Raw genomic sequence first — 57,671 nt, 5'->3', positions numbered from 1 at the left:
GGTTGCGTGATCATGCGATTCGCTTACAGGCAAATCCACAGCTTGAAGAGCAACTGGTGGATCAAGGTCTTACAGGTGATAAGTTAAAAGCAGCGCAAAAAATGTTCATGGTGACATTTGAAGAGCGCGATCAACTGTTACGTCCAATCGCAGAAAGCGGTCAGGAAGCTGTCGGTTCAATGGGCGATGATACCCCAATGGCGGTATTGTCTCGTCAAGTGCGCCATGTTTCTGACTATTTCCGTCAGCAGTTTGCTCAGGTCACCAACCCGCCAATCGATCCATTACGTGAATCGATCGTAATGTCACTGGAAACCTGTTTAGGCCGTGAACAGAACGTGTTCGAGCAAGGTCCAGAGCATGCCGACCGTATCATCATTTCAAGCCCTGTATTGTCTAATTCAAAAATGCAGCAGCTTCGCGATGTAGAAAAAGAGCGCGAAGGCTATGGCGTGGTTGATATTGATCTGAACTATGCTGAAACTGAAGGTTTACAAGCAGCAATCGCACGTATCTGTGAAGAATCAGCACAGGCAGTACGTGATGGCAAAACGCTGATTGTATTAACAGATAAAAACTTCCGTGAAGGTTTCTTGCCTGCAAACTCTGCATTGGCAACAGGTGCAGTACACCATCATTTGATTAAAACGGGTCTGCGTACTGATGCGAACATTTTAGTTGAAACTGGTTTTGCGCGTGATCCACATCAGTTTGCAGTATTGCTAGGCTTTGGTGCGACTGCGGTATATCCATATTTGGCTTATGATGTCATCAATGACTTGGTTGCTAAAGGCGAATTATTGGGTGACCCAATCCATTCACAAGCAAACTTCCGTAAAGGAATTGAGAAAGGCTTACTCAAAGTTCTTTCTAAAATGGGTATCTCGACGGTTGCCTCTTACCGTGGTGGTCAGTTATTTGAAGCAGTCGGTTTATCTTCTGAAGTGGTTGATAAATGTTTCCTTGGCGTACCAAGCCGTATTCAAGGTGCGACTTTTGCTGACCTTGAAAATGACCAGAAAAAATTGGCAACGACTGCTTGGCAGAACCGTAAGCCGATTGATCAAGGTGGTTTGCTTAAATTCGTATTTGGTAAAGAGTACCATGCGTTTAACCCAGACGTGATCAATGCCTTGCATAAAGCTGTACGTTCAGGCCAATATCAAGACTTTAAAGAATATGCAGAACTGGTTAATAACCGTCCAGTTGCAACGATTCGTGATTTATTCAAGTTAAAAACCACGGATGGAATTGCGATTGATCAGGTTGAAACGATTGAAGAAATTCTGCCACGTTTTGACTCTGCGGGTATGTCTTTAGGTGCATTATCACCAGAAGCACATGAAGCGATTGCGATTGCCATGAACACCATTGGTGGTCGTTCTAACTCGGGTGAGGGTGGTGAAGATCCTGCTCGTTATGGCACGATTCGTAACTCGAAAATCAAACAGATTGCATCAGGTCGTTTTGGTGTAACGCCAGCTTACCTAACATCTGCTGAAGTATTACAGATCAAAGTAGCACAAGGTGCAAAACCGGGTGAGGGTGGTCAGTTACCAGGTGGTAAAGTGAATGGCTTAATTGCACGTTTACGTTACTCAGTACCCGGTGTTACCTTGATTTCACCACCACCGCATCATGATATTTATTCGATTGAAGATTTATCGCAATTGATCTTTGACTTGAAACAGGTCAATCCTCAAGCGATGGTATCAGTCAAACTGGTATCTGAACCGGGTGTTGGAACAATTGCTGCGGGTGTTGCAAAAGCGTATGCCGACTTCATTACCATTTCAGGTTATGACGGTGGTACAGCGGCATCACCACTTTCATCGATTCACCATGCGGGTTCACCATGGGAATTGGGTCTAAGCGAAGCGCATCAAGCACTCCGTGTAAATGACTTGCGTGGCAAGGTTCGTGTACAAACCGATGGTGGTTTGAAAACGGGTCTGGATGTCATCAAGGCGGCTATTTTAGGTGCGGAAAGCTTCGGTTTCGGTTCTACGCCAATGATCGCATTAGGTTGTAAATACCTGCGTATCTGTCACTTGAACAACTGTGCAACGGGTGTTGCAACACAGCAAGATCATTTACGTCAGGAACACTATATTGGTGAACCTGAAATGCTGATCAACTTCTTCAAGTTTATTGCAGAAGAAACGCGTGAATGGTTGGCTGCATTGGGTGTTGCCTCACTGAAAGACTTGATTGGTCGTGTTGATTTACTCGAAGTATTACCGGGTGAAACAGACAAACATGCACATCTTGATCTCAGTGCATTATTAACCTCACATCCTGCTGCTGACGGTAAGGCGCAATATTGCCAAGTTCAGGGCAATGCACCATTTGATAAAGGTGTCTTGGCTGAGCAAATGGTGGCAGAAATGTTGCCAGCAATTGAAGCGGGTACAGGTGGTTCATTCAACTTCACTGTAGGTAACTGTGACCGTTCGATTGGTGCGCGTATCTCAGGTGAGATTGCACGTCGTTATGGCAATCTGGGTATGGAAAATAATCCAGTGGTCATGAACCTGATTGGTACTGCGGGTCAGTCACTCGGGGTATGGAATGCGGGTGGTTTGCATATCAAACTTGAAGGTGATGCCAACGACTATGTCGGTAAAGGTATGGCTGGCGGTCGTGTATCGATCTTCCCACCAAAAGGTTCGCCGTTCCAGACCCAAAATACCGCAATTATTGGTAACACCTGCTTATATGGTGCGACTGGCGGTAAAGTCTTTGCTGCGGGAACTGCGGGTGAGCGTTTCGCGGTTCGTAACTCAGGCGCATTTGCGGTTATTGAGGGTGCGGGCGACCACTGTTGTGAATATATGACGGGTGGTGTGGTTACCGTATTAGGTAAAGTGGGTCATAACTTCGGTGCAGGTATGACTGGTGGTTTTGCTTATGTACTCGACCTTGATAATGACTTTGTCGACTACTATAACCACGAACTTATTGATCTGAATCGTATCTCTACAGAAGCGATGGAAGACCATAAAGAAAACCTACTCCGTATTTTGGATGAACATATTCAAGAGACGGGTAGTGCATGGGCTTACAAGATCCGTAATGAGTTCGACTTCTATAGTCGTAAGTTCTGGCTGGTGAAACCAAAAGCTGCTAATTTACAGACGCTTTTGAAAACAACCCAAGCTGATCCACAATAATTCCACGACTGCATAGACATAGGCAGGTGCAGAGATGAGGGACATCGATGCGCCTACCCACGGAGAGAGACATGGCAGAGCGCCTTAATAATGACTTTCAATTTCTGGATGTAGCACGCCAAGATCCAGAGAAAAAAGATATTACTGTCCGCAAGGCAGAGTTTGTGGAAATTTATAAACCTTTTACTGCGGAAGTGGCTGCGAATCAGACCCACCGTTGTTTAGGGTGTGGTAACCCGTATTGTGAATGGAAATGTCCGGTACATAACTACATTCCAAACTGGTTAAAACTGATTGCAGAAGGCCAGATTTTCCAAGCGGCTGAACTTTGCCACCAAACCAACACCTTGCCAGAGGTTTGTGGTCGTGTGTGCCCGCAAGACCGTTTGTGTGAAGGTGCTTGTACCTTAAATGATGGTTTTGGTGCAGTCACCATTGGTAATGCTGAAAAATATATCAATGATACTGCTTTCGCTTTGGGCTGGCGTCCAGACATGTCTGGGGTAAAGTGGACCAATAAAAAAGTTGCGATTATTGGTGCAGGCCCAGCGGGCTTAGGTTGTGCGGATATTTTGGCGCGTGGTGGTGTAAAGCCAGTCGTATTTGATAAACGCCCTGAAATTGGTGGTTTGCTCACATTCGGTATTCCAGAATTTAAAATGGAAAAAGATGTGATGAAACGTCGTCGCGAAATCTTTACCGGTATGGGCATCGAGTTCCGCTTAAATACCGAGATTGGCGTTGATGTCACTATTGAACAATTGCTTGCTGAATACGATGCCGTGTTCATGGGCATGGGAACCTATACTTATATGAAAGGTGGTTTCCCAGGTGAAGACCTGAATGGTGTTTACGATGCATTAGACTTCCTGATTGCCAATGTCAACCGTTGCCAAGGCTGGGAAAAAGATCCAAGCGAATACATCAGTGTCGATGGCAAGAAAGTCATCGTATTGGGTGGTGGTGATACTGCGATGGACTGTAACCGTACTTCATTGCGTCAAGGTGCGCATGATGTCACTTGTGCTTACCGTCGTGACGAAAGCAACATGCCAGGTTCTGCGCGCGAAGTAAAAAATGCCTATGAAGAGGGTGTTAAATTCCTGTTCAACCGTCAGCCAATCGAGATTGTGGGTGAGAATGGCAAAGTGACAGGTGTTAAAGTGGTGACTACCCAAATGGGTGAGCCTGATAGCCGTGGTCGCCGTAGCCCTGAGCCTGTTCCTGGTTCAGAGGAAATCTTGCCAGCAGATGCGGTATTGCTTGCCTTCGGTTTCCGCCCAAGCCCAGCAGACTGGTTTGGTGGTGCAAATGTGAGCCTCGATGGTTCAGGCCGCGTTGTTGCTGCGGAACAACAAGAATTCAAGTTCCAGACCTCGAATCCAAAAATCTTCGCAGGTGGTGACATGGTACGTGGTTCTGATCTGGTTGTGACTGCAATCTGGGAAGGTCGCCAAGCAGCTGAAGGTATTCTGGATTATCTTGGCGTTTAATCAATACAAGATAGAATCTATTGAAATAAAGCCTGCTTAATGCAGGCTTTATTTTTTCATCTTGTCATTTTGGTAGTTTTGGCAAATCTTCTAAGCTTTTTTGCCCTGTCCTAGATGTTTGTACAGCGCAATACTCGAAGACGGACTATAAAATGAACAAGGTAATCACGATGGCCCTTGCAAATGCGAATGTAGAAAAAAGCTATTTAAATCGCCCCAAAGCGTTGGGGATTACCGTGCGTCGTTTGCAATTTAATCCAGAAAAAATCAAACGCCATTATTTTGCCAATTCACCTGTCATGTCACATCTACTGACCGCACTTTCTTCGACCTTCCCAATTGGCGAACAGTACTTTGTGAATAGCGTCCGTAATGTTCGTGACAAAGTCAAAGATCCACAATTACAGGCACAAATTGCGGCCTTTATTGGGCAAGAAGCGATGCATTCCAAAGCGCATACCGAGTTTAATGATGCATGGCGACGGGATGATTATAATTTAGACCGTTTTCAGGCATGGCTGGCGAAACGGGATGATCTGCTCCGCAATATTCATCCTAAATTACAGTTGGCTTTGACCTGTGCTTTTGAACATTTCACTGCAATGTTAGGCGGCTATATTCTGAAACATCCAGAAATTTTAAGTACGCTGGATGATGATGCCATGAAATTGTGGGTATGGCATGCCATTGAAGAAATTGAGCATCGTTCCGTAGCTTTTGATGTCTATCAGGAAGTCTATGGTGATGACCGTATCCGCCGTTTACTGATGCGTAGTGTGACTACAGGCTTTGCCAGCCTCACTTTTTATGCGACTTCACGACTCATCTGGCAGGACAAATGGAAAAGCTTGCCAAAGCTGGGTGGCAATCTGTTTGGCACTTACTTATTGGCGAAAATGTTGATTCAATTGATTCCAGAGTATTTGTCCTATTATCAGGCCGATTTTCATCCTGCAAAACATGATTACACGCAATTGGTCAATTACTGGAAAGCGCGTATGGCGGATGAATATGGGATGGTGAGTTTTCAGGAGGGAACAGCTTCTCAACTGTATAGTTAACCAACCTATTTAAAAATAAAGTTTGCTTAGCATGGCATTACATCAATATCGTTGAGTAATGCCTTTTTTATTTAAACAGTTATAAATCAACTTTAATAAATGTTACACAGCCAGCAAAAAATCACATTACAATGAACTATCGCAAAAATATAAAGAAAAACCTGAGGATAAATTTTTATGAAAGCAATTAAGCAAACAGCACTCGCAACCGTATTGGCAAGCACACTCCTGTTCACAGGTTGTGGTTATAACACTTTGCAAGTGAAAGATGAGGCGGTAAGCGCATCTTGGTCTGAAGTACAGAACCAGTATCAACGCCGTGCTGACCTTGTGCCGAATCTGGTCAATGTCGTGAAAGGCTATGCCAAACATGAAGAACAAGTGCTGACTGAGGTGACTCAGGCGCGTTCGAATGTTGCAGGCTTGAAAGTCGATAAAGAAGTGCTGGAAGATCCTGCATTATTTGAGAAATATCAGCAGGCACAAAGCCAATTGACGGGTGCTTTGTCACGTTTGATCGCAGTTTCAGAGAATTATCCTGACCTGAAAGCCAATGAGCAGTTCCGTGACCTTCAAGCTCAGTTGGAAGGCACTGAAAACCGTATTGCGGTTGCCCGTAACCGTTATATTACAACCGTTCAGGACTATAACGGCTATGTACGTCAATTCCCTCAAGCCTTGACAGCTAAAGTGATTGGCATGAAAACCAAAGAAAACTTCAAGGCGGAACAGTCTGCTCAACAAGCACCAACAGTTTCATTTAACTAAGTTCTGAAATTGTTTTTAAATGTTGGGGAGTGACCGTATGTTAGAAGCGTTACAGCAAAGATTAAAACAGCAGCTTTTGCCTGCCTTGTTACTCGTTTTTGCGACACTTTGTTTTCAACATACGGTTTGGGCCGAGATTGCAACTGCAACGGATCAAAGTGATCTGGTGGTTGCAGGCAAAATTATTCAGGAACAGCAAAAGAATAAGCCCGCACCTTCGACTACATCGAATACTGAAACACCTGTATTGCCCAAAGTTGCTGATGACATGGCTGAAGGTGAATCCATACGTGGATTGCCGAGCTTAAATCAGCCCGTTATTGATCAGGCTAAGATATTGAGTGATGCTGAAATGCAGCAGCTCAATCAGAAAATCCTGAGTCTTTATCAACAAGGTAAGGCTCAAGTTGGTGTGATTATTGTACCGACCACGGGACAAGAAGCGATCTTTGATTTTGCACTCCGTGCTGGGGAAAAATGGCAACTGGGTTCAGCCAAACGTGATAATGGTTTGCTGATGGCGATTGCGGTAAATGACCGTAATATCCAGATCTTGACTGGTTATGGTCTGGAAGGTGTACTGCCAGATCTGGTGCTGAGCCGAATTATTCGAAATCAGATCACACCTTATTTTAAACAAGGTCAATATGCACAGGGCATTTCAGCGGGTTTAGATGAAATCACCCGTATTGTGAATTTAGATCCTGAAATTGCCCAGCAAGCTGCTCAAGAGTTAAAAGACCGTCATGAGCAGGCCTTACATGCGCAACAAGCCAAAGACAATACTCTCACCATGGCCTTATTTATCCTGATTGCGGGTGTGGTCGGGTCTTTTATTGTGGGGAATCGTTTAAGTGCTTCAACGGCTGCCGTGGCAGCAACGGTCGCTGGCCTTGTGAATGGTGCAGGTCTGGTAATGAGCTTGTTACTTGGTGTCGGGATCTTCTTTTTATTGATTACTTCACTCGCGCAACTGATTTTCCAGATGTTCTTGTCAGGTGGTGGCCGCGGAGGCGGTGGTGGTGGAGGTTTTGGCGGCAGCGGCGGTGGCTATAGTGGCGGCGGTGGTAGCTTTGGCGGGGGAGGAGCATCAGGCTCATGGTAACCAAGACAGATACAACACAGATTATTACCCAGCCAAAACTGGATGAGCATGTTCAACCAAGTTTGAAACGTTGGTTTAAGCATTTCCTCTATGTCTCCTCGGCGCATCGTTATTTTAGCAAGCAAGACCGAACCGAGATTGCCAAAGCGGTACAGCAGGCGGAAAAAGGCCATGTAGGTGAAATACAGGTGGTGATCGAAGGACATATCCCATGTTCGCAAGCCTATCAGCAAAATACCCGCTTACGGGCGCAGCAACTATTTGCAGAACTGGGTGTTTGGGATACTGAACTGAATAGTGGTGTATTGCTGTATTTGAACCTGTGCGAGCGTAAAGTTGAAATTGTGATTGATCGTGGCTTAAAAAATGCCACCCAAACTGAAATCTGGAATGGAATTTGCCAAAGTATTGTGTTGTTGCTGGCTCAAAAGCAATATCTGCAAGCGGTGACCAACGGGGTGACAGAAATTGGGCAGATTCTAGATCAGTATTATGTAAAATCAGACCTGAATGATCAAAATGAATTACCAAATGAACCGATCATTTTAAATTAAGTTCGGTTTTTAATTTTCATCAAAAATCTGGCTTGTTATTTTAGAAAAAATAAATTATTGTGCAGACTATTCTGTATAGATGAATTTCTGAATCACAAGCCTTCTTATCGGCTTCCGATAAACGGCAAGAAATAATAAAAAATAATTGAAATAAATTTTGTGTGATTCAGGTCGCTCAATTTAAATACAATTAGAAAATAGTCAAATTTGATATCTAAAAAAATGAATAATAAAGCAGTAAAGCTGACGTTATTTGTCATTTTTTTTCTTAAAATGTCTAAATTGCTCTGCTTTTATCCAACATGAAAATTTTTTAAGTCCCTGTTTTTTTAGAGTAAAATTGGCTAAGCTAAGGACTGGCATAAAACATGCTAAATACTAAGTAGCTGAAAAAAGCTTATAAAAAATATCCATTGGAGAAATGTTATGAAATCAATGCAAAAGGGTTTTACTCTTATCGAATTGATGATCGTTGTAGCGATCATTGGTATTTTGGCGGCAATCGCGATTCCAGCATATCAGGATTATATTACGCGTGGACAAGTATCAGAAGCAGTAACCTTGGCAGGTGGTTTAAAAACTCCTTTAGCTGAATATGGTGCGGATAAAAATAAATGGCCTGTAAAATTAGTTGCGCCAGGAGAAACTCCTGTAGCGGAACAATTGAATGCAACTTTAACTGGAAAATATTCTGCAGTTAATGACACTATCACTGGAGACTATCCAGCAGGTGTAATTACGGCAAAAATGACTTCTGGTAAAGCAGCAGAGACTGGTAAAGAGACATTAACGTATACAACTGCTGATGGTGGTTCTACATGGGCTTGTGGTAATACGACTGTTGGTACTGCAGTAGGTAAAGATACAACCATTCTTGCTAAATACTTACCAAATGCTTGTAAGCCTTAATATTTAAATGAATATTAAAAAAGACCTTTCGAGGTCTTTTTTAATATAAAATTACTATAAAGGGGGGCTATAAGTGAACTGGACACAAAGACTATATGCAGCGGCTGTTCATAGTATATTTTCATTAATTTTATTATCCATTGCTTTATTCTTTGTATTTTATCTTTGGTATCCTTTTCCTTTGGATAAGGCAATGGGAGTTGGGAGTATATTCTGGATCATCTTATCAATTGATTTGATTCTTGGTCCTTTACTGACTTTTGCCATTTTTAATCTTAAGAAAAAAGAATTAAAAATAGATTTATTAATCATTATTATGATTCAGTTGGCTGCATATTTATATGGTCTACATACTGTAGCTCAAGGTCGCCCGGTTTTTAATGTATTTGTCATAGATGATATTGAGTTTGTCCGGGCTGTAGACTTAAAGTATGAGTCTAATATAAAAATAGATAAAAATTTTGAGACCAGTTTACTTATGAAACCCCGTTGGGTGAGTGCTGTGTATTCTTCTGATCTAGAGATTGCAAAGCAACAGAAACAGGACGAGTTGTTTGGTAAGAGCCTAGCTAGTAGACCTGAAACATATCAGCCAATACAAGCAAGAAGTGAGCAAATTAAGAAAAAGGTACGCCCTTTAAATACTTTATTTGCTGTTAACTCTAAAGCAGAAGTTGAAGAAATATTTACAAAATATCATTCTGCAAAATTAATAGGATTTTTACCCGCTAAAGGTCTTGAGGAAGATATGGTAGTATTAGTTAATCAAAACGCTCAGCCTATTGCGATTGTCGATTTAAGACCATGGTGATAAAAGAAAGTTAAATATCGACGAAAAATGTCATTAATGTTTTTATTAACTTGTTGATTTTATTGGTTAATAAAAGATGGTATATATGTTGCATTAAAATAAAAAAATGCATGGGTCAGAGCAATGAATATACGCTCCAAAGGTTTTACTTTGATTGAATTAATGATTGTTGTAGCTATTATTGGAATTTTAGCTGCTATTGCGGTTCCAGCATATCGTGATTATATAACTCGTGCACAAGTTTCTGAAGCAATTATACTTGGGTCTGGAATGAAGTCTGCTTTAGGAGATTATGGTTGGAATTATGCTACTTGGCCCACAAAATTTGTTGGAGTAAATGTAGTGCCTAATAGTGGTGAAGTTAATGTTACTCTGGTCGGTAAATATTCAGAGATGAGTGATTCTGTTATAGGAAATTATCCTACTGGTCGGATAACCATGACAATGACGACAGGAGTAGCGAATGGACAAACTATTTTTTTTGAAACAACAGATGGCGCTGCAACATGGACATGTACGCCAGGGACGTTAAATGCTAAATATAGACCTAACGCTTGTAGATAGAGCTTTTATTTACATGGCCGTTCTTATTAACAAAGAAAAAGGCGAAGTGGTTAAGATTGTTGACTTACGTCAGTGAAAGTAAATTGTAGTTTTTATCTAATATTCGATTTCTATCTCGAGGCTTAACGATATAATTCGCTAGGCCTTTTTTCATGTATGACCTATGCAATTTTTATGCTTTTTACTTGCCAGCATCTTGTTTAGTTTTGCCTGGCTATCCCCAGTCCATACTTATCCCTGGGTGACTTTTTCCAGTGAACTGGCGAGCTTTGGTGGTGGCGTGGCGTTACTTGCCTTGCTGTTCAATAAAAATGTAAAAATCCCGCGTCCTCAAATCTTGATGTTGGGTATAGCTCTTATTCCGCTATGCCAGTGGGCTTTTGGTTTAATTACTGATTTCAGTACAGCATTCCTTAGCTCCGCTTATCTCTTTGTATTCTGGTTAATGATCATTGCGGGCTATAACTTAAGCCTGCAAGCGGAGCAACGGGAACGCATCATGCTGGGCGTAAGCTATCTCTTGCTGAGTATTTCTTTTGTCAGTGCGATTATGGCCATCGTACAGTGGTTAAATCTCGAAGCCTATATTGATGGAATTATACAGCTCAAAACCAGACGACCTTATGCCAATTTTGGACAACCGAATAATCTGGCAACCTTTTTAATTATGGGCTTGATGGGCGGCTTGTATTTATATGAAAAAAGAAGGCTGACCTTATGGTTATTAATCCCCGCGAGCTTGGTCACACTATTTGCAATCACATTGACTCAATCAAGAACCTCTTGGGTGGTCTGTATTTTCCTGTTCTTTTACTGGATTTATAAGCAATACAAAAACTCACCTCGATTTAATTTCCCAAGATTATTGCTTTGGGTAGGGCTGTATTTTGTTATTGCGGGCTACTTATTGCCTGTTCTGACACAGCTTTTAAGCTCAAGTATCGATACGGGTGTGACTCAAACAGCATCCATTGCGCAACGTGCAGGTTCGGGACATGAACGACTTGGTATGTGGGTACAGATCTTACATGCAATCGCTGACAAGCCTTGGTTTGGTTATGGCTGGAGTCAAACCAGCATAGCGGTGGTTGAGAGTATTCATTTTAATACTGTACAAGTCTGGTTTAACAGTGCGCATAATGTGTTGCTCGATTTACTGGTCTGGAACGGTGTGCCTCTGGGGCTGTTGATTATTGGCTATATCTCATTATGGTTATTCTGGCTCAATAAAAATGCTAAGGATATCACCTCGATCATTGCGATTTTGATGGTCTGTGCAATCCTGATTCATGCGATGCTCGAGTTTCCACAACGCTATGCATATTTCTTGCTGCCAATGGGCTTCTTGCTAGGACTTATTCAGGCGCAGACTCCGAAGTTAAAAGGAGTGACGGTCAATAAGAATGTCATTCGCTTTGTTGGCATGTGTGCACTTATCGTTGTATTGCTGATTTGGCGTGACTATAAGCTTTATCAGGACAATAGCCGTCTGGTCTTTAAAAACCAACAGCCGACAGCAGAAGTTTTGGGAAGTTCTAAAATTTTAGTTTTGACCCAGTTCCAGCAACGTCTTGACTGGATTGCATTAAAGCCACAGGTAGAGATGTCTGAGGCTGATTTAACACTGCTTGGGGAGATGGTGAAGAATAAAGCCACACCATACAACTTGAAGAAGTATGCGCAGTTACTGGCTTACAATCAAAAGTTAGAGGAAGCAGAGCAACAGCTGGTTGTGTTGAGACAGCTGTATAAACAAAAGGTGAGTCTGGCAGACATCATCGAATTAAATAAAAAGGCGCAGGTCAAAAAGTCTTAAATTAGGCTTTTTGCAATAAAAAAACCAAAGCAATGCTTTGGTTTTTTTATTTGGGATATTTTTAAATCTGGCTTTGAATATAGTTTTCAATACCCACATTTTCAACCAGATCAAGTTGTGTATCGAGCCAGTCCCAATATTCTTCTTCTTTCTCTAGAATTTCCTGAACTAAATCACGGGTGACATAATCTTGTTCCGCTTCAGCAAGTTCAACCGCTTGCTTGATTGCTTCAATATTTTCTTTCACTTTGCGAATATCGCAGTTTAGAACTTCTTCGGTGTGTTGACCGATGTAGAGTTTGCCTAAATGCTGTAGGTTCGGTAAACCTTCCAAAAATAAAATACGCTCGATGACTTTGTCAGCGTGTTTCATTTGACGGATCGATTCTTTGTATTCGGCTGAACCTAACTGCTCAATACCCCAATCATTAAACATACGAGAGTGTAAGAAATATTGGTTAATGGCGGTTAAATGGTGGTAAAGCACCTGATTCAGTTGGTTGATAACTTCGCGATTGCCTTTCATTGCGTTTACTCCAAAAACACCAAGTGTTGATGCCCTAGTAGCTAAGGCAATTTATCTTATATTAATCAACAAATAATGTTCTGGCGAGTAATTTATAGAACGGCAAATGAAAATCACAATCATAAGTGGAGTATTTGAAACTCCGTAACATCATTATAGAAATATGATTTTCATAAAAAAACCGCTGGATGAGGAACTTAAAAGTTCTGCAAGAAGCGGTGGAGTCGTAAAAGATGCGGTAAATTAAGAGGTAATTTTTAAACTAAATCAGGCTGCGATGGAAATGCGTGCTGCAATTTCAGAAAGCTCATCACTAATAATTGCGCGTGCTTCAGGTGCACAACGACCACAACACGTGCCTAGGTCGAGTAGGTCACGGATTTCACGATAGCTTTCAGCGCCGTTTGCAACAGCGTCTTTGATATCCTGATCTGTAATTCCACGACATAAACAGACATACATGGGAGTGATCCACAAATATAAATGCGATAATTGATATTATTGATAATTATTATCGTTTGTCAATGAATTTCATTCTAAGTGGTAGAATATGTTTATTGGGAATTTGAATAAAAAAATACCGCTTTATCGGCGGTATTTTGAGTGTTTTTTATCTTATTGATAACTATAAGTTAAAAATATCTTATGGAATGATCACAATCCCATCCATTTCGACCAGTGCGCCTTTTGGCAGGCTGGCAACACCGAGTGCTGCACGTGCTGGGTAGGGTTGAGCAAAATATTCGCCCATAATCTGATTCACGAGTTGGAAGTGAGATAGATCAGTCAGAAAGATGTTGAGTTTGGCAATGTCTGCCAAGCTACCGCCAGCAGCAGTACAGACTGCTTTCAGATTATCAAATACACGACGGATTTGAGCTTCAATTCCTTCTACAAGTTCCATACTGTACGGATCTAAGCCAATCTGGCCTGATAGATAGAGCGTGTTGCCAACAAGAATTGCCTGAGAATATGTTCCGATAGCAGCAGGGGCGTGTTCAGTATGAATAACTTGACGTGACATTAAGCTCTCCTAAGTCCTATGTTTTCTCTTAAACAATGCGACTTTAACACAAAAGCGCAGACACGAAAGGGCTGAATACTGTTTAGTCGCTGTTGTTTGAATTTATTCTTGAGTTTTTTATTGCGGTCACATGCTTGTGATTGATGTTGCAGCCGTACTGTTGGCTTAATTCACTGTTTCGGCTTTAGTCACTTCAGGTTGCACGATTGGCATGTTCAGGCGCTCGATACGAGGGAAACCGAAGTGCATACGTAAGTCACGAATGATTTGTGCGATCTGATTACGGTTGCTGACGACGATGTTGACATAGGTTTTATGATCTTGAGATTGAACCATTTCAACACCTGTTTTGGCTTTACGGCATTGATAGATCAGGTCGGAAATTTGTTCATCATTCATTTCCATATGAATGCATAGGTAGGCGCTAAAGCGGACATCATCAATTTCTTCAGATTGCCAGTTGAGCGGCATAATATTTTCTGGATGTAGATGTTGTTCATGCAATAAATTACGACAACGTGAGCGATGCACGATTAAACCACGTCGTGATAAGTGCCCTTGAATCGGATCGCCCAAAACAGGATTACAACAATGTGCATATTTTACATCGACGCCTTCTGTACCCACGATGAGGCGGTCAGAAGCTTCCTGATGCTGTGAATAGTCTTGCGAAAATAAATGATTTGCAACCAGTTGAGGTAGTAAATCACCCACTGCAATTTGTTCAAAAAGCGTATCTTTACTGCTGACATGACGCCATTCCAGAACATTGATCCAGTCAGTTGGTGAAAGATCGTTGATCGAGCGCTGGAACAGCTTTAAGGCACGGTTTAGAGCTTGCTGGCCCACCAGACGTTGTTCATCAATATCTTGTTCACGCAGCATGTTCTGTAAGGCACGACGGGCTTTTTGGGTGTTAATAAAGCTGAGCCAGTCCGGATTTGGTGTCGCAAGGACATCGGTAATGATCTCGACCACTTGTCCGCTATGCAACGGTGTCGATAAAGGACGGATTTCTCCATCTACTTTAGCACCTACGGCGTGGTTGCCTAAAAATAGGCTAGCTGAGTAGGCAAAATCAACAACGGTTGCGCCTTGCGGTAATTCGTGTAATTGCCCATGTGGGGTATAGACCCAGATTTTTTCTTGGTGTAAATAATCAAGTAAGTCGCTAAACGTTGTTTTCGCGCAACCACTATCGATCAATGTATTCAGATTCTGCATCGATGCTTGAATCGCAGAACGGCAGGCCTGTGGCGCATTTTCCCCAAGGACTACCCCGAAACGCGCAGCTTTACGCATCAGTTCGGTTTGAATGGTCAAGGAAAGCGTGGTTTTCTCACCTTTCAGCTTGATCATTAAGGACTGGTTGCCGCCAGGGAGTGGACGACGAATATGATCGCTATATTGTAAAACCTGAAAATTATCTTTGAGCGCATCGACTAAACGGTCACAGTCAGCGATGCTTTGTAAAATAATTTCAAAGGCATGGCTATGGCTGAGTTCATTCAGGTCGATTTCATTTTTAACAAAGTGGCGGAGTAATTCGATATTGTTATTTTTCTTTTTAATACGACCTTTTAAGTCATGGTTTTTTAACAGGTCAGTCAGTTTCTGTTCCCAGATCGCCTGATATTCACAACGTTTTGGTTTGGTTTCTAATAATGCGGTTTGCACATCATTAAACATATCCAGATCAAGATTTTGATAGCAGAGATGTTCAAGGTTGTCTGCCATTTCATTCATACCGACCAGACGTGCCATCGGTACAAAAATATCAAAAGTTTCCTGCGCAATACGCGCGCGTTTATCGGGACGGAGCGCGCCCAAGGTGGTCATATTATGATAGCGGTCTGCCAGTTTAATAATAATGACACGCGGATCTTGTAGCGTTGCTTGCAGAATTTTTCGGAATGATGCGGCTTTGTTATATTCTTTATCGCTGGAATGGCTAAGTTTGGTGACACCATCGACCAGCTCGGCAACCACCAGACCATATTTTTGCCCGATTTCATCTTTGGTAAATTCAGTATCTTCAATTACGTCATGCAGTAAAGCTGCCATGAGTGTATCCGCATCCAGACGCATATGCGCGAGGATACAACTGACTGCAATCGGGTGTAATACATAGGGTTCACCGCTTTTACGGGTAATACCGCTATGGGCTAAATCAGCAAAATCGCAGGCAGCAAGCACACGTTGAACGTCGCTATCCTTGAGATAGGCTTCAATGATGACTTTGAGCTGTTGCTTGGCTTGGCTGACTTCTTCGCCTGGCATATAACACCTTTTTAACATGAATTCAGTAATGAATAAGCTTATCTTCTAATGAAAAGCAAATTGCAAAGCTTGTCAATTTGTTCATTATAAAAACTCGTAAATTTTTTCAATGAAGTATATTGTTTTTACCAATATAACGCTGAATTTTACAACAAACAAAAAAGCCCAGTGTCTTCACAATGGGCTTTTCAGCAAAGCAAATTCGATTTAGAAAGTGAAACCTTCTAAGTTTAATGAATTTGTTGACAATACCATATCAAGATTTGATGTTTGGTAGTCTTGGTCGCGTTGTTTTAAAATTTCTTTAGTGACATGACCCACTGCGATCTCGCGTAATGCAACCACTGTTGGTTTGTCATTATCCCACTCTACAGTTGGTTCCATACCTTGACGTGCCAATTGACGTGCACGTTTACTCGCTACCAGTACCAACTCGAAGCGGTTATCTACATGGTCTAAACAATCTTCAACGGTTACACGTGCCATAAGTTGTCTCGTCTGAACATCACATTTGAAAGACTGAGTAGTATAAAAGGCTTTTATACAAGACTCAAGTTATTCGCGATTAAGGGTGATCAAGTTTTCAATTAATTGCTGGTGGCGGTTGCTTTGTTGCAAGGTCACCAAACGGTTTGCTGTAATAATGGCTTCTAGGTCATGCACTGCCTTGTTGAAATCATCATTGATAATGACATAGTCAAAACTGGCAAAATGACGCATATCTTCCACGGCACAACTCAAGCGATGCTCGATCACGTCGACAGAATCTGTACCGCGATTCGATAGGCGCTGTCTTAAGTCATACTGGGTTGGAGGGAGAATAAAGATCTGTTTTGATTCAGGAAAAAGTCGACGAACCTGTTCAGCACCTTGCCAGTCAATTTCAAGTAAAACATCGTGACCTTGCTGGAGTTGTTCTTTTACTTTGGCTTGCGAAGTACCGTAATAGTTTCCAAATACTTCTGCGTATTCGATGAAACCACCTTCATCGACTTGTGCTAAAAAACTTTCTTTACTGGTAAAATGATAGTGAACACCATCAAGTTCACCAGGACGCTGACCGCGTGTAGTATGTGAGACAGAAACGTGTAGGTTGCTGACTCGATCGAGTAGGGCTTTGACCAAAGATGTTTTGCCCGTTCCTGAGGCTGCAGAAACGACAAACAAGAGACCCGACATGATATTTTTCCTGAATATGATAAAATATCTTGGCTATTGTAGTGTAGCGTGCCATTAAACGAAATAGTTTGGCGTAAAAATTCAGTTGATCAGAGAGGTTGTTATGGAAATCGTGTTGGCCAATCCACGAGGCTTTTGTGCTGGTGTTGACCGTGCTATAGCAATCGTCAATCGGGCATTGGAATGTTTTAATCCGCCAATTTATGTCCGTCATGAAGTGGTACACAACAAATTTGTAGTCGATGACTTACGTCAGCGTGGCGCCGTTTTTGTTGATGAGCTAGATCAGGTTCCTGATGATTCTATTGTGATTTTTAGTGCGCATGGTGTATCTAAAGCGGTACAGCAAGAAGCTGATCGCCGTGGTTTAAAAGTATTTGATGCAACCTGTCCGTTGGTCACCAAAGTGCATATCGAAGTGACTAAATATGCACGTGAAGGAACTGAAGCGATTCTGATTGGGCATGAAGGCCATCCAGAAGTTGAAGGCACAATGGGCCAGTATGATAAAACCAAAGGTGGCGCAATCTATCTAGTCGAAGACGAAGAAGATGTTGAAGCTTTAACGGTTAATCATCCAGATAAAGTGGCTTTTGTTACTCAAACCACGCTTTCAATTGATGATACGGCGAAAGTGATTGATGCGTTACGGGCGAAATTTCCACAAATTCAAGGCCCGCGTAAAGATGATATTTGCTACGCCACGCAAAACCGTCAGGATGCAGTACGTGATCTTGCTGAGCAGTGTGATGTGGTGTTAGTGGTCGGTTCGCCAAACTCCTCCAACTCAAACCGTTTACGCGAATTGGCTGAGCGTATGGGTAAATCTGCTTATCTGGTCGATAATGCAGATCAACTGCAAAAAGACTGGTTTAAATCGGATAGTAAAATTGGTGTGACTGCGGGTGCATCTGCACCTGAAATTTTAATTAAACAAGTGATCCAACGTTTACAAGATTGGGGTGCAACACCACCAAAAGAGTTACAAGGACGTGAGGAAAATATCACTTTTAGTCTACCAAAAGAGTTGCGTATACAGGTGATACAAGCCTAATTTTATTAGAAAAATGTGAACTGGAAACGGATGGATGACACTCCATCCGTTTTTTTTGCTGCTTATCTGCTTTGTATTGGTTCTGTAAAAATAAAAATTAAGATAGAGTAGTGAATTTTTAAAAATTAGGTGCTGGGGAAATGGGGAAAACTCGGGGATTCACCTTAATTGAATTGATGGTGACAATTGCGGTGTTGGCTGTGATTGCGATGATGGCTGTGCCGGTATTTAACAATATGATGCTGGCCCAGAACTTTAATAAAAGTACACAAGAATTAATCCTGACTTTAAATCAAGCAAGAGCAAAAGCTGTACAGGAAAGAAGAGAAGTAGAGGTTTCCTTAAAATCAGATTCTACATCTACACCAAGTGCAAATACGGATTCTCAATTCAATTGGATGCCAGTGGGTAAAGCAGTTTTAAAGTCTGGTTCTAACACTTCTGTTTACTTTAATTTGACGGGTGGGGTTTGTGCTTTAGATGGTAGTACACCTGCAAAATGCATTCCTGTAAATAGCGATACAAGTATTGAAATCTGCAATAAAAGTTCTGGTGACAAGTCAAAAACTGTCAGTGTTTCACGTATGGGAACCATTCAGCAAACAACAGATGGGGCATGTTAATGAAACGCTTAAATCATCAACGTGGTGTTGGTCTTGTTGAAATTTTGGTTGCGCTATTAGTACTTGCCATTGGGGTATTAGGTTTTGTGACATTGCAGTATCGCTCATTAGAGGCAAGTGCTGAAAGTACTTCTCGTGTACAGGCCATAACGCTTGCTCGGGATTTAGCTGAGCGGATTCGGGTCAATCGCAATTCATTTAGTGTATATCAGGAAGAACTGTCTGATTCTAAGAAACAGAAAACATCAGCAAAAGAATGCATTGGTACAACAGTATGTACAGATAAAGAGTTAGCTGATTTTGATATCGCACAGGTTGCCACAAGAGCTGCTTCTTTAGGTATGACCATGAATATTATGGACTGTCAAAATACCAGTAATCGTCAATGTATTTATGTTGCTTGGGGGGATTCAAGTGCAACGGATGGGACAGGAGTAGGAGATTGTACGAATGGGAATGCTTATAACCCAGTCTCAACCTGTGTGATTATGGAGACCTATTAAAATGATAAAACAAGCAGGTTTCACATTAATTGAATTAATGCTCTCTTTAACGCTAGGTTTGATTATTACGGCTGCTGCGGTCCTGTTATTTTTAGCAGGTCAAAAAAGTTTATCGATGCAACAGGGGGTAGCCGATATACAGGATAATGCCAATTTCGGTTTGAACTATTTAACCCAAGATATTCGGTTGGCGAATCTAAATAATTTTAAAGCAGTGATTAATGATCAGACGGCTTATGGAGGAATCGTTCTAACCTCTTCAACAAATGCCCAGAAGGATGCGCAAGGTACGGCATTAAGTAATATCTTTCATCAGGTTGAAGGAAGTAATGTCGCAGCTAAATTTCTGTCTGCAAGTGGTATAGCTCCCTCGAATGTACAGATTAAAGGTACTGATGTTTTAAGTGATCAATTGGTGATTCAATATGTGCCGCAGTATGTTCTGAATCCAGCAGGGACAATCTGGAATGGGGGATACGATTGTGAGGGGAATGCCCTAAATTTTCCTGTGACCCAACCAGCTAAAGGTGGTGAATTTGGACAGCAAGTTATCGTTCAACGCTATTTCCTAAGAGTCGACAATAATAAGAATGGGAATGAGCCAAATCAGTCTCTAGCTTTAGCTTGTGATGCTGGACATTATCCAGTTGAGGCCGCAAAACCAGTCAACCCTACAGATCCATTACCAGCTATGGCTATTACGGGATATGGTGGTGCAGGTGAAATCATTATGAAACGGGTTGATCATTTTAGGGTCCTACTCAACATTCAAGATGATAGTGTGACAGCACCCGCAGCTAGCCGACGCTATATTACCTTCAATGATTATATGACTTTAGCTTCTCCACGTCCTCGCATTGTAGCGGTACAAATCGGTATATTGGCGCGCTCGGCTCAAGCTGTTAATAAAGAGAATAGTATTAATGATGACCAGACTTTTAGGGTATTAGATCAAGAGGTCACAGTTAAAAAAACAAAAGCAGATAGTCCTAAATACATAAGACAGGTCGTAGCGCAAACAATTGCTTTACGTAACGTTATTGGGGAGCGTGGACTATGAGGCAGAATCAAACTGGCGCAACCTTAATTGTTGTGTTGATCTTTTTATTAGCCATTACCGTGATAGGAACACTTGCGATTCGCCAAAGTATGGTGGGGCTGAATATTGCAACCAATAGTCAGGTGTCGCAATTGGTCATGCAGAACTCCGATGCATCTTTTTTTAATATCGAAGAGGCAGATCAACTGATTCAAAGCTTAGGTGCCAATGGGATGTTTGGTTATATCAGCGGTGCAAGTGATAAGAATAAGGAACTTGTATTTTGTTTTCGTGGCGATCAGACCAGTTTCTTTGATTTGAATCGTGCAAGTTTGATGATTTGGGAAGATGGAGCAAAGAAACCTACAAACAACAGTTTGGGATCAGATGGTTATTGTGATGCGGTTGATACGAGTGGGAACTGGTTCACCAGCGGCCGTAAAACAGTCATGACCCAAGTTGCAGTAAAGTTTTCAACCGTAACTCAGAATGATCCTTTCTACGGTCGTCCACGAGGGCACGATCCCAAAACAGGACAAATTGAGGAAGCAAAACTAGTCAAAGTTTTTGCTGTTTCGCTTATGCCAAGTTTAACCAATGTTGATCGTTCAGAGCTTAATACATGCTTACAGTCGCATATGAGTGAAGTCACTATTCCAGATGGAACCACTGCACCTGTAATTGATGAAAATGCAGTAGCGGTAAAAGATAATCCTTTGAAAAACGTTACGGAATGTCTAACCAGTTTAAATGTGCCTTTCACAACGCAAGTGAGTGAATACAACATTACTCAGAATTTCTCTTAAATGGGGGGTAAATATAGATGAATAAAAATATGAAACAGAATCGTAAAACCACATTTTATCGTCAAAAATTACTCGCCATGAGTATTGCAGGGTTGTTTACGGGAGTGGTGAGCACCAGTGTTACTCAAGCCAGCGATATTGATATTTATCAGGAAGCTAAGTCGGGTGAGATTTCCTTGATGTTCATGCTGGATATTTCGGGCAGTATGAGCCGATATAATGGTAATACTAGTGGCTATGGATGTGATTTGCCGAGTGGGGTTTCGGATCGAGGTCGTAGTCAGGCAACAGAGCAACCGATTTCTGGTGGTCCTAAATATGTGAGATCTTGGTGCTTGGGAAGTAATGGCACAAAATATTATGATCGGATCACGCGCCTAAAAGATGGAATGATGGATTTGCTTTATGGAAATAGTGCAAAGGGTATTATTCGTATTACTGATGATAAAGTATTAGGTTTATCTACACTTGGAGCAGTGGACAGCAATAAAAACTATCAAAACTCAGGTGCTGTATTAGTCCCTGCTAGAAAGTTAGGTGCGATGGTTGGTACGAAAACTCAAAGACAGGTATTGATTGATACTATTGCTGGGTTTGATACGTGGACCAATACACCTACAGCCCGTTCTTATGCTGAAACCGTTGCCTACCTAATGGGGAAAACGACTGAGGCTCGACAAAGAACTGTTTCTGATATGCCGTATTATCGTTATTACGAGCAAAAGTCTTTGTTTAGTTGGAATGCTAAAGTTGAGGTGTGTACAGCTTGGAATGCAAGTTATTCTGCATGTAATTCTTGGAGTAGTACATCAAGCAATTTACCTTCAGGAGACTCAATTAATAGTTATAGTTGTACAATTAGTGGAAAGACAAGTAGTAGCTATCGAAGTCAAACCTGTTATGACTATACAGGCGTAATAAATATTGCAAACAGTAACTCAGGCTTTTCTTATTCTGCAAGCGATACAAAAAATACTGATAAAACCTTATACCAAATGCCTGCTTCACTCACACAAACAGATGACATAAAAAAATGTAGTGGGCAAGGTGTATATGTTTTAACTGATGGTGAACCTTCTCAGGATTCTGATTCTTTACCTCTTATGCAAGGCGCATTAGGTCTAAATGGCCAAAATTTTACTTGCGATAATACAAGTTACGATTGTCTAAATAAACTTTCTGCTGCTTTACTAGATCCAGCTAAAAATCCAGTAGGATTAAAGTTTAAAACAGCAGTTGTTGGGTTTGGTAGTGACTTTAACGGTATTCCCTCTTACGACAAGGCAAAAACCCAGCAACAAAATATTGATGCTCTTGGAACGATTAATACCAATGTAAAGAGAGCAGCACAATGGGGTATTCTTGGAGAAGGTGGCTGGTATTCTGGTAATAGTTCTCAAGACGTTGTCGATAGTGTAAATGCATTCTTGGGCGAGCTCGGCACAGATATTCCTGCTGTAACGACGGGATCCCCAACCGTTCCTAAAGATAGCTTGAACCCAGCTGTGCTACAAAAACAGGCTTATTTTCCTCAATTCCAGCCTACACCTGATAAGCCGTATCAACTTTGGGCAGGAAACCTGAAAAAGTACAATGTTATTAATGGAATTTTAAGAGATAAAAGCGGTAATAAAATTACGGATACTACAGGACGAATCGTTGATAACTACGATCTATGGTCTAAGACAGTCAGCTCTGAACAAGCAATTAAAGATGCGGATGAAAATACCCCAGGAAGTACCAAGTTTGCACTCAGAGGAGGAGCTTGGTCACAACTTAAATTAAAAATCACCGCAGGCGAAACAACCGAAAACCGTAAATTATTAACCAATCGTATTGCAAGTGGGACGGGTACTGCGGCTACATTCATTACAGGTTCAAGTCTACGACGTGTGACGAGTGCTGATTTAACTGACGCAACTTATCGAAATGATGCAAATCGTGGTTATCTGATGTTGCTTTTAGGCTATGGGGTTGATGCGGCAAATCCGAATACAATTACGACCACTTCACTTAGCGCTGCACCTGAGTTACGCCAGATTGGTGCAGTCATGCATTCATCTCCTCTATTGGTAACCAACAAAGGGAAGGTAACGTATACGAAGGGTGTCATAGGTTCTGAGAATCGTGAGGATTATGTGCTGTTTGGTACGACACAAGGCTTATTACATGTTGTGGATGCTAAAACGGGTGAAGAGAAGTTCTCCTTTGTTCCTAATGAAATGATTGAGAAACAAAAACAAGCTTTCCAAAAATATGATACGACAACTGGTGGTATGGCAAATCTTTATTATGGAATTGATGGACCTTGGACTGCTTATACCGAGTATGTGATAGATGGTTCGGGTAACTTAACCGTCGGTTCTGGTAAAGGAATTAATCAGAAAGGTAAACAAATTGTTTATGGTGGCTTACGTATGGGGGGGCGAAGCTATTATGCTTTAGATCTGCAAAATATAAATGACCCTAAATTGAAGTTTCATATTTCGCCAGACGATAAAAAAGTTTATAGCAGTGATGGAACTGCGACTACTTATAACGAACTGGATGATATGGGAGAGAGTTGGTCAAAGCCAGCAATCGCATGGGTTAAATGGAATAACCAACGTAAGCGTGTAATGTTTGTGGGTGGTGGTTATGATGCTGGTGGGGTGAAGGGTGATGGCTTGGATGCAAGCGGTAACCGAATAGTTAATGGTGGATATGAAAGTGATACCTATGAACAAGCCAATAAAAAAGGTGGCGGTGTTTATATGTTTGATGCCGATAACGGAAAACTACTCTGGTGGGCAGGAGCAAATACTACAGCAGCATCTACAGGTGTAACCAAAGTTCCAGTTTCTGAGATGAAATATAGTGTGGTCAGTGAAATTCGCACTGAAGACCGTGATGGGGATGGCTTGGCCGATCATTTATATTTTGGTGATTTAGGTGGGCAATTATTCCGCATCGATTTAGACAATAAAGCCAGTACAGCCTCAAGTTTTGCTAAGACACCTCGCTTATTGTTGAATTTACACAAAGCTTCAGGAACTACGGGTACAAGCCCTCGTTTCTATGAGATGCCAGCTTTTTCGATTTATGATTATGCGGGAAGTACTTTTGCAGTCGTTTCAATTGGTAGTGGTAACAGAAGTACGCCGTTGAAGGATTATACTGTTGGCACTTCCGGCTATGATTATGATGCTGTCTATAATATTTATGATAAAGATGTAGCTGCCCGTGGTTTATATAATTCTGGTTATAGCTATTCAACTACTACAGTGACATTAGCAGACTTAGGCGATGGAAATTTAGGGGAGGTCAAAGCAAGTAATCGAAATGACAATACGACACTTGTTGCACCTTATACCAAGAAGGGATGGTTTTACCGTTTCCAATCTAACAAACTACAGAGTGCCAAAGTTTTTGCCACACCAATTGCTTTAAATAATCGTCTATTTGTCTCGACATTTGATGGAAGTAAACCCGGTTTATCTGGGGACTGTGGTGCTGGTGTCAAAGGCGAAAGCTTCCTAAATCAGTTCTGTATGCCATATGGCCAATGTGATAAGACGGTTGTATCCGGTTCAGGTATTGCGTGTAGTACTGGTGATGGCTGTTCATTAGGGGCAGGAATCCAATACACTGCCATTGTGGATGATGCTAAGGACTGTGATCCGACCCTAGGAGAGTGTGGTGGCGGAGGTGGTAATGGTGGACCTGGGCCAGGAGATGGGAAAAACAATAAAAATTACTGTGTTTCAACAGGGAACCGTGGGGCGATGACGAATAATGGTGTTATCTCTTCTGGCAGTAGTGAAATGTGTTTAATCCCTCAACGCTGGTATGAACGTTCAAGATAGGAATGAGTCATGTTAAATAAGAGATTCACTCCTTCTAAGGGTTTTACTCTAGTTGAACTGATGATTGTTGTGGTTATTGTCGCTATTTTGGCGGCAATAGCGATACCGAGTTATCAGTTATATGCCCGCCGAGCTCAGGCCTCTCAAGCTCAGCAAGAAATACAGCGGCTGGCAACAGAGCTGGAAAAGCATAAAAGCCGTAATTTTAATTATATTAACTTTTCGATAGTGCCCAATGCATCTCCAGCTACGAATCAGGTGGTTTTACCTGCAGGTGCAACAGGTGCAGCAATCAAATATACAATCACTGTGCAAGATGGCGATGATCCGACAAAAACACTCTTTGCGAATGGCGTTAATGGGCAAAGCTGGACCATTCGGGCACAAGCTGCTGATGCAAAAAATTGGAGTTTTGTTCTGAACAGTAATGGTCTACGCTGTAAAAGACAGGATAAAACTATTGCGTTAGATTGCTCAGGATCTGGAGTTGAGTCAACATGGTAAAGCAAAACAGAGGTTTTACATTAATTGAGTTGATGATAGTCGTGGCCATTATCGGGATTTTAGCTGCGATTGCTTACCCTTCATATCAAGAATATGTTCGGAGAACCAAACGTGTTGATGCACAGGCAGATATGATTGAGCTTGCCGGACGTTTGCAACGCTACAGAATCGCGAATTTTACATTTTTAAAATCCGATGGTACCACACCGATCGCAATTGCTGATGTTGGGCATACGGGTACACTGCCAGAATCAGGTGGCGCAGCGTTATATACCTTGGCTTTATCCAATGTTACTGCTGGCACATGGACATTGACCGCAACCCCAACGGGAGCGCAAATAGGGGATGGTCACATCGTTTTAAACCATCGAGGAGAGCGCTGCTGGACCAAAGGTTCTGATAAAAATAGTGGTACCGCCTGTGTTCCATCCGCAACTACTAACTGGGACGGTCGCTAACTTTTTATAACGATGATTGGCAAACTAGAGAAAGCAAACCCAAAGAGGTTTGCTTTTTTTATGAATAATTTTTGATGTTATTTAACATTATTGACAATAATAACAAGTGAATGTGATCAAATTATCACTTATCTGCTGTTCTATACCTTTTATCCCCTAATGGTAGCTTTTCGTGTATTTTAGGTTGAGATTGATAACTAAACATGAAAACAATCACGAAAAATAGTGCTTCTCTCATTTATATAATGAATTGATTTTACTTACTTAAAATACTTGAGAGCGCTGTTACAACAAAAAGATTTGTGCATATGGAGGACTATATGCAACAAGCCCATTACGACGCGGAGCATCGCGCTTTATCTTGTGCACAGGCCAAACCTTGCTCGGGATTTACGATGGTTGAACTGATCATTACCATCGCTATTTTAGCAATTATCGCTTTAATGGCTGCACCTTCATTCGCCTCCATGTATAACCGCCAAAAGTTAGAGTCCTCTGTACGTGAACTGACGATGAAGGTTTCAGAAGCAAGAAGCCAAGCAGTTCTACTCCGTCAAAGCACTGGTATATGTCTAGCATCTTTATCAATCGATGATTGTGCAACTGCAATTTCGATTCCCAAAACTGAAACACAACGAATTTTTATTGCCCGTTTAGAAAATGGCGTGTCTCAAACAAATGCCTCAGCCACAAGTCTCAGTTTTAGAACCAATGGCAGCATTGCTGCACAAAAAGACTTTATGTTAGAGCGACAAGGTCTTTCTTATTGTGTTCGGGTCGGTGTCATTGGGGATACCATTATCACGGAAGGAGCCTGCCCATGAATATAAAACAACAAGGGGTTGGACTGGTTGAAGTCTTGGTCGCGCTGGTTTTATTAGCGATCAGCGTATTGGGTTTTGCTGCTTTGCAGTTACGGGCGGTGGATTCCAGTCTGGAAGCCAATAAGCAGGTGATAGCACTCACCATTGCACGCGATCTGGCAGAGAAAATGCGTGCAAATCCACAGGCGACCCGAGCAGGGAAATATAAGGTTGCAGCAGTAGAGGTGCCAAAAATAGCAGTATCAAATGTAGCGGATAAACCTGAAAAGATCGCGCTACAAGATTTACAAAATGCTGCGCTACAAGCCAAAGATAGTGGAATGAATCTCGCTGTGGATCAATGTCCAACTGGAAATAACCGACAATGTATTTATGTCGCCTGGGACGAGACCAATCTGGCAGGAAATACTGGAATTGCTTCATGCATAAAAGATGGGGCTTACGTTTCAGGATCACATTGTCTATTTCTGGAGGCTTATTAAAATGGGAAGAAGCCTTGCAGATTTTAAGCCATATACCAACAGTCAATCAGGCTTTACATTGATTGAGCTAATGATTTCACTGACTTTAGGTTTGTTGATTGTCGCTGCGGCAATTCAACTGTTTATTACTGGGATTACCAGCTATAAATTACAAAAAGCCATGGCACATATTCAGGACAATGCCAGTTTGGGCTTGAATTTTATTGTTGATGATATTCGTAAAGCCAATCTGAGTTCGCCTGTACCCGCCGTTAATGACCAGATTGGTTATGCGGGAATTTTGCTGACCTCAAACAATGTTGGTGAAAAGATTGATCTGAATTGTGCAGATTGCTTTGCCAATAATCAGCTCACCAGTTTTGGTAATGCCAATGTGACGGGCCTAACCAATGATCAATTACTCATCCGTTATCAAGCGCCACAAGGTGGGTTGGACTGCTCAGGCAAGGATGTGAGTAGCGGAACATTTGTGGTACAGCGCTACTATGTTGATTCTACTGTAAAAGATTCACGTAAATCTTTACGCTGCCAAGCTGCGCAATATAGTCAAACCTCATTGGATGCCAAGACATCGACTGATCGTTTAAAACTTGCTTGGGAAGATAGTCAGGTCATTTTACCTAATGTTGATTTCTTTCAGGTGCGTTTGGGGTATATGGATGGCGACCTCAATAGTGCAAATAGTACCTTGGCCTATGCGGATATTAAAAACTATATGGCCTTAAAGGCAACGTCAAAAAATATTGATGGAGTCACACAGGCTGTTCGGCCACATGTCCATGCCATTCAATTGGGAGTGCTAGTTCGTTCTGATGATAGAACGGGTAATCAGTCGATCATAAAAGAACGGAACAAAGAGCCATTTCAGGTCTTGGGGACCTCGGTGAAACTTACACCGACTTATCAGGATAATTATTTACGTCAGGTCGTGAATCAAACGATCTCTTTACGAAACGCAATGGGTTGGGTTTCGGAAGGTTGTGATAGCAGTAAGACTACAACCTGTACAAATGGGGGGGCTGGAACATGATTCAGGCTCAACGTGGTGCGACACTCATCGTTGTACTCATGATTTTATTAATGATTACGATTATTGGGACGCTAGCGATACGTCAAAGTGTGAGTTCATTAAAGCTGGTGAGTAATCATCAGATCCAGACTCTGCTGGCCCAAAATGCGGACGCAGCATTGATGTATTTTCAAGATCCCAACACTCAACAAAATTTAGCCTCTGCAAATGGCATTGTGGGATTCTTTAAAAACGAAAATAACAAAGATGCAGAACTCGTATTTTGTTTTTCAGGAACGGATCCATTTGCATTAAGTAAAGCGGGTTATCGGCTAAATAGTCAGTCTTTTAATATTAATAGTTCTGGTGCAGGTGCATGTACAGAGGCTTCAGCAAAAACTTCAAGTGGCCGTAAACAGGTTGTGACTCAGGTTTATATCAAAAGAGCCTTAACACCAACGTCACCTTTTGCAGACCTATCTCGTGGTACAGAGGTAACAGGGGCAAAAACTGAAAACAATATTCGCTTGCGTGTCTATGTTGTATCGGTAATGCAGGGATTATTAACGGCCGATGCTTTATTTAAAGCCGACAATGATCCTGACAAAGGTTGCCTGACGAAAAGCATAGACAATAATGGCGTCAATGCTGTTGCCGCCTGCCTAAAACAAAATACAGAAAAGCCAATATATAACATACAAGTCGCAGAATATCGTTTCTTGTCTGACTTTGAACCTACAGGTTCATAAGGGAGAAATGCCATGAATAATAAGAAGATGAAGAAACTCAACAGGTGTGAAGAACAACAAAAGAACAAAGTTAAAGGCCTGCTGTTGGGTTGTACGGTATTGTCTAGCCTTTTAATCCTGTCATCGGTGACATCGGCCAGTGATATTGAAATTTATCAACCTGCAGCGGGCAATAAAAAACGATTAATGTTGATGGTAGATCAGTCTCGTAGTATGGGGGGAGCTGGTCTTTTGGATCTGGTGAAAGATTATCCACTGTGTGTAGATCAAGGTGTTACGGATGTACTGGGCAAAAACGGATTAAATCTCGGTATAAAAATTGCGGGTCAGACTGATCTAATTAATGTCACAAAAGAAGCAACTGATCTTATTAATCAAGCAATTTTGAAAGGCGTGCTCGGCAATGGACAAGGGCAGGGAATTTTAGATTCTATTGCTGAAATCAAAACTGAACAGCCGAATACAACTTATCCATTCCCGCGCCAATCCTGTACGGTCGTAACTACAGATGCAACCGTCAAGCTGTTAGATAATTTATTGAATGGTCTATTAGGGGTAAAAACAGGTTTATCGGCAGAACAGTATATTCGTGAAACCTGCGATCCGTTGATTGATATTAGTTTACTCAAATCCATTACCAATTCATCTACTGTGGGAATCTATCGTTGCTATGATAAAAACTCCCGCGTCCGTATGGCGCTGACTGATGTGTTAAAAGGTAAGAAGGGTGAGGCGGGTCTGCCAGATATGGAGCGGATACCTGATAGCACTATGGTCGGGTTATCAATTTCACCTTATAACCATATTGCGAATGATCGTGCTGGGGCAATTGTATTTGAGCCTAAATTGCTGAGTGATGTCTATACCTATAACGGAAAAACACAGAGTCATCGTCAACATATCATTGATTATATTGCTAGCGCCAATATGGACTCAAAAGGTGAGTTTAATTTACAAAGTTTATTGGCTATTGTTCCTAAGCTGGTGGGTGGTTTGCTGAATGATGTAGTTGCGACATTAGGAAAAATTTTAAGTAATCCATTTGATGCAGTAGGTGAGCTCTTAAATTTAGAAAATACGAACAATGCATTAAAAGATGTTTTGAATATGCTGGGGTTAGGTGGGAACAACCCAATGGCAAGTACTTATGCAGAAACAGGAGCTTATTTACTTGGCAATACCACCAAAGGGACTGGAGCAAGACAATATGGAAAACGTAATTATCTTCTTAAATTAGGAGGTTTGGGAATTCCAACAAGTTATAAGTGTACTGGATGGGAGGCAGATGGTACAACGTGTGCAAGTGGACAATGGGAACTTGTTGGGCTTTTAGGTCTAGGTAATCTAGATACGAATGGTTATAAATCTGTTGATGCGAATTTGCTCAATGTGTTGGGGATATTAAGTGTAGGATCACAAGAAATATTTTATGAATATCGCTCAGATGTTAGTGCGAAATATAGCGGTTTTACTGATAGCCAAAAGAATAACAGTACAATTAATCCATTGATTAAAAGTAATGGTAATTTTTATCAAGCACCTTCAACTGCTCCACAATGTGATGCAAATGGCTTAATGGTCATTGCTGGCGGTGTACCGACAATAGCTCCAACTTTAACTGACTCTTTATTACAACCTAAAGGCAGCCAATCCGAAGCGACTAAGGTCGCAATGGAACGTTTAATGGCGCGTTCTTTGGATAACTCTCAGAGTTTAAATGTTCAATATAAAGATGGACGTTTGAATGATAGTTGGAGCTTTAGATGTAATTCAACAGATTTGAAGTCGACCACCCTAGGTAATAATAAGAACTCAAATGACAATACTGACTTTGCGACATGGCAGTGTATCGGCGCCTATGCACGTGATATTCGCGCACTAAAAACGAATCCAATTAAGACGGCCGTGATTGGACTTGATCGCTCTTTCTTGCAACTTCCTGACTATATCGCTGGGCAAGAAAATAGCACTGATAGTAAAGGTTTGACCCAGATTTCAAGTACCAATGTTGCACAGGATCAGTTGTTAACGGGTATTGTGCCAAAAGCAGTAAGGGATCTGCTTGGCGTAACGGGTTCTCTATTAGATGGTTTATTACCGAATAGTCTGATTGGTAGTGGCCTAACAACTGGAATTACCAGTTTGTTAGATCGTTTATTACCGCGTAATCCAGAAGATATCAAGAATATGGCACGTTGGGGTGTGATTGGTGGTGGTGGCTGGTATAACGCAGCCAATAGCCAGAATATTGCACAAAGTATTAAAGACTTTCACGATAATTTAGGTGTAACAGACGGTGATCCGATTGGTTTACAAACCATTCCTGAAGATCCACTTACGCCTTATCGTATGAGTAATGATGTTTATAAAAGTATGTTTGAACCAACTGAAAAAGCCAGTTGGATAGGTAACTTCAAAAAATACTATGTTGAAACAGACAATTCTGTGAATAAGCTGAAAGATGCCTGGGATATTTCAGCAAGCAGCTATGATGTTCAGGATTGGAATAAGGGCGGGTTGCTTGCCAAGCTCAAAAATCTGAAAAATAAAACGGATAATTCAGATCCGACCAAGCCGATCATTACAGAGCGTAAAGTTCTGATCAATCGCGACTGTCAGCAAATTGACAATACAACCGCCTATCAATTCACTGAGGTGGGTGCCTTAAAGACAATTAATAATAAGTATCTGGACGTTAAATGCGGTTCTGGAACTACAGTCCGTTCAGATGATAAAGGTTATCTGCTTATGAATCTGTTGGGATATAACGTGGGTAATGCCGCAACCACAGCAGACCTGACTGAAGCAAATCGTACCAACTGGAAAGTGGGCATGAACCTGCATTCAACACCTGTTAAATTGACTCAGGAAGCTGTTTTTAATGCAGATAACAGTGTTAAAGAACGCAAGGATTATATGTTATTTGGCACCACACAAGGTTTGTTGCATGTCGTTGATGCCAAAACGGGTGAAGAAAGCTTTGCTTTTGTACCCAATGAAATGCTGGAAAATACCCAACAAAGCAAAGCATTTTTAGAAAAACCAGCTGGCGTAAAAGCAGATATGGCATACGGCATTGATGGTGCATGGACTATTTATAGCGAATATGCTTATGGGATGAAAGCAGTCAGTAGTGGCAGTGTCAGCAGTGAAATTGTCGCGACTGTCGGTGAGATCAAGAGCGATGGTAAAGTGGTCGCGAAAGGCAAACAAATTGCCTATGGTGGTTTACGTATGGGAGGACGTAGTTACTATGCATTAGATCTCAGCGATATCAGTCAACCTAAACTTAAATTCCATATTGATCCAGATCGCAATCGTATTATTAGTCTGCAAGCTGATGGAACCTATAAAACCACAACCAATACGGCTTTAGCTGCGATGGGGCAAAGCTGGTCTAAACCGACCATTACCAGCATCATGTATAAAGGTGCAGCAAAACGCGTCATGATTGTTGGTGGTGGCTATGATATGGAATATGAAAAAACCGCACCAGTGATTTCCAATGCAACCAAAGGACGTATGGTGTATATGTTCGATGCAGACAATGGTGACCTGATCTGGTATGCCGGCGGAGATAATCAAAGCACATCATGTGGTTCAGGTGATACCAATCATGGCATGAAAATGAAAGAGTTATATAGTGTTGTGAGCCGTATCAATGCAGTTGACCGAGACGGAGATGGCGTGACTGATCATCTTTATTTTGGTGATTTGGGAGGTCAAGTCTGGCGGATCGATTTGAGTAAAGATTTCGGAACCAAAGATGGCGGATGTGGCAGTTACAGTATGCTATTTAAAGATACCAATAGCCGTTTCTATGAAGCACCAAACTTTAGTGTATACGGTTATGAACAACCCCTTGCTGTGATTAGTATTGCATCAGGAAATCGCAGCCTGCCATATAGTGATAAGAATTCAAGTAGCACTGTTTATAATCTTTTTGATCAGGATGTAGTTCGTCGTAACTTCTCTACCGCAAGTAGCAGTAATAGCACGCCAAAACTTTTAGCTACGGATCTTAAAGCAATGCTGACAGCAAGTGAACTAAAAGGCAAAAATCTGGTACAAGTGAAGGCCATGATTCCAAATGGCTGGTATGTACAGGCGAATAGTGTGGTTGGAAAAGAACTGGATGCTCAGGGCAATGAAACTGCTTTAACCAGTCAGACTGGAAGTAAGGTTCTGGGTGAAATGGTGGTGATGAATAAGAGCCTCTATGTCAGCGTCTATAATCCAAATACCACAGCAGGGAATGGTTGTAAAATTCAGGCCAATGGCGCAACTACAGTGCAACGTTATTGCTTACCTTTTGGTGTATGTGAACAAGATGTCAAAGATACCACGATGAGTTTTGGGGCTGGGCATGGAATTGTTGAGTCGATGGTGGGTGCGGGTATTGGACTGGGTGACAAAAATGGAATTACACGTCAGCTGCTCAATCCAAATGCCAAAGACAAAATCGGAAGTAGCAAATTATCTACGAATACCATGCGTCGCCAATTGGTTCCACTGACTTGGTATGAACGTAATGAATAAAAGGAAGCAATACAATTATCTTGCCCAAGGGAGGAGGAGAGATATGCACTCTCCTTCCTGCGACGAGAGTAAATTAATTAAACCTACAGGCTTCACTTTGATTGAACTGATGATTACGGTGGCAATCATTGCGATTATCGCAGCGATCGCTATTCCGAGTTATCAGGTTTATATCCGCCGTGCAGAACTATCTACAGCACAACAGGAAATGCTAAAGGTTGCAGAGCTGCTGGAAAAGCATCGGGCGCGTAACTTTAGTTATGATGGATTTGTACTAAAAGGCACATCTACAAATCAGGGACCTTATTACTCGGTAGCGAATGCAACCAATAACAGTCTACTTTTACCTTTAGACGCAAGCAGTGGCAAGCAGAAATTTACCCTTACCTTAACTGTGAATGCTCAAACATGGTCTTTAAAAGCAGTGAGCCAGAGCCCGCGAAATTATTCATTACTTTTGACCAGTGCGGGCATTAAATGTAAGACCAAAACACCTGCAAATATTACAGCTCAAGATTGTGGATTAGATAAAGAAGACTGGTAAGCCAGCAGATTTTATCAATTAAATTCAAAGCTGTGGATAAGCCGAAAAATAATCTTTATTTCAAAGTCAATTTAACGTAGAATATCGCCCTCTATGAAAGGGGTTTGAAGTGTTGCCGATGGTCGGCGCAGGGATAATCCGTAAAAATTATAAGGTTGTTCTCATGGTTGTTATTCGTTTAGCGCGCGGTGGTGCAAAAAAACGTCCATTCTATCAAATCGTTGTAACTGATAGCCGTAACGCACGTGACGGTCGTTTCATCGAACGTATTGGTTTCTTTAACCCAACTGCACAAGGTAAAGCTGAAAAAGTTCGTTTAGACGCTGACCGTTTTGCTCACTGGGTTGCTCAAGGTGCTCAACCTTCAGAGCGCGTTGCTTCTTTAGCTGCTCAAGCTAAAAAAGCTGCAACTGCTGCGTAATAGTAGTAGGTAGCCCATGACATCGACACAGAATGTGCCAGAAGATCGTATTCAGATTGGACAGTTACGTTCAGCTTATGGATTGAATGGGTGGCTCTGGGTTTATTCAAATACTGAACCTATGAGTAATATGTTTGACTACCTTCCTTGGTACATTGAGACCAAGGCAGGTTGGCAAACAATAGATGTGAAACGTTGGAAACCACATGGCAAAGGCTTGGTTGTTGCATTAAAAGGCGTAAATGATCGCACTGGTGCAGAAAATCTGGTTGGCGCAAATATCTGGATTGCCAAATCTCAGCTTCCAAAAGCAGATGTAGACGAGTACTACTGGTCTGATCTTAAAGGCTTAACGGTGTTAGGTCTTGATGATGAAGAACAAGAAGTCAATCTCGGTCAAATCTACGAACTGTTTGAAACAGGTGCCAATGATGTCATGGTCGTTAAAGCGACTGCTGACAGTGTTGATGCTGAAGAGCGAATGATTCCGTGGCATAAAGATGTGGTACAACGCGTTGATCTTGAAGCTGGTCGTATTTACGTCAATTGGGGCGTAGACTACTAATCCTTTTGGGGAAAGTAGCGCAGCAGGAAAATAAAGGAGTCTGCGGTGTTTTTTGCAGTCATCACATTGTTTCCTGAAATGTTTGAAGCGATTACAGCGTACGGGATTAGCGGACGTGCAGCAAAGCGTGACATCGTGCAAGTGACTTGCATTAACCCACGAGATTTTGCTGAGGGCAATTACAAACGGGTGGACGAACGTCCTTTCGGTGGCGGCCCAGGTATGGTGATGATGGCCGAGCCTTTGGCAAAAGCAATTAATCATGCCAAACAACTTGCTTCACAAGCAGGCTGTGTTCATGCCCCAGTGGTGTATATGTCACCGCAAGGCAAAACCTTAAATGAGCAGGCAGTACAACAATTCGTTGATTATGATGGTTTGATTGTATTGTGTGGGCGTTATGAGGGCGTCGATGAGCGTTTAATCCAGCATTATGTTGATCAAGAATGGTCAATCGGGGATTACGTTTTATCGGGCGGTGAACTTCCTGCCATGGTGTTGCTCGATAGTATTATTCGCCGTTTGCCCAACGTCATGACTGACGAGCAATCTGCGATACAAGATTCTTTTGTAGATGGTCTTCTTGATTGTCCACAATATACAAAGCCTGACCATTTCGAAGGGTTAGATGTGCCTGAGGTACTTAAATCAGGACATCATGCCAATATTGAGAAATGGCGTTTTTTGCAGCGTTATCAACGAACTTTAGATCGTCGACCAGAACTGGTTGAAAAAGTAGAGTTGAGCAAACAGCAAATTAAATGGCTAAAAAATTCGAAAGGTTAAACTGATATCAGTTTATCTTCGCACCCAACGAGAAGCTTTGCTTCGAGTTCTACTTAAACTTGGTTTAAGTTAAAAATAGGCTCTTTAAGACGTTTGTCTTAAGGGGAAAGTTAAACGGGAAATATGCGCTTTAGCCTCTATTCCCAGCGGCGTCAGAGACCTCTTCTCTCCCGCACATATTGGAGATTCCACATGAGTGGTAAACATCCTTTAGTTCAAGCTGTTGAAAATGCACAGTTAAAATCAGACATCCCTGCTTTTGCACCGGGCGATACAGTTATCGTTCAAGTTAAAGTAAAAGAGGGTGACCGTGAGCGTCTTCAAGCATTTGAAGGTGTTGTAATCGCGAAGAAAAACCGTGGTTTAAACTCTGCTTTCACAGTTCGTAAAATCTCTAGCGGTGTTGGTGTTGAGCGTGTTTTCCAAACTCACTCTCCAATCGTTGCTAAGATCGAAGTGAAACGTCGTGGTGACGTTCGTCGTGCTAAACTTTACTACCTACGCGAGTTGTCTGGTAAAGCTGCACGTATTCGTGAAAAGTTACCAGCTCGTAAACAAGGTTAATTTTAACTTTGTTGTATAGCAAAAAAATGCGCCTTTGGCGCATTTTTTTATGTCTGTTTGTGCTTAAAAGCCAATCCTTTTCTAAATCCTCGACCTAGTTTTGCTAAAATAGGTCTTTATGCTTTGACTTTTCTTTTTATGAAAAAAAGTGCTTACCGCCATTTAAGCGGTGTTTTCCTATTAAATAAGCCTTTAGGTTTAAGTTCTAACTCAGCACTGCAAAAGGTGCGTCGTCTTTTTAATGCACAAAAGGCAGGGCATACAGGTGCGCTTGATCCATTGGCAACAGGACTATTGCCCATCTGTTTAGGTGAAGCGACCAAGTTTTCGCATTATTTACTCGATTCAACCAAACGCTATCAAACTACGGTCAAGTTAGGGCAAACCACGGCAACGGGTGATGTTGAAGGTGAAATTCTCCAGCAGAGAGAAGTACCAACTTTAACGGCAGAAAGTATTGAACAAGTGCTGGCGCAATTCAGAGGCGATATTCAGCAAGTACCACCGATGTATTCAGCATTGAAGCGTGAAGGCCGTCCATTATATGAATTGGCACGTAAAGGGATTGAGATTGAACGTGAAGCACGTCCAGTTACGATTTATGATTTAAGCTTAGTTGATTTTACCGAAGATAGCCTGACGCTAGATGTGACCTGCTCGAAAGGCACATATATTCGTGTATTGGGTGAAGATATTGGTGAAGCTTTGGGATGTGGTGGGCATTTAACCAAGTTGCACCGTACCCAAACCGGGCATTTTGAAATTAATCCAGATTATACCATCGAATATCTTGAAGGCCTGACTTTAGAACAACGGGATGCTTTATTGTTGCCTGTGTATGCACCTGTTGAGCATTTTCCGCGCGTGCAATTGCCAGAAGGCCGTGAAAAATATTTTGGCAACGGTCAGGAGAGTAATATTGATCATGAAGCTGCGCCTGAAGTATTGGTTTTCGATGGCGAACGTTGTCTAGGTCTGGCTGAAATCACAGATAAAAAACGTCTGGTGCCAAAACGCTTATTAAATCTATAAAAGGTATTGTCCATGGAATGGGAACTGATTCTGACACTGGTGTTCTTTGCTTTTTGCGCAGGAACAATTGATGCCGCCGTAGGCGGAGGTGGGCTGATTCAGATTCCCGCATTGATGGGTGCTTTACCACAGACAGCGCCAGCTACCTTATTTGGAACCAATAAGCTGGCATCCATTTTTGGGACAGGCTCTGCTGCATTTTCATTTGTACGTCGGGTGAAATTGCAGTGGTCGCTGTTGGGCGTGATTGCGCTGTTTGCCTTTATTAGCTCCTTTATTGGTGCAGCATGTGTATCATTGATTCCGACACATATCTTAAGACCGATTGTCTTGATTATGCTGATTGTGATTGCGATTTATACCTTCGCCAAAAAGCAGTTTGGGCAAGTCCATGTCGATCAACAGATCACGCCAAAGTTATTGGTACTGGCTGCAATGGGTAGTGTAGCCATTGGTTTCTATGATGGTATTTTTGGCCCGGGTACGGGCAGTTTCTTTATTTTCTTTTTTATTCGTTTTCTACAGGTCGATTTTTTACATGCTTCGGCATTGGCAAAGATTGGCAATTTAATGACCAATCTGGCGGCATTAAGCTTCTTCATTCCAACTGGTCATGTGCTGTTTGAACTAGGCTTGATGATGGCGGTTGCTAATATTGCAGGCTCATTATTGGGCGTACGCTTGGCTTTAAAATATGGCAGTGGTTTTATCCGTATTTTATTCCTGATTTTGGTGAGTATCTTGATTTGCCGTTTGGGATATCAGATTTTGAGTGGAACATCGTAAATATTTTAATAAATAAAAGCTTAAACCCTTTGATATTACAGCGATTGCTGAAAATCATTAACTTCAGGTTAATAACCAGCGCTGTAGGTTGATTGATCAAAATTTCATAAAGCGCTTTTATAGATTCAGAATAAAACTGTGATCTATAGGTAAGCACACATGGAAGGCTCAGTTCAGAATAAAGAACGGTTATGGATAAAGCGGCGTCATGCTAAACAGCTAAAGCTGGATATGGCAAACCAATATACCGATGGTGTGGTCATTCCAACTCAAGACATTATTAAAGTCTTGGAAACATTGATTACACCGGGCGACAGAGTTGTACTCGAAGGCAATAATCAAAAACAGGCAGATTTTCTCTCGCGTTCTTTAGCACAAACCAATCCAGATGTTTTGCATGATCTGCATATGATCATGCCAAGCGTTGGCCGTTCCGAACATCTCGATCTATTTGAAAAAGGCATTGCACGAAAACTGGATTTTTCTTTTGCTGGCCCACAGAGTTTACGCATTAGCCAGCTCATTGAAGATGGCTTATTGGAAGTCGGTGCGATTCATACTTATATCGAACTATATTCGCGTTTGGTGGTCGACCTTATTCCAAATGTGGTGCTCTCGGCAGGCTTTATGGCAGACCGTCAAGGCAATATCTATACAGGGCCAAGTACCGAAGATTCTCCTGCACTCATTGAGCCAGCAGCCTTTAGCGACGGCATTGTGATTGTTCAGGTGAATGAACTGGTCGATGATGTTTCAGAGTTACCACGTGTCGATATTCCTGCCTCTTGGGTTGATTATGTGGTTGTGGCAGACCAGCCATTTTACATCGAACCGTTATTTACTCGTGACCCAAAACACATTAAGCCTGTGCATGTGCTTATGGCGATGATGGCAATTCGCGGAATTTATGAAAAGCATAATGTGCAATCTTTAAATCATGGCATTGGTTTTAACACTGCGGCGATTGAACTGATTTTGCCGACCTATGGCGAGTCTTTAGGTTTAAAAGGAAAAATTTGCCGAAACTGGACATTGAATCCGCATCCAACCTTAATTCCAGCAATTGAAACGGGTTGGGTTGAAAGTGTGCATTGTTTTGGTACCGAACTCGGTATGGAAAAATATGTTGCAGCTCGTCCCGATGTTTTCTTTACAGGTCGTGATGGCGCGTTACGTTCCAACCGCATGATGTGTCAGCTCGCAGGTCAATACGCCGTTGATTTATTTATTGGCGCAACGTTGCAGGTTGATGGCATGGGCCATTCTTCGACTGTTACCAAAGGGCGTTTAGCGGGTTTCGGTGGTGCACCGAATATGGGGCATGATCCACGTGGACGTCGTCACGATACGCCAGCATGGCTTGATATGCGTTTGCAAGGTGCCAATGAAACAGAAACCTATTTGGCACGTGGTAAAAAGTTAGTTGTTCAAATGGTTGAAACCTTCCAAGAGGGTGGTAAGCCGACTTTTGTAGAGCGTCTTGATGCGATTGATGTGGCTAAAACGGCAGGTCTACCTTTAGCACCGATCATGATTTATGGCGATGACGTCACTCATCTACTGACTGAAGAAGGCATTGCTTATCTATATAAAGCAAGCAGCCAAGAAGAGCGTCAAGCCATGATTGCTGCTGTGGCAGGCGTGACCAGTATTGGTTTAAGCCAAGACCCTAAAACGACAGCGCGTTTAAGACGTGAAGGTCTGGTGGTATTTCCTGAGGATTTAGGCATTCGCCGCACCGATGCCACACGTGAGCTATTAGCTGCGAAAAATATTGCCGACTTGGTGACATGGTCAGATGGTCTATATCAACCCCCTGCAAAATTCAGGAGTTGGTAATGATGGCACAAGTTCAATATCAAACACTTAGCGATAGTCAGCTTTTGGCAGATATGGCGGTCGAGGCTTTGATTGATGAAGTGAATCTAACACCAAAACCAGCCTTGGTTGATCGCCGTGGTAGCGGTGCACATGATGACCTGACTTTGGAATTAATGGAGCGCTCTGCAAAAAGTTTACAGCCCATGTTCGAGACGATGGCCCAAGCCGCAGTGCATCATGGAAAAGTTTGTTTAGCTTTGCGTGAAGACATTGGTGAAATTGGCCGCCAAGGTGAAAAAACCATGATGTTGGCAACAGATAGTGTCAACACACACCGCGGTGCAATTTGGGCCTTGGGTTTAATGGTGACGGCGGCACCATTGGCACGCACTAATCAACAATATTTATCGGCTGTTGAGCTATGTCAGTTAGCAGGTCGGATTGCCCAGCTTGAAGATCGTTTTATTCCAGAGCAAGCCTTGAGTCATGGTCAGCAGGTACAGAAGAAATTAGGCATCTTAGGCGCCAAAGAACAGGCTCAACAAGGTTTTCCAACGATTGTGAATTTTGGTTTAAAGCAGCTTTATCAAAGTCGCAATAAACCTATGAAAGAAGAGTTTGCTCGTCTAGATGCCTTGCTTGCCATGATGACTGATCTGACCGATACCTGCGTGCTTTATCGCTCGGGCATATCGGGTTTAAAGCGTATGCAGCAAGGGGCAAAGCAAGTACTGGATTTGGGCGGCAGCTCAAGCTTGGAAGGCCGACGTGCTTTGCATCTTTTAGAGATTGATCTGCTTCGTATGAACGCTTCTGCCGGCGGTGCTGCAGATTTGTTGGCAGCAACCTTGTTTATAGATCGTGTTGAGCAGTCAACTTTAAAAAATAAAGAGGGATTTTGATGATGGAAACACTTCATTTTGAGTTTGTTGCGACAGAGCCACCTGTAAAAAAAGCATTGGTTGGGTGTGTGGGCTCGGGTGATTTAGAAATTTTGATGGAACCTGGCGAGAAAGGGAAAGCTTCTATTCATGTCATCACTTCGGTAGATGGTAGTGCGGCACGTTGGCACAATCTGTTTGAACGAATTTTTACTGCACAAACACCGCCAGCGGTCAAAATTGATATTCATGACTTTGGTGCAACCCCCGGTGTGGTTCGCTTACGTCTGGAACAAGCATTAGAGGAGATTGCGCATGACTGATATCGAGAGCTTGTTAAATAAACAGGATTTTATTGAACTCAGCGCAAGGGAACGTGCCAAAGCATTGTTAGATAAAGGCACTTTTCGAGAGTTGCTTGATCCGTTTGCACGCGTCATGTCACCTTGGCTGATTCGGCAGAATATTGTCCCGCAAGCCGATGATGGCGTGGTGATTGCAAAAGGTTCTATTCAAGAACAGCCAGTAGTTTTAATTTCAATTGAAGGCTTATTCCAAGGTGGAAGCTTGGGTGAAGTCGGTGGTGCCAAAATTGCGGGCGCTTTAGAGCTTGCGGTTGAAGATAATCTTAAGGGTATTCCTACTGCTGCAATTTTACTGTTAGAGACGGGTGGCGTTCGCTTACAAGAGGCAAATCTGGGTTTGGCTGCAATTGCTGAAATTCAGGCCGCAATTTTGAATTTACGTCAGTATCAACCCGTGATTGCTGTGGTTGCTGGGAGTGTCGGGTGCTTTGGTGGTATGTCAATTGCTGCTGGATTATGCAGTTATATTGTGATGACGCAAGAAGGCAGATTGGGGCTTAATGGCCCACAAGTGATTGAGCAGGAAGCAGGCATACAAGAATATAACGCCAAAGATCGTCCATTTATTTGGAGTATTACAGGTGGTAATCAGCGCTTCGCCAGTGGTTTGGCCGATGCTTATGTGGATGATGACCGCAATATAATCCGTCAACAAGTGATTGATTATTTGCAACAAGGTTTGCCTCATCAACATCGCAGTTCAAATTACGCATTCTATTTAGCGCAGCTACAACAAGTCGATACTGCCGAGCAAATTACTCCAGCACAGGTTCAGGCTTTGTATCAAGGAGAGCAAGCATGAATATCGCCGTTGATACATTAAAAGCATCTACTCGAGGTGCAGATTGGTTTAAGGCTTTTACGCAAGATTTTAAGGTAGTTGAAGGCTTTCCTGCTTCTGTTTTGGTTGCGGATGGTCAGATCGGTCAACAAGCACTACGGGTAATTGCTGTTGTTCCAGATAGTAATAATCTGTTCCCGCGTGCAAGACAAGGTGAAGTTGGATTGCTGGAAGGTTGGAGTTTGGCAAAGGCGGTCGATGACGTGATTCAGACTGATGCAAATGCTGAAACGAAACGCGGTATTTTATGTCTGGTGGATGTTCCAAGTCAGGCTTATGGACGCCGTGAAGAATTGCTGGGTATCCATCAAGCTTTAGCGGGTGCCGTAGATCGCTATGCCAGAGCCAGATTAGCAGGACATCCTATTGTCAGTTTATTGGTTGGTAAGTCAATGTCGGGTGCTTTCTTGGCGCATGGTTACCAAGCCAATCGTATTATTGCCTTAAAAGATTCAGGTGTTATGGTGCATGCAATGGGTAAAGAATCTGCTGCACGCGTTACTTTGCGGTCGGTTGATGAGTTAGAGCAATTGGCATCAAGCATTCCTCCAATGGCCTATGACATTGAGAGCTATGCAACGCTTGGTTTGTTGTCTCAACTTTTATCGGTTGAGAATCCAGAGCAACCAACAGTGAATGATCTTTCATTGGCAAAGCTGGCTGTAGAACAAGCATTTAAAGAGATTCATGCTGAGCCGTCCAGAGGGCTGGAACAAAGACTTCACGGACAAAATCGTCAGATGTCTAAACAGGTGCGTGAATTATTGCGTGAGCAATGGTCATGAAACTTGAGCTGGAAGCCCATGATTTACTGTGGGGCATGACGGTCAGTTGTTTGGCTGATGATGCTCCGCTTTGGGTGAAAGAGGTTTTGCTACGAGGCGATCCTGTTGTCGTTCGACGGGCAATGACCTCTGTAGATCAGGTCGCGGTGGGTGTAAGAGGGCAATTCCGTCATCAACGATATGCAACGCAAATGCCACGATCTGCCATTACAAGACAGCTTAAACCCGAAGCACTGACTCAAGTAAATACCAGTCACTTTAAACACTTGGCAGAACGTTTACAGAGCATTTCTAACATCATGAAAAGTTTTTCAGGGTATTGGGGATATACAGGAAGTTTCGGTTTTGAACTGGCAACAGGCATTGAAACCGTCACTCAGCACAGCGATATCGATTTGTTGATTCGAGCCGAACAGCCTTTTGCCAAAAATCAGGCGATTGAGCTACTCGAAGATTTTCAGCAAGCAGGGCTGAATGTAGATATACAGCTACAACTGCCAAAAGGTGGTCTGGCGTTAAAAGAGTGGGCTGGGAATCGTGTAAAAGTTTTATTGAAGCGTCCTGATGGTGCTGTTTTAGTAGAAAACCCATGGAATTAGGGAATAGATATCATGGCTTCGATTTGGGTATATCCAGGACAGGGAGTGCAAAGAAGCAATATGCTGCACGACCTGCCACAAACGGCTCTGGTTAAAGAATACCTTGAGCGTGCATCGGATGCACTTAAAGAAGATGTCTTGTTGTTGGACAGCTCGGCTGCATTGCAATCGACACGTTCAGTACAGCTATGTTTACTGATTTCAGGTGTGTTGAGTTCAGCGCTATTAACGGCTGAAAAATTAATGCCTGATTATGTCGCGGGTCTATCGATTGGTGCTTGGTCGGCAGCAGTTGTAGCAGGCGTTTTAGCCTATGAAGATGCTGTTCGTTTGGTTGCCTATCGTGGTGAACTTATGCAAAACGCCTATCCAACAGGATATGGCATGACCGCATTAATAGGTACAGATCGCACATCTGTTGAGAAGTGGGTGAAACAAGTTTATGAAATAACGCCACAGGTTTTTGTCGCCAATATTAATGCACATAACCAGATCGTTATTTCAGGTCGCTTTGAGGCCATGAACCAAGTTGCAGTTTTGGCGAAGCAACAAGGCGTTGTGGCAAAAAAATTAGATGTATCGGTGCCATCGCACTGTGAATTATTAAGTCAGCAAGCAAAGCAACTTGCAGTGTCTATGGAGGGAGTGACTTTAAAGCAGCCTAAAATACGTTATTTAAGTGGTACAACGGCGCGTACACTTGGCAGGCCAGAACAGATTGGTGATGACTTGGCTTTTAATATGAGTCGCACTGTAGATTGGGAAAGCACTATTCAGGCGGCATGGGAACGAGGTGTCAGATTACAGATTGAAGCTTTACCGGGAACGGTACTGACGACACTTGCACGTCGAACTTTTCAAGAAGGAACTGTATTGTCATTTCAGGGAACGCGTATAGATAGCATTCGAATGGCAATGCAAAAAGAACAGGAAAATCAGATTTCTATGGGAATATGATTTAAAAAATTTAAGTAATCCAAGGATATGAGGGATTTACAATGATTATATATGGAACAGCAATTTTAGCGATTTGCCATTTACTCGGTGATTATCTTGGCAATACCTTAGGTGTCCTTATCGGGGTAAAAGCCAATGTGGGTGGTGTTGCCATCTCTATGATTCTTTTGATTCTCGCTAAAGAATTATTAGCAAAAAAAGGTTATTTACCACAGGTGACACAGTTTGGAATCTTATATTGGTCTGGCATGTATATTCCAATTGTGGTAGCGATGTCGGCAGGGCAAAATGTGGTTGCAGCGTTATCTGGCGGTATGTTGGGACTGATCGTTTCTATTACTTCCCTGATTGGGACGGTGCTGGTTATTCGCCATTTAAATCGATTAAGTGGTGATTATGAAACCTATGAATGGACAATAGAAGGCACTGAAAAAGCAGCATAAATAATCCTCACGATAATGAATAACAAAAGGACTTAAACAATGGACGAGTTAATTACGGTATTTACAAAAAATGCTTTGGTGACTGCACTTGCGGTCACAGGTTTGATGATGTTTGTATCCCATCTGCTGTCAAAATATTTGACCAAAGGAAAACTGCAAAGCTCGGCAATCGCCATTACTTTAGGACTTGTGGTGGCGTATTTTGCAGGCGTCTATACACAAGGTACAAAAGGAATTTCTGATATTGCTATTTTCTCTGGCTTTGCACTGTTGGGTGGTGCAATGATCCGTGATCTGGCAATTGCATCGACTGCATTTGAAGTGGATGTTAAAGAAGTCAAAAAAGCAGGAAAAATTGGCCTGATTGCACTCACGCTTGGCTGTATTGTTCCTTTTGTAATTGGTGTAATGGTTGCATGGGTTATGGGATATCGAGATCCGATTTCCATGACAACGATTGGCGCAGGCGCTATGACTTATATTGTGGGTCCAATCACAGGAACAGCCATTGGTGCAAGTTCCGATGTGATCGCGCTTTCTATTGCAATAGGCCTGATCAAATCGGTGTTCTTTATGGTCGGTACACCACTCCTTGCAAAATTCATGTATCTAAAAAGTCCACGTTCAGCCATGGTCTTTGGTGGGCTGGCTGGCACAACCAGTGGTACAGCCGCAGGATTGGCAGGTACAGATGTCCGATTAGTTCCTTATGGTGCATTGGTGGCAACCTTTTATACAGGTCTTGGCTGTTTACTTGGCCCGTCTGTCTTTTTTCTCACGGTAAATGCAATTTTCGGATAACTAATCAAGCATGAATATTTGCAACTTATTCATTTGTTATAAGTTGCTTATCATTCATTTCTGCACATGAGAAGCAAACATACGGCACTCTGCAATTAATGCCAGTAAATTGGGATCACGTTCCTTACTTTTTAGAAATACCAGCCCAATTTCCTGTTGCAGATGGTATTGCTGTTTTAAAGGAATGAGCTTAACCGAGCTTTCATATACCGCAGAAATACGACCGGGCAAAAGCGCAAAACCAACGCCTGAGCTAACCATACTGATTAAAGTAAAAATATCATTGAGTTGTAAGGCAACTTTAGGTGAAAAACCAGCTTTTTTAAAAATGAAATCACTGTCATTATGGGTGGCAAAGCCCTGAGTTAAAGTCAAAAAGGTCTCTTCTTTGAGTAGACTGAGATCAATTTCCTCAAAATCAGCATATTTAGAGTCTTTATTTACCGCTAAAAAAATATCATCACAGAACATCGGCAAAATTTCAAAGTCATCATCTTGTGTTGTTTCATTGAGTGCCACAATAATGGCATCAAGTTCCGTCGTTTTAAGCTTTTTCACCAGATCCTGATTGGAACTAAGAAGTAATTGAATATCGAGTTCACTACGTCTTAATTTAAGTCCGCTAATCACATTAGGAATCGTCTTTACGGTTAAAGAATAAAGAGAACCTAAATGTAGAACTTTGGCTGCAAAGCCCGCAGCTTCTCTGGTTTTATTTACCGTAATAAAAATATCCTGTACGATTTTTTGCGCACGTTCTTCAAATACATAAGCGCTCTTTAATGGAATTAAATTACGACCTTCATTTTTAAAAAGTGGACAACGTAGGGCACTTTCCAGTGAGTGTAAGGCTTTATGAACACTGACATTGCTGAGCTGCATTTCAGTTGCTGTTTTGGAAAGATTTCCACAGCGCATAAAAGCGAGGAAGATTTGTATTTTTTTAAGGGTGAGCTCTTCATCAATTTCCATATCAATCTCCAGTTCCTAATGACTTTCCTTAAAAAATTATGTCTTCCCTCCACGCAACGTGACACCAATCGACGCGACCATAATACAAGCCAAAGCCACCCATTGAATCAGGCTAATTCGCTCATGTAACAATACCAGACCTGCTAAAGCTGCAAGTGCAGGCGCAAGACTGGAAAGCGTCCCATAACTGAGTTTGCTGAGACGTTTCAGTGCCATTAAATCCAGTGCATAAGGTATCGCTGTTGCCAATAGGGCAATGACCATTGCTTTGCCCCAATATTGGGTGTCCAGAAGTACAGGAGCATTATTCCATAGACCAAAAGGCAGTAAGGTCAGGGCGGATAAACCAATCGCAATGGTCAGCGCATGCATGCCGATATTTTGCTGTACCACACGATGTCCATAATAAATATACAGTGCCCAGAAGAAACCTGCACTCAATGCACATGCCGCACCGATATAGGAAAAATGTTGCGCATTGGCATCATGCCACGGCACCATTAAAGCAATACCTAAAATCGCAAATGCGACCCAAATATAGTCACTGCGCTGTTTAATCGAGAGTAGCGCCAAACCGAGCGGGCCAATAAATTCCAGACCAACAGCAATTCCTTGAGGAAGCTTGCCTAAAGAGGTATAGAACAGAATATTCATACAGCATAAGGCAGCGCTATAACACAGTAAATCACGCCATTTGAGTTCTTTTAATTTGGAAATGATTTTCCATGAACGAAACATGACTGCAACCAGAATGGTGGCAAAACACAGTCTTAAAATCGTCACTGTGAGTGGATCGAGTGTGGCAATCAATTGCTTGGCGAATGAAGCACTGATTTGATAAGACAACATGGACAAAACCATGTACAACACAGCGACTAACTGGAGATTTTTCATGGGAGATATCCGAGGCGCTGGTTATTGCTATTTTTGAGATGGAATAACATTTTCTATTTCACCTCTTTTTGCTGTCGAGCATGTTGTGTGGTAAAGGTACAGCCAATCGAAGCAATGATAATCGTACCCAAAGCAAGCCACTGATTCCAAAGTAACATTTCACCCAGAAAGATAAAGCCTGAGAGGGCAGCCACTGCGGGTTCCAGACTCATCAATGTGCCGAAGCTAAGCGGAGTTAAACTGCGCAAGGCGATCATTTCTAAGGTAAAGGGTAAGGCACTGGCGAGTATCGCAAGCCCGATAAAATAATATAAATTTGGCAGTTCAAAGACCCGATCGATTGCCCCTGAAAAGAGTGCAAAAGGCAGTAAGCAGAGCATACCAATCGACATGCCTAAGCAGACGGTGTGGTTACCGGAAATGCCCGAAGGCTTTTGCCCCGCAATAATATACAGCGCCCAACACGCACCCGCACTCACGGCAAAGAATACCCCAACGAGATCCAGACCTTGTTGTGCTTGCTGTAATGGAAACAATAAGACCAGACCTAAAATGGCACAGCCGACCCAAATAAAATCGTATTTTTGGCGAGCATGATAGAGCGCCACACTTAAGGGGCCGATAAATTCAAAGGCAACAGCTAAACCTAGAGGTAAGCGTTCAAGCGATAAATAGAACAGGGCATTCATCCCTGCAAGGGCGACGCCATAAGTCAGAATGGCTTTCCAGCGAACCACTTTGAAATTAATGGTCCAGATCTTAAAAATAATGGCCAGAATGATTGCACCAAAAAACAGGCGCATGGCAGAGACGGTCAGCACAGGAAAGCTTTGAAACAGGACTTTGGCTAAAGAACCACTGCCTTGTACACATAACATGGCAATCATCAGGAGCAATAAAGCATGCAGAGGTGTTTTCAGTACAGGGTTCGACATCTTATTTTTTTACATTCAGTATAATATTCACATAATAATTCAAATGCCCATAAAAAAGCCACAGCATCAACTGTGGCTTTTTCTGGATTGCTCTAAGACAGAGATTAGAACAATACGCGAACGCGGATGGTACCTTCAACGTGGTTCAATGTATCAAGCGCTTCTTGAGACGCAGATGCATCAACATCCATCACCAAGTAACCGATATCACCTTTGGTCATTAAAGACTGACCAGAGATGTTGATCCCTTGTTCAGCAAATAATGTATTGATCTTCGATAACACACCCGGAACGTTTTTATGGATGTGAAGCAAACGGTGCTGACCATCAGAAAGTGGCAATGCGATTTCTGGGAAGTTCACCGCAGAAAGCGTCATACCTTTGTCTGAATAAGCAACGAATTTTTCAGCAACTTCTAAACCGATGTTTGCTTGCGCTTCCATCGTTGAACCACCCACGTGCGGGGTTAAGATCACATTGTCTAAGCCACGGAGTGGAGACAGAAATTCTTCGCCATTTGCTTTTGGTTCTTTCGGGAATACGTCAACCGCTGCACCAGCGATGTGGCCTGATTTGATTGCGTCAGCCAAGTCTTCGATCACAACACAAGTACCACGTGCTGCGTTCAAGAAGATTGAGCCTTTTTTCATTTTCGCGAACTGTTCTTTCTTGAAGAAGTTACGCGTAGATGGAACATCTGGAACGTGTAAAGTCACCACATCCGCAGTTTCTAAAAGTTCATCTAAAGAGCCAACTTGACGTGCATTACCTAATGGTAATTTAGTCACAGCATCAAAGTAGATGACTTTCATACCTAAGCTTTCTGCCAATACAGAAAGTTGTGAACCGATCGAGCCGTAACCGACGATACCCAAAGTCTTACCACGAGTTTCAAACGAACCCACCGCAGCTTTATTCCAACCGCCCGCATGTGTATCTTTCGATTTTTCAGGTACACGACGAAGCAACAGAATCGTTTCAGCAAGAACCAATTCTGCAACCGAACGTGTATTTGAATACGGTGCATTGAAAACTGGGATACCACGAGACATTGCCGCTTTTAAATCGACTTGGTTTGTACCAATACAGAAACAGCCAACCGCGATCAGTTTGTTCGCGGCTGCAAAGATTTCTTCAGTCAATTGTGTACGGGAACGAATACCAATGAAGTGAGCGTCTTTAACAGCCTCTTTCAAAGCTTCGCCTTCAAGCGCAGTTTTGTGGTAATCGATGTTGGTATAACCCGCTGCATTTAAGGTATCGATGGCATTTTGATGCACACCTTCTAACAGAAGGAAACGGATTTTGTCTTTAGGTAGTGATAGATGTTGGCTCATTACGGCTCCGCTACAAAGGCCAAAATTTAGTTGCAGTACTATAGCATACAGCTTTGAGATATAAATATTTCGTTTAAAATTACCGCATCAGAATTGATGATAATTTTTCAGTTAAGAGTGAATTTTATTGGTTAAACACATTTTGTTATCACAGTATCTTTAACCTACGCTTTATCCCATGCCTGCTTCTATGTAAAATGCAGGTATCTGATAGTCAAACCTGAAACCATCAGGTTTGCGCTGTTCTGCCGAGTTTCTATATGTTGGATACGACAATTTAAAATATTGAAAAATATTATATTGTTATCCAGACGCTCTATCTTTACTTCTTGCTAGGCCTGTAAACGATGAATGCTTCAGTCGCTTTAACACCTGAGTTATTGACCCAATTAACGGCAATTGTGGGTGAAAACCGTATTAAAACCGATGCCGACAGTTTGGAAAATTGGGGACGTGATCACACTAAACATTTTGATCCGAACCCATCAGTCATCGTTTTCCCTTCAAGCACTGAACAAGTGCAGGCCATTGTTAAACTTGCCAACCAGTTTAATGTTGCAATTACCCCATCAGGCGGTCGTACCGGCCTTTCTGCGGGCGCGGTCGCAACCAATGGCGAGATTGTAATTAGCTTTGACAAGATGAACCAGATTCTTGAATTTTACCCAGCGGATCGCATGGTCCGTGTTCAAGCAGGTGTGGTGACTGAGCAATTACAGAATTATGCCGAAGAACAAGGCATGTATTATCCAGTGGATTTTGCATCAGCAGGCTCAAGCCAGATTGGCGGTAATATCGGGACCAATGCGGGCGGTATTAAAGTCATTAAATACGGCATGACCCGTAACTGGGTACTTGGCTTGACAGTCGTTACAGGTAAAGGTGATGTCCTGCGTTTAAACAAAGGCATGATTAAGAATGCGACGGGTTATTCGCTTCAGCATTTATTTATTGGCGGCGAAGGCACATTGGGCTTGGTTACTGAAGCTGAAATCAAGCTTGAGCGTCAGCCACAGAACTTACAGGTACTGGTTCTCGGTGTGCCTGATTTTGATGCAGTAATGCCTGTATTACATGCTTTCCAGAAAGATATCGACTTAACAGCATTTGAGTTCTTTGGTGAACTTGCGATGCAAAAGGTACTCGACCGCGGTCATGTACAACGTCCATTTGAAACACAATGCCCGTTCTACGTATTGCTTGAGTTTGAAGCGCCGTATGAGCCGATTGTCGACAAGGCAATGGAAATCTTTGAGCATTGTATGGAGCAAGGTTGGGTGCTTGATGGCGTTATGAGCCAGAGCCTTGATCAGGTCGAAAGCTTATGGCGTTTACGCGAAGATATTTCTGAATCAATCGCGCCGTTTATTCCATACAAAAATGACATTTCAGTATTAATTACCCACGTACCTGCATTTATTCGTGAGATTGATACAATTGTTCAAGATAACTATCCTGACTTTGAAATCTGCTGGTTTGGTCATATCGGTGATGGTAATTTACACTTAAATATTCTAAAACCTGAAAACTTGACCAAAGATGAGTTCTTTGCGAAGTGTCAGGTAGTGAATAAATATGTATTTGATACCGTGAAAAAATATGATGGTTCAATCTCTGCCGAGCACGGTGTGGGTATGACCAAGAAGCCGTATTTAGAGTATTCACGTTCGCCTGAAGAAATTGAATATATGAAAGCATTGAAGTTGGCGTTCGACCCGAAAGGGATTATGAACCCAGGTAAATTATTTGATCTTTAATGCTTGATTAGATAAAAGAAGTTCTGCTAAAAGCGTATCGAAAGATGCGCTTTTTTTGAGAATTTATATCAGTGAATATTCTAATTGTCGGCAATGGTTTCGATTTATCTCATTACTTACCAACTAAATATGATCATTTTATGGTTGCTATGGGGGCGATAGAAAATTGGGATGAACAGAAAGGAGAAATGGGCTTTGATGATCTATTTGGTTCTTTGTATGAAAAAGAGAATTATTTTTTTAAATATACGAAGGCAATTTATCAAACAGGTGAAATAAAGATATCAGTTGAAAAAATTAATAATATCAAAGCACAATTAAAGAAAAATGTTTGGTATCAATACTTTTCTGATCATATGCGAGAAGTGAGAACTTGGATTGATTTTGAAGAGAAAATAAATAAGGCTTTAGTTATTCTAATTGAATTTATAGATAAAATTTCTATTTATTTATCTAAATCTAATGCAATTGATCTTGATTTCTATAGTCTGAAAAAAGTTTTTAAAAAATATGAAATAGAAGTTCAAGAAAATGAGTTAGATATTGCTACAATTTTTAAAATTTTTGATGAGAAAATAGTAAAAGAGGAGATTGATCCAGATCTTGAACTTTTCCATGATCAAAAAGATTCAATTTCTAGGTATATTGAATTCAATAAAATTAATATAAGTTGTATCCGTAAGGAACATGTGGGATTTTCTTACTTTAATACAGAAAATTTCATAAATGAACTTTATAATATGCTGAATAAATTAATTTCCATTTTTGATTTTTATTTGCAATATATTGTAGATTCTATGTTATTGTCTAATGATGATTGTTTTGTAAGAGGGCATAGAAATTATTATAGTGAAATTTATTCTTTTAATTATACGAGTACATACAAGAAATATTATAATAAATCTCAGAGTATTGATTATTTGCATGGAAAGCTAGGTAGGGGTCAAAATATAGTTTTAGGTGTTTCAGACTTAAATGGTAATATTTTAAGTAAGTATAAAATTTATGGTTTTACTAAATATCATCAGAAATTATTGAAAGATACTGATTATTTATTTTTAGATGGTTTTAAGAATAAAATTAGCCTTCATAAAAACAAAATTGAATATTTTGAAAAAGACTTTGGTCATTTAGACCCCATTAGAAGAAAGTTTGAACGACAACAATTGATGGAGGTAGATAGTAAACTTGACTTAAATATATATATTTGGGGGCATTCACTAGATGTTTCAGATAAAGATTATATTATTGATTTATTTTGTTTAAATGATGATATGGATAGAAACGTTAGAATTATAGTTTATTACTTTGATAAAAATGCAAAATTTTCACTTTTGAATAATTTATTAGCTATTTTAGGTAAAGATAAAGTTGAACTTTGGATGAAGAAGGGCTGGTTAAAGTTCGAGTCTAATCCTAATCTTGTAGAAATTAATAAGATTCAACCAGTTGATTTACCTAAATATGGCTAAATTTTTTTAAAGCAACTTATCTTATGAATGGCTTTAGACGGAGTTGTTTTTTATACGTTTTGTACCCCATCAAAATATAAAAACGATCAGTAAGCATCCCTTACTGATCGCTTGTAGTTTAGATACCACTTTCCAGAATACGAATTTTCACATCCGCAACATGGTCTTTGGTTGCTTCAAAATGCTGCTGCATATGCGCAGTTTGCATGTGAGCTTCCAAATGAGCGGTACTTTGCCATTTCTCTAACATGACAATGGTATTCTCATCAGTGGCCTGCATCTCAATCGCAGGCAGGTGATCAATCAAGGCTTCATAGCCATGACAGCCGTCTTCTGCAAGCACAGTTGGCGTCACTTTTTTAAATGCATCTAAAACTGCTTGACGATGCTCAGCACCTGCATGGGTACGGATTTCAGCAATAATAATTAGCATGATATGTTCTCACTTAAGGTGCTGCAAACAATTGATCTAAATGCGCTTTGTAGGCTTCAAGATAGCTTGGTACATTGGGTGCCTTGATGACATCATTGACGATAAATGTAGGTAGAGATTCCATGCCCAAGAATTGATTAGCTTTGTGAAAAGGCAAATAAACGCCATCCACACCAACGCCATGGAAGAACTGGTCTGGATCGGTAAAGGCTTCCATCGGTGCATTCCATGTTAAAGACAACATGTACTTTTTACCCTGAATTAAACCACCAGAACCATACTTTTTAGATGCATCTGAACGGCTACGACCATCGCTGGCATACAGTGAACCATGACCAATAGTAAAAATATCATCAATATATTTTTTCATGGTCCATGGCGCACCCATCCACCAGCCTGGCATTTGATAGATCACTACATCTGCCCATAAATATTTGGCAATCTCGGCTTGAATGTCATAGTCACTGTCGGTGCGTGTCACCTGTACGTTGTGACCTAAGTTTTTTAAATGTGCTTCGGAAAACTCGGTTAAGGTATCATTCAATTCGCCATTTGAGTGTTCAAACTGTTTGGCACCATTAATAATTAAAATATTGCTCATGGGAGGACTCAGGAATAAATCTCTAAAAATATGGACGCATTTTAGAAAATCTATTCATGAGTAAAAATGCATAAATGAGCAAAATACTATTGATCAAAAATCAAAAATCAAAAATCAAGAATGGAGTTATTCGGTTTTTGATTTTCTGGCTTTATACCAACGACGGATCATCCATAAGATTGCAATCGCAAGATAAAGCGGCCAGAGCATGACTAACCAGATGATGGTTTCTCTTAAGCCATAGAGTCCAACTTTTATAGCTTCCCAAATTCGGCTGAGTAAAGGATCGCTGTCTAAAGTTGCAATGCGATTGATATTGAGATCATGGGTTTTACGTACTTGCGCTTGCTGGAAAAACTCAATTCGAATGGTGCTATAAGCCAAACGGTCTTTGACTTCCAGATTCGTCAGTTGCTGTAGTTGATTGTTCACAGCATTCGAAGCGCTGTTACTCTGATTGGCTGTATTGAGTTTTTCTTCAAGCAATTTTAATTCATAACGTTTGGCTTCATAGGTCTGGCTATTAAAGTTCAACATGAGTGGCAATAACTGATTCAGGAATGGCGTGACCTGTTCATTGGGAATGCGGACTGTGAGTTGTACAGTCGGGGTGATTTTTTCGTAGATGTCGACACTACCATCGATACGGTCTCGTTCCGACCGATCACTGACTTGATAATTAATCTGTTTTTCTTCGATATAGCCCTTGTATTGCGATAGCTGTTGCTCAAGCGCAGAGGTAGTTTTTAATACATTTTTGACTTCAAATTGGAGTTGGGCACTTTTCACCAGTTGACGATTTTGCTCCAACGCATTTTGTTGCTGACTTACCAGTTGTTCAGGATTTTTCGCGGCATTTTCCTGTACCGCTTCGCTATCGAGTGCAACACTCTCAGTCGCAACAGCAGCCTCATTTGCAGCGTTATCTGGATGTTTTGAACAGGCAACCAAGCTGCTGCCCAGTATTAAAATAACAGTTAATTTTTTAGTTAAATCTGACATCTCTGTATGCCTAAATTGTTGTGATATTAAGGTTATAAAATCAGTATCTTCGATTTATTTGTTTATTTATAAAGGGATTGCTGAATCCAACAAATCCTTGCACGCCATAACATTTTGTTGCTTGGCAATGCTGTTTTGTATAGTAGCATAAATGAGCAATGTGAAGTGGAGGGGGCAAAATGTATAAAATGGCAATGCTGTTGGGATGTGCTTTATTGCTGAGCGCATGTAATCAACCGATCACCGAATCGCAACAACAGGCGGCGGTTCAAAAAAGTACGGCCATGCATGCTGTTTTGCTGGATCAGCCGAATTTATTTCACGATGAAAATAATCTAAAGATAGATCAGCAATTTAATACGGCAGAAAATCCTACCGATGCACAGATTACGGTTGAACAGGCACAATTGGATGATTCTGTCGTGGCTGTGCGTACAGAGTATCAATTAAAGCGTGATCAGGATGTCTGGAAAATTGTGAATAAGAAGCAAAGTTATCAATGTGCCAGAGGCGAAAATACGGAAACCTTCCAGTTTGAGTTATGCCCATAATTATCGGGAATCTATTGTCCAGTCTAAAATCTATGCAAAAATGTGGATAACTTTTAGGTTATTCACATTGTCAAAATCCCTGTGGAAGATGGATTAAAATTGCTGTCATTTTAAAAAAGTGCTAAAGTTGCGCCTGGCGATTTAGCCAAAAGGTAAAAACATTTACCAGTCTCACGTAAATAGATTGTTTTTCTTATATACACCTAGTGAATACGGTGTTTTCACATTTATCACATGCTTTTTTATAGCATGAAATCAAAATTTAAATCTAAACCATAAAATCTCGTGGTCGTGATCCTGTTTTCTTTTTTTGAAAATGGGACGGGCGCTAGTTGGTTATTTTTGTGAATAAAACATGATGACAAATAATCAGAACATGACGTTAAACCGTATAACGCTCATGTTTCCTTTAGCTTTAGTGCTATTTGAATTTTCGGTTTATATCGGTAATGACTTGATTCAGCCAGCCATGCTGGCCATTACAGAACAGTTTGCTGTGAGTGCAACTTGGGCGCCATCGTCAATGTCATTCTATCTGTTGGGTGGTGCCAGTGTGGCATGGTTACTTGGCCCACTTTCGGATCGGCTTGGACGTAAAAAAGTATTACTGGCAGGCGTGGCTTTCTTTACGATCTGCTGTTTACTGATTTTGCTGACGCATAATATCGAGCAGTTTTTAACATTACGTTTCCTGCAAGGGATTGGTTTATCTGTGATTTCAGCAGTGGGTTATGCTGCGATTCAGGAAACCTTTGAAGAGCGTGATGCCATCAAAGTCATGGCATTGATGGCCAATATTTCTTTGCTTGCACCTTTGCTTGGGCCTGTACTGGGTGCATTCCTGATTGATTATGTCTCGTGGCATTGGGGCTTTGTCGCCATTGCGGCGGTGTCTTTCATCAGTTGGTTTGGTTTAAAGAAATTTATGCCAGCTACACAGGAAAGTCGAAAACAACCGAAACAGCCATTTAGCTATATTTTTGATGACTTTAAAAAAGTGTTTAGCAATCGCCGTTTCCTTGGATTAAGCATTGCTTTACCTTTGGTTGGTATGCCGTTAATGCTCTGGATTGCTTTGTCACCGATCATTCTGGTGGATGAGTTGAAGCTTAGCAGTGTGCAATATGGCTTGGCCCAATTCCCAGTGTTCTTTGGCCTGATTATCGGTAATGTCATCCTGATCAAGATTATTGACCGTTTCCCTTTAGGTAAAACCATTTTAATGGGCTTGCCGATTATGTTACTGGGAACGCTATTCTTGGTGCTGGGGGTGATCTGGCAAGATTATCTGGTGCCATGTTTATTGATTGGCATGACATTGGTGAGTTTAGGTGAGGGAATCAGTTTCTCTGTGATGTATCGCTTTGCCTTAATGTCATCTGAAGTGTCAAAAGGCACGGTTGCAGCGGCGGTTTCGATGCTGATGATGGTCAGTTATTTTGTCATTATTGAACTGGTACGGGTGCTGTATACCCATGTGCATATCTGGGCTTTTGCATTGGCGAGTGTGCTGCTGATCGCTTTCTGGTTTGCACAACCTCGGAAAGTATTAAAACAGGTCATGCTGGAACGTAAAGCAGAAGGCATCAACTAATAAAAAAGCTGAGATCAATGTCTCAGCTTTTTTTATACTGCTCAAAACAACAGCAAAACTGTGGATATCTTTTTAGATACCCACAGTTGGTAAATTATTTAATCACACCACAGGCAATACGATCTCCGCCACCGCCTAAAGGTTTCGGTGAGTCAGAATAATTATCACCACCGACATGGACCATGATTGCCCGACCTTGAATATCAGCCAGTTTCAAACGTGGTGCGATCACAG

57 protein-coding genes (2 of these 57 only partly in view) are annotated in these 57,671 nt (G+C 41.7%); 43 read left to right on the top strand and 14 right to left on the bottom strand.

What is annotated here, in order from left to right; translation table 11 throughout:
* From gltB to IEV36_RS07615, 10 genes are all read left to right on the top strand, one after another.
* Positions 1–3,173, top strand: the 3' portion of a protein-coding gene (gene gltB, locus IEV36_RS07660; protein WP_171067998.1) for a glutamate synthase large subunit. Its footprint begins 1,306 nt before the window's first position; the window shows 3,173 of its 4,479 coding nt (coding positions 1,307–4,479); its start codon lies off the left edge, out of view; the stop codon is at positions 3,171–3,173.
* Between the two features lie 71 nt (positions 3,174–3,244).
* A complete protein-coding gene (locus IEV36_RS07655; RefSeq protein WP_004776047.1) occupies positions 3,245–4,666 on the top strand; it encodes a glutamate synthase small subunit GltD family protein in 1,422 nt (473 codons plus the stop codon).
* Between the two features lie 170 nt (positions 4,667–4,836).
* Complete coding sequence (locus IEV36_RS07650) at positions 4,837–5,727, top strand: metal-dependent hydrolase (RefSeq protein ID WP_004776045.1); 891 nt, start codon at positions 4,837–4,839, stop codon at positions 5,725–5,727.
* A 177-nt stretch (positions 5,728–5,904) separates the two neighbouring features.
* Positions 5,905–6,495, top strand: coding sequence for a LemA family protein (locus IEV36_RS07645; protein ID WP_004776042.1), 591 nt, complete (start codon positions 5,905–5,907; stop codon positions 6,493–6,495).
* 37 nt (positions 6,496–6,532) lie between these two features.
* Complete coding sequence (locus tag IEV36_RS07640; protein ID WP_005259982.1) at positions 6,533–7,600, top strand: TPM domain-containing protein; 1,068 nt, start codon at positions 6,533–6,535, stop codon at positions 7,598–7,600.
* Entirely contained in the window at positions 7,594–8,154 is a 561-nt protein-coding gene (locus IEV36_RS07635) for a TPM domain-containing protein (protein WP_005227635.1), read from the top strand. The genes IEV36_RS07640 and IEV36_RS07635 overlap by 7 nt, the downstream gene beginning before the upstream one ends.
* A gap of 435 nt (positions 8,155–8,589) precedes the next feature.
* Positions 8,590–9,063, top strand: coding sequence for a pilin (locus IEV36_RS07630; protein WP_373869380.1), 474 nt, complete (start codon positions 8,590–8,592; stop codon positions 9,061–9,063).
* Positions 9,064–9,136: 73 nt separating this feature from the next.
* The gene (gene tfpZ, locus IEV36_RS07625) at positions 9,137–9,874 is read left to right on the top strand and encodes a TfpX/TfpZ family type IV pilin accessory protein (protein WP_005259977.1); all 738 of its coding nucleotides are present in this window, start codon (positions 9,137–9,139) and stop codon (positions 9,872–9,874) included.
* A 123-nt stretch (positions 9,875–9,997) separates the two neighbouring features.
* Complete coding sequence (locus IEV36_RS07620) at positions 9,998–10,438, top strand: pilin (RefSeq protein WP_005259976.1); 441 nt, start codon at positions 9,998–10,000, stop codon at positions 10,436–10,438.
* A 163-nt stretch (positions 10,439–10,601) separates the two neighbouring features.
* Complete coding sequence (locus tag IEV36_RS07615; RefSeq protein WP_005259974.1) at positions 10,602–12,254, top strand: PglL family O-oligosaccharyltransferase; 1,653 nt, start codon at positions 10,602–10,604, stop codon at positions 12,252–12,254.
* 61 nt (positions 12,255–12,315) lie between these two features.
* Here IEV36_RS07615 and bfr read toward each other — a convergent pair whose 3' ends face one another.
* The 6 genes from bfr to gmk form a co-directional block, all read right to left on the bottom strand.
* Complete coding sequence (gene bfr, locus IEV36_RS07610) at positions 12,316–12,780, bottom strand: heteropolymeric bacterioferritin subunit Bfr (RefSeq protein WP_004657459.1); 465 nt, start codon at positions 12,778–12,780, stop codon at positions 12,316–12,318.
* Between the two features lie 267 nt (positions 12,781–13,047).
* Complete coding sequence (locus IEV36_RS07605; RefSeq protein WP_005259971.1) at positions 13,048–13,242, bottom strand: bacterioferritin-associated ferredoxin; 195 nt, start codon at positions 13,240–13,242, stop codon at positions 13,048–13,050.
* A 181-nt stretch (positions 13,243–13,423) separates the two neighbouring features.
* A complete protein-coding gene (gene ridA, locus IEV36_RS07600; protein ID WP_004657462.1) occupies positions 13,424–13,804 on the bottom strand; it encodes a deaminase RidA in 381 nt (126 codons plus the stop codon).
* A 165-nt stretch (positions 13,805–13,969) separates the two neighbouring features.
* Positions 13,970–16,084 carry a RelA/SpoT family protein gene (locus tag IEV36_RS07595; RefSeq protein WP_005259968.1) on the bottom strand — a complete coding sequence of 705 codons (2,115 nt, stop codon included), beginning with the start codon at positions 16,082–16,084 and terminating at the stop codon, positions 13,970–13,972.
* Positions 16,085–16,291: 207 nt separating this feature from the next.
* Positions 16,292–16,570: a DNA-directed RNA polymerase subunit omega gene (gene rpoZ / locus IEV36_RS07590; RefSeq protein WP_004657467.1), complete on the bottom strand. Its 279-nt coding sequence runs from the start codon at positions 16,568–16,570 to the stop codon at positions 16,292–16,294.
* A gap of 69 nt (positions 16,571–16,639) precedes the next feature.
* Positions 16,640–17,263, bottom strand: coding sequence for a guanylate kinase (gene gmk, locus IEV36_RS07585; protein WP_004776023.1), 624 nt, complete (start codon positions 17,261–17,263; stop codon positions 16,640–16,642).
* Between the two features lie 103 nt (positions 17,264–17,366).
* Between gmk and ispH the strand changes: the two genes are divergently transcribed.
* The 29 genes from ispH to madM all read left to right on the top strand — a co-directional run bounded on the left by ispH (position 17,367) and on the right by madM (position 45,889).
* Entirely contained in the window at positions 17,367–18,317 is a 951-nt protein-coding gene (gene ispH, locus IEV36_RS07580) for a 4-hydroxy-3-methylbut-2-enyl diphosphate reductase (RefSeq protein WP_005259965.1), read from the top strand.
* Between the two features lie 140 nt (positions 18,318–18,457).
* Entirely contained in the window at positions 18,458–18,940 is a 483-nt protein-coding gene (locus IEV36_RS07575; protein WP_005259963.1) for a pilus assembly FimT family protein, read from the top strand.
* The gene (gene pilV / locus IEV36_RS07570) at positions 18,940–19,443 is read left to right on the top strand and encodes a type IV pilus modification protein PilV (RefSeq protein ID WP_005259961.1); all 504 of its coding nucleotides are present in this window, start codon (positions 18,940–18,942) and stop codon (positions 19,441–19,443) included. Before IEV36_RS07575 ends, pilV (IEV36_RS07570) begins: the two co-directional genes overlap by 1 nt.
* 1 nt (position 19,444) lies before the next feature.
* Positions 19,445–20,503, top strand: coding sequence for a PilW family protein (locus IEV36_RS07565; protein ID WP_005259959.1), 1,059 nt, complete (start codon positions 19,445–19,447; stop codon positions 20,501–20,503).
* Complete coding sequence (locus IEV36_RS07560; RefSeq protein ID WP_005259958.1) at positions 20,500–21,288, top strand: pilus assembly PilX family protein; 789 nt, start codon at positions 20,500–20,502, stop codon at positions 21,286–21,288. Before IEV36_RS07565 ends, IEV36_RS07560 begins: the two co-directional genes overlap by 4 nt.
* Positions 21,289–21,305: 17 nt before the next feature.
* Positions 21,306–25,133, top strand: coding sequence for a pilus assembly protein (locus IEV36_RS07555; protein ID WP_005259956.1), 3,828 nt, complete (start codon positions 21,306–21,308; stop codon positions 25,131–25,133).
* Between the two features lie 9 nt (positions 25,134–25,142).
* A complete protein-coding gene (locus IEV36_RS07550; RefSeq protein WP_005259954.1) occupies positions 25,143–25,637 on the top strand; it encodes a type IV pilin protein in 495 nt (164 codons plus the stop codon).
* Positions 25,631–26,095, top strand: a complete 465-nt coding sequence (locus tag IEV36_RS07545) for a type IV pilin protein (protein WP_005259952.1) — start codon at positions 25,631–25,633, stop codon at positions 26,093–26,095. The genes IEV36_RS07550 and IEV36_RS07545 overlap by 7 nt, the downstream gene beginning before the upstream one ends.
* Before the next feature lie 320 nt (positions 26,096–26,415).
* Positions 26,416–26,919 (top strand): GspH/FimT family protein, encoded by a 504-nt coding sequence (locus IEV36_RS07540; RefSeq protein ID WP_005259950.1) that lies wholly within the window; start codon positions 26,416–26,418, stop codon positions 26,917–26,919.
* A complete protein-coding gene (gene pilV / locus IEV36_RS07535) occupies positions 26,916–27,401 on the top strand; it encodes a type IV pilus modification protein PilV (protein WP_005259948.1) in 486 nt (161 codons plus the stop codon). Before IEV36_RS07540 ends, pilV (IEV36_RS07535) begins: the two co-directional genes overlap by 4 nt.
* 1 nt (position 27,402) lies before the next feature.
* Positions 27,403–28,431: a PilW family protein gene (locus IEV36_RS07530; RefSeq protein ID WP_005259945.1), complete on the top strand. Its 1,029-nt coding sequence runs from the start codon at positions 27,403–27,405 to the stop codon at positions 28,429–28,431.
* Positions 28,428–29,159, top strand: coding sequence for a pilus assembly PilX family protein (locus IEV36_RS07525; RefSeq protein ID WP_005259943.1), 732 nt, complete (start codon positions 28,428–28,430; stop codon positions 29,157–29,159). Before IEV36_RS07530 ends, IEV36_RS07525 begins: the two co-directional genes overlap by 4 nt.
* Before the next feature lie 12 nt (positions 29,160–29,171).
* Positions 29,172–33,698, top strand: a complete 4,527-nt coding sequence (locus IEV36_RS07520) for a pilus assembly protein (RefSeq protein ID WP_005259941.1) — start codon at positions 29,172–29,174, stop codon at positions 33,696–33,698.
* A 43-nt stretch (positions 33,699–33,741) separates the two neighbouring features.
* Complete coding sequence (locus tag IEV36_RS07515) at positions 33,742–34,242, top strand: type IV pilin protein (protein ID WP_005259939.1); 501 nt, start codon at positions 33,742–33,744, stop codon at positions 34,240–34,242.
* A 163-nt stretch (positions 34,243–34,405) separates the two neighbouring features.
* Complete coding sequence (gene rpsP / locus IEV36_RS07510; protein ID WP_004776006.1) at positions 34,406–34,663, top strand: 30S ribosomal protein S16; 258 nt, start codon at positions 34,406–34,408, stop codon at positions 34,661–34,663.
* A 16-nt stretch (positions 34,664–34,679) separates the two neighbouring features.
* On the top strand, positions 34,680–35,228 hold the full coding sequence (gene rimM / locus IEV36_RS07505) for a ribosome maturation factor RimM (RefSeq protein ID WP_004776004.1): 549 nt from the start codon (positions 34,680–34,682) through the stop codon (positions 35,226–35,228).
* A gap of 45 nt (positions 35,229–35,273) precedes the next feature.
* On the top strand, positions 35,274–36,014 hold the full coding sequence (gene trmD, locus IEV36_RS07500) for a tRNA (guanosine(37)-N1)-methyltransferase TrmD (RefSeq protein WP_005259937.1): 741 nt from the start codon (positions 35,274–35,276) through the stop codon (positions 36,012–36,014).
* Positions 36,015–36,206: 192 nt separating this feature from the next.
* Positions 36,207–36,578, top strand: coding sequence for a 50S ribosomal protein L19 (rplS, locus tag IEV36_RS07495; RefSeq protein WP_004657502.1), 372 nt, complete (start codon positions 36,207–36,209; stop codon positions 36,576–36,578).
* A 138-nt stretch (positions 36,579–36,716) separates the two neighbouring features.
* Entirely contained in the window at positions 36,717–37,610 is an 894-nt protein-coding gene (gene truB / locus IEV36_RS07490; RefSeq protein WP_005259935.1) for a tRNA pseudouridine(55) synthase TruB, read from the top strand.
* Positions 37,611–37,622: 12 nt separating this feature from the next.
* A complete protein-coding gene (locus IEV36_RS07485; RefSeq protein ID WP_005259934.1) occupies positions 37,623–38,396 on the top strand; it encodes a sulfite exporter TauE/SafE family protein in 774 nt (257 codons plus the stop codon).
* 159 nt (positions 38,397–38,555) lie between these two features.
* The gene (gene mdcA, locus IEV36_RS07480; protein WP_005259932.1) at positions 38,556–40,235 is read left to right on the top strand and encodes a malonate decarboxylase subunit alpha; all 1,680 of its coding nucleotides are present in this window, start codon (positions 38,556–38,558) and stop codon (positions 40,233–40,235) included.
* Positions 40,235–41,119, top strand: a complete 885-nt coding sequence (locus IEV36_RS07475; RefSeq protein WP_005259930.1) for a triphosphoribosyl-dephospho-CoA synthase — start codon at positions 40,235–40,237, stop codon at positions 41,117–41,119. Before mdcA ends, IEV36_RS07475 begins: the two co-directional genes overlap by 1 nt.
* A 2-nt stretch (positions 41,120–41,121) precedes the next feature.
* Entirely contained in the window at positions 41,122–41,421 is a 300-nt protein-coding gene (locus tag IEV36_RS07470; protein ID WP_005259928.1) for a malonate decarboxylase subunit delta, read from the top strand.
* A complete protein-coding gene (locus tag IEV36_RS07465; RefSeq protein ID WP_005259926.1) occupies positions 41,414–42,265 on the top strand; it encodes a biotin-independent malonate decarboxylase subunit beta in 852 nt (283 codons plus the stop codon). Before IEV36_RS07470 ends, IEV36_RS07465 begins: the two co-directional genes overlap by 8 nt.
* Positions 42,262–43,089 (top strand): biotin-independent malonate decarboxylase subunit gamma, encoded by an 828-nt coding sequence (mdcE, locus tag IEV36_RS07460; protein WP_005259924.1) that lies wholly within the window; start codon positions 42,262–42,264, stop codon positions 43,087–43,089. Before IEV36_RS07465 ends, mdcE begins: the two co-directional genes overlap by 4 nt.
* On the top strand, positions 43,080–43,688 hold the full coding sequence (locus IEV36_RS07455) for a malonate decarboxylase holo-ACP synthase (protein WP_155757696.1): 609 nt from the start codon (positions 43,080–43,082) through the stop codon (positions 43,686–43,688). The genes mdcE and IEV36_RS07455 overlap by 10 nt, the downstream gene beginning before the upstream one ends.
* A gap of 12 nt (positions 43,689–43,700) precedes the next feature.
* Positions 43,701–44,645, top strand: a complete 945-nt coding sequence (gene mdcH, locus IEV36_RS07450; RefSeq protein WP_005259914.1) for a malonate decarboxylase subunit epsilon — start codon at positions 43,701–43,703, stop codon at positions 44,643–44,645.
* 41 nt (positions 44,646–44,686) lie between these two features.
* Entirely contained in the window at positions 44,687–45,088 is a 402-nt protein-coding gene (gene madL / locus IEV36_RS07445; RefSeq protein WP_004657521.1) for a malonate transporter subunit MadL, read from the top strand.
* Between the two features lie 39 nt (positions 45,089–45,127).
* Positions 45,128–45,889: a malonate transporter subunit MadM gene (madM, locus tag IEV36_RS07440; protein WP_005259911.1), complete on the top strand. Its 762-nt coding sequence runs from the start codon at positions 45,128–45,130 to the stop codon at positions 45,887–45,889.
* Positions 45,890–45,943: 54 nt separating this feature from the next.
* Here the strand turns inward: madM and IEV36_RS07435 are convergent, their stop codons facing one another.
* From IEV36_RS07435 to serA, 4 genes are all read right to left on the bottom strand, one after another.
* Entirely contained in the window at positions 45,944–46,861 is a 918-nt protein-coding gene (locus tag IEV36_RS07435; protein WP_004775986.1) for a LysR family transcriptional regulator, read from the bottom strand.
* A gap of 36 nt (positions 46,862–46,897) precedes the next feature.
* Entirely contained in the window at positions 46,898–47,755 is an 858-nt protein-coding gene (locus IEV36_RS07430; RefSeq protein WP_005259904.1) for an EamA family transporter, read from the bottom strand.
* Positions 47,756–47,808: 53 nt separating this feature from the next.
* Entirely contained in the window at positions 47,809–48,690 is an 882-nt protein-coding gene (locus tag IEV36_RS07425) for an EamA family transporter (protein WP_005259903.1), read from the bottom strand.
* 104 nt (positions 48,691–48,794) lie between these two features.
* Positions 48,795–50,027: a phosphoglycerate dehydrogenase gene (serA, locus tag IEV36_RS07420; protein ID WP_004775983.1), complete on the bottom strand. Its 1,233-nt coding sequence runs from the start codon at positions 50,025–50,027 to the stop codon at positions 48,795–48,797.
* Between the two features lie 347 nt (positions 50,028–50,374).
* On the opposite strand from serA, the gene IEV36_RS07415 reads away from it, so the two are divergent.
* Positions 50,375–51,784, top strand: a complete 1,410-nt coding sequence (locus IEV36_RS07415) for a D-2-hydroxyglutarate dehydrogenase (RefSeq protein ID WP_004775981.1) — start codon at positions 50,375–50,377, stop codon at positions 51,782–51,784.
* 71 nt (positions 51,785–51,855) lie between these two features.
* The gene (locus IEV36_RS07410) at positions 51,856–53,256 is read left to right on the top strand and encodes an AbiH family protein (protein WP_005259902.1); all 1,401 of its coding nucleotides are present in this window, start codon (positions 51,856–51,858) and stop codon (positions 53,254–53,256) included.
* 118 nt (positions 53,257–53,374) lie between these two features.
* Here the strand turns inward: IEV36_RS07410 and IEV36_RS07405 are convergent, their stop codons facing one another.
* The 3 genes from IEV36_RS07405 to IEV36_RS07395 all read right to left on the bottom strand — a co-directional run bounded on the left by IEV36_RS07405 (position 53,375) and on the right by IEV36_RS07395 (position 55,292).
* The gene (locus IEV36_RS07405; RefSeq protein WP_005259901.1) at positions 53,375–53,689 is read right to left on the bottom strand and encodes a putative quinol monooxygenase; all 315 of its coding nucleotides are present in this window, start codon (positions 53,687–53,689) and stop codon (positions 53,375–53,377) included.
* A gap of 13 nt (positions 53,690–53,702) precedes the next feature.
* Positions 53,703–54,290 (bottom strand): NAD(P)H-dependent oxidoreductase, encoded by a 588-nt coding sequence (locus tag IEV36_RS07400; protein ID WP_005259900.1) that lies wholly within the window; start codon positions 54,288–54,290, stop codon positions 53,703–53,705.
* Positions 54,291–54,416: 126 nt separating this feature from the next.
* Positions 54,417–55,292, bottom strand: a complete 876-nt coding sequence (locus IEV36_RS07395) for a DUF4349 domain-containing protein (protein ID WP_005259899.1) — start codon at positions 55,290–55,292, stop codon at positions 54,417–54,419.
* Between the two features lie 179 nt (positions 55,293–55,471).
* Here IEV36_RS07395 and IEV36_RS07390 point away from each other — a divergent pair, with 179 nt between their 5' ends.
* Together IEV36_RS07390 and craA are read left to right on the top strand one after the other, a co-directional pair.
* Positions 55,472–55,843, top strand: a complete 372-nt coding sequence (locus tag IEV36_RS07390; RefSeq protein ID WP_005259888.1) for a hypothetical protein — start codon at positions 55,472–55,474, stop codon at positions 55,841–55,843.
* A gap of 358 nt (positions 55,844–56,201) precedes the next feature.
* Positions 56,202–57,437 carry a chloramphenicol efflux MFS transporter CraA gene (craA, locus tag IEV36_RS07385; RefSeq protein WP_373869379.1) on the top strand — a complete coding sequence of 412 codons (1,236 nt, stop codon included), beginning with the start codon at positions 56,202–56,204 and terminating at the stop codon, positions 57,435–57,437.
* A 94-nt stretch (positions 57,438–57,531) separates the two neighbouring features.
* Here the strand turns inward: craA and sodC are convergent, their stop codons facing one another.
* Positions 57,532–57,671, bottom strand: the end of a protein-coding gene (gene sodC / locus IEV36_RS07380) for a superoxide dismutase family protein (RefSeq protein WP_005259883.1). 442 nt of this gene lie beyond the right edge of the window; 140 of the gene's 582 nt are visible here — the last part of the coding sequence; the start codon falls outside the window, past its right edge; it ends in the stop codon at positions 57,532–57,534.

It is taken from the genome of Acinetobacter vivianii (assembly GCF_014635885.1).
GTDB lineage: Bacteria > Pseudomonadota > Gammaproteobacteria > Pseudomonadales > Moraxellaceae > Acinetobacter > Acinetobacter vivianii.
The sequence above is the reverse complement of the archived record's forward strand: the minus strand, read 5'-3'. Positions and strand labels throughout refer to the sequence as shown.

Bases quoted from the DNA above. Each gene is read 5' to 3' on its own strand.
- IEV36_RS07655 (WP_004776047.1), top strand. From the start codon at position 3,245: ATGGCAGAGCGCCTTAATAATGACTTTCAATTTCTGGATGTAGCACGC.
- IEV36_RS07650 (WP_004776045.1), top strand. From the start codon at position 4,837: ATGGCCCTTGCAAATGCGAATGTAGAAAAAAGCTATTTAAATCGCCCC.
- IEV36_RS07645 (WP_004776042.1), top strand. From the start codon at position 5,905: ATGAAAGCAATTAAGCAAACAGCACTCGCAACCGTATTGGCAAGCACA.
- IEV36_RS07640 (WP_005259982.1), top strand. From the start codon at position 6,533: ATGTTAGAAGCGTTACAGCAAAGATTAAAACAGCAGCTTTTGCCTGCC.
- IEV36_RS07635 (WP_005227635.1), top strand. From the start codon at position 7,594: ATGGTAACCAAGACAGATACAACACAGATTATTACCCAGCCAAAACTG.
- IEV36_RS07630 (WP_373869380.1), top strand. From the start codon at position 8,590: ATGCAAAAGGGTTTTACTCTTATCGAATTGATGATCGTTGTAGCGATC.
- IEV36_RS07620 (WP_005259976.1), top strand. From the start codon at position 9,998: ATGAATATACGCTCCAAAGGTTTTACTTTGATTGAATTAATGATTGTT.
- IEV36_RS07615 (WP_005259974.1), top strand. From the start codon at position 10,602: ATGCAATTTTTATGCTTTTTACTTGCCAGCATCTTGTTTAGTTTTGCC.
- bfr (WP_004657459.1), bottom strand. From the start codon at position 12,780: ATGAAAGGCAATCGCGAAGTTATCAACCAACTGAATCAGGTGCTTTAC.
- IEV36_RS07605 (WP_005259971.1), bottom strand. From the start codon at position 13,242: ATGTATGTCTGTTTATGTCGTGGAATTACAGATCAGGATATCAAAGAC.
- ridA (WP_004657462.1), bottom strand. From the start codon at position 13,804: ATGTCACGTCAAGTTATTCATACTGAACACGCCCCTGCTGCTATCGGA.
- IEV36_RS07595 (WP_005259968.1), bottom strand. From the start codon at position 16,084: ATGCCAGGCGAAGAAGTCAGCCAAGCCAAGCAACAGCTCAAAGTCATC.
- rpoZ (WP_004657467.1), bottom strand. From the start codon at position 16,570: ATGGCACGTGTAACCGTTGAAGATTGTTTAGACCATGTAGATAACCGC.
- gmk (WP_004776023.1), bottom strand. From the start codon at position 17,263: ATGTCGGGTCTCTTGTTTGTCGTTTCTGCAGCCTCAGGAACGGGCAAA.
- ispH (WP_005259965.1), top strand. From the start codon at position 17,367: ATGGAAATCGTGTTGGCCAATCCACGAGGCTTTTGTGCTGGTGTTGAC.
- IEV36_RS07575 (WP_005259963.1), top strand. From the start codon at position 18,458: ATGGGGAAAACTCGGGGATTCACCTTAATTGAATTGATGGTGACAATT.
- pilV (WP_005259961.1), top strand. From the start codon at position 18,940: ATGAAACGCTTAAATCATCAACGTGGTGTTGGTCTTGTTGAAATTTTG.
- IEV36_RS07565 (WP_005259959.1), top strand. From the start codon at position 19,445: ATGATAAAACAAGCAGGTTTCACATTAATTGAATTAATGCTCTCTTTA.
- IEV36_RS07560 (WP_005259958.1), top strand. From the start codon at position 20,500: ATGAGGCAGAATCAAACTGGCGCAACCTTAATTGTTGTGTTGATCTTT.
- IEV36_RS07555 (WP_005259956.1), top strand. From the start codon at position 21,306: ATGAATAAAAATATGAAACAGAATCGTAAAACCACATTTTATCGTCAA.
- IEV36_RS07550 (WP_005259954.1), top strand. From the start codon at position 25,143: ATGTTAAATAAGAGATTCACTCCTTCTAAGGGTTTTACTCTAGTTGAA.
- IEV36_RS07545 (WP_005259952.1), top strand. From the start codon at position 25,631: ATGGTAAAGCAAAACAGAGGTTTTACATTAATTGAGTTGATGATAGTC.
- IEV36_RS07540 (WP_005259950.1), top strand. From the start codon at position 26,416: ATGCAACAAGCCCATTACGACGCGGAGCATCGCGCTTTATCTTGTGCA.
- pilV (WP_005259948.1), top strand. From the start codon at position 26,916: ATGAATATAAAACAACAAGGGGTTGGACTGGTTGAAGTCTTGGTCGCG.
- IEV36_RS07530 (WP_005259945.1), top strand. From the start codon at position 27,403: ATGGGAAGAAGCCTTGCAGATTTTAAGCCATATACCAACAGTCAATCA.
- IEV36_RS07525 (WP_005259943.1), top strand. From the start codon at position 28,428: ATGATTCAGGCTCAACGTGGTGCGACACTCATCGTTGTACTCATGATT.
- IEV36_RS07520 (WP_005259941.1), top strand. From the start codon at position 29,172: ATGAATAATAAGAAGATGAAGAAACTCAACAGGTGTGAAGAACAACAA.
- IEV36_RS07515 (WP_005259939.1), top strand. From the start codon at position 33,742: ATGCACTCTCCTTCCTGCGACGAGAGTAAATTAATTAAACCTACAGGC.
- rpsP (WP_004776006.1), top strand. From the start codon at position 34,406: ATGGTTGTTATTCGTTTAGCGCGCGGTGGTGCAAAAAAACGTCCATTC.
- rimM (WP_004776004.1), top strand. From the start codon at position 34,680: ATGACATCGACACAGAATGTGCCAGAAGATCGTATTCAGATTGGACAG.
- rplS (WP_004657502.1), top strand. From the start codon at position 36,207: ATGAGTGGTAAACATCCTTTAGTTCAAGCTGTTGAAAATGCACAGTTA.
- truB (WP_005259935.1), top strand. From the start codon at position 36,717: ATGAAAAAAAGTGCTTACCGCCATTTAAGCGGTGTTTTCCTATTAAAT.
- IEV36_RS07485 (WP_005259934.1), top strand. From the start codon at position 37,623: ATGGAATGGGAACTGATTCTGACACTGGTGTTCTTTGCTTTTTGCGCA.
- mdcA (WP_005259932.1), top strand. From the start codon at position 38,556: ATGGAAGGCTCAGTTCAGAATAAAGAACGGTTATGGATAAAGCGGCGT.
- IEV36_RS07475 (WP_005259930.1), top strand. From the start codon at position 40,235: ATGATGGCACAAGTTCAATATCAAACACTTAGCGATAGTCAGCTTTTG.
- IEV36_RS07470 (WP_005259928.1), top strand. From the start codon at position 41,122: ATGGAAACACTTCATTTTGAGTTTGTTGCGACAGAGCCACCTGTAAAA.
- IEV36_RS07465 (WP_005259926.1), top strand. From the start codon at position 41,414: ATGACTGATATCGAGAGCTTGTTAAATAAACAGGATTTTATTGAACTC.
- mdcE (WP_005259924.1), top strand. From the start codon at position 42,262: ATGAATATCGCCGTTGATACATTAAAAGCATCTACTCGAGGTGCAGAT.
- IEV36_RS07455 (WP_155757696.1), top strand. From the start codon at position 43,080: ATGGTCATGAAACTTGAGCTGGAAGCCCATGATTTACTGTGGGGCATG.
- mdcH (WP_005259914.1), top strand. From the start codon at position 43,701: ATGGCTTCGATTTGGGTATATCCAGGACAGGGAGTGCAAAGAAGCAAT.
- madL (WP_004657521.1), top strand. From the start codon at position 44,687: ATGATTATATATGGAACAGCAATTTTAGCGATTTGCCATTTACTCGGT.
- madM (WP_005259911.1), top strand. From the start codon at position 45,128: ATGGACGAGTTAATTACGGTATTTACAAAAAATGCTTTGGTGACTGCA.
- IEV36_RS07435 (WP_004775986.1), bottom strand. From the start codon at position 46,861: ATGGAAATTGATGAAGAGCTCACCCTTAAAAAAATACAAATCTTCCTC.
- IEV36_RS07430 (WP_005259904.1), bottom strand. From the start codon at position 47,755: ATGAAAAATCTCCAGTTAGTCGCTGTGTTGTACATGGTTTTGTCCATG.
- IEV36_RS07425 (WP_005259903.1), bottom strand. From the start codon at position 48,690: ATGTCGAACCCTGTACTGAAAACACCTCTGCATGCTTTATTGCTCCTG.
- serA (WP_004775983.1), bottom strand. From the start codon at position 50,027: ATGAGCCAACATCTATCACTACCTAAAGACAAAATCCGTTTCCTTCTG.
- IEV36_RS07415 (WP_004775981.1), top strand. From the start codon at position 50,375: ATGAATGCTTCAGTCGCTTTAACACCTGAGTTATTGACCCAATTAACG.
- IEV36_RS07405 (WP_005259901.1), bottom strand. From the start codon at position 53,689: ATGCTAATTATTATTGCTGAAATCCGTACCCATGCAGGTGCTGAGCAT.
- IEV36_RS07400 (WP_005259900.1), bottom strand. From the start codon at position 54,290: ATGAGCAATATTTTAATTATTAATGGTGCCAAACAGTTTGAACACTCA.
- IEV36_RS07395 (WP_005259899.1), bottom strand. From the start codon at position 55,292: ATGTCAGATTTAACTAAAAAATTAACTGTTATTTTAATACTGGGCAGC.
- IEV36_RS07390 (WP_005259888.1), top strand. From the start codon at position 55,472: ATGTATAAAATGGCAATGCTGTTGGGATGTGCTTTATTGCTGAGCGCA.
- craA (WP_373869379.1), top strand. From the start codon at position 56,202: ATGACAAATAATCAGAACATGACGTTAAACCGTATAACGCTCATGTTT.